At 63.6% G+C, this 57,671-nt stretch carries 47 protein-coding genes (2 of these 47 cut by a window edge); 16 read left to right on the top strand and 31 right to left on the bottom strand.

Annotation, left to right across the window (positions count from 1 at the left end; translation table 11 throughout):
- The 5 genes from QEP15_RS23435 to QEP15_RS23415 all read left to right on the top strand — a co-directional run.
- Positions 1 to 919, top strand: partial view of an amino acid ABC transporter substrate-binding protein gene (locus QEP15_RS23435; protein ID WP_062841275.1) — the 3' portion only. 98 nt of this gene lie to the left of the window's left edge; 919 of the gene's 1,017 nt are visible here — the last part of the coding sequence; the start codon falls outside the window, past its left edge; the stop codon is at positions 917 to 919.
- Positions 920 to 1,087: 168 nt separating this feature from the next.
- Entirely contained in the window at positions 1,088 to 2,278 is a 1,191-nt protein-coding gene (locus QEP15_RS23430) for an amino acid ABC transporter permease (protein ID WP_142052683.1), read from the top strand.
- Between the two features lies 1 nt (position 2,279).
- Positions 2,280 to 3,380, top strand: coding sequence for an amino acid ABC transporter permease (locus QEP15_RS23425; protein WP_063954610.1), 1,101 nt, complete (start codon positions 2,280 to 2,282; stop codon positions 3,378 to 3,380).
- Positions 3,381 to 3,441: 61 nt separating this feature from the next.
- Positions 3,442 to 4,182, top strand: a complete 741-nt coding sequence (locus QEP15_RS23420) for an amino acid ABC transporter ATP-binding protein (protein ID WP_056320495.1) — start codon at positions 3,442 to 3,444, stop codon at positions 4,180 to 4,182.
- Positions 4,183 to 4,346: 164 nt separating this feature from the next.
- Positions 4,347 to 5,363 (top strand): Bug family tripartite tricarboxylate transporter substrate binding protein, encoded by a 1,017-nt coding sequence (locus QEP15_RS23415; protein WP_056320497.1) that lies wholly within the window; start codon positions 4,347 to 4,349, stop codon positions 5,361 to 5,363.
- Positions 5,364 to 6,001: 638 nt separating this feature from the next.
- Here the strand turns inward: QEP15_RS23415 and QEP15_RS23410 are convergent.
- Positions 6,002 to 6,361, bottom strand: a complete 360-nt coding sequence (locus QEP15_RS23410; protein WP_280148167.1) for a hypothetical protein — start codon at positions 6,359 to 6,361, stop codon at positions 6,002 to 6,004.
- A 52-nt stretch (positions 6,362 to 6,413) separates the two neighbouring features.
- Here QEP15_RS23410 and QEP15_RS23405 point away from each other — a divergent pair, with 52 nt between their 5' ends.
- On the top strand, positions 6,414 to 6,776 hold the full coding sequence (locus QEP15_RS23405) for a glyoxalase superfamily protein (protein WP_217618293.1): 363 nt from the start codon (positions 6,414 to 6,416) through the stop codon (positions 6,774 to 6,776).
- A gap of 9 nt (positions 6,777 to 6,785) precedes the next feature.
- Here the strand turns inward: QEP15_RS23405 and QEP15_RS23400 are convergent, their stop codons facing one another.
- The 12 genes from QEP15_RS23400 to gtdA all read right to left on the bottom strand — a co-directional run bounded on the left by QEP15_RS23400 (position 6,786) and on the right by gtdA (position 18,159).
- Positions 6,786 to 7,478, bottom strand: coding sequence for an ABC transporter ATP-binding protein (locus QEP15_RS23400; protein WP_056320504.1), 693 nt, complete (start codon positions 7,476 to 7,478; stop codon positions 6,786 to 6,788).
- Positions 7,478 to 8,230 carry an ABC transporter ATP-binding protein gene (locus QEP15_RS23395; RefSeq protein ID WP_152382788.1) on the bottom strand — a complete coding sequence of 251 codons (753 nt, stop codon included), beginning with the start codon at positions 8,228 to 8,230 and terminating at the stop codon, positions 7,478 to 7,480. Before QEP15_RS23395 ends, QEP15_RS23400 begins: the two co-directional genes overlap by 1 nt.
- Complete coding sequence (locus tag QEP15_RS23390; RefSeq protein ID WP_152385372.1) at positions 8,227 to 9,189, bottom strand: branched-chain amino acid ABC transporter permease; 963 nt, start codon at positions 9,187 to 9,189, stop codon at positions 8,227 to 8,229. Before QEP15_RS23390 ends, QEP15_RS23395 begins: the two co-directional genes overlap by 4 nt.
- A gap of 134 nt (positions 9,190 to 9,323) precedes the next feature.
- Positions 9,324 to 10,238, bottom strand: coding sequence for a branched-chain amino acid ABC transporter permease (locus QEP15_RS23385; protein ID WP_152382787.1), 915 nt, complete (start codon positions 10,236 to 10,238; stop codon positions 9,324 to 9,326).
- 79 nt (positions 10,239 to 10,317) lie between these two features.
- Positions 10,318 to 11,496 carry an ABC transporter substrate-binding protein gene (locus QEP15_RS23380; RefSeq protein WP_152382786.1) on the bottom strand — a complete coding sequence of 393 codons (1,179 nt, stop codon included), beginning with the start codon at positions 11,494 to 11,496 and terminating at the stop codon, positions 10,318 to 10,320.
- Between the two features lie 104 nt (positions 11,497 to 11,600).
- Entirely contained in the window at positions 11,601 to 12,824 is a 1,224-nt protein-coding gene (locus QEP15_RS23375; RefSeq protein ID WP_175156214.1) for a 3-hydroxybenzoate 6-monooxygenase, read from the bottom strand.
- Positions 12,825 to 12,841: 17 nt separating this feature from the next.
- Entirely contained in the window at positions 12,842 to 14,194 is a 1,353-nt protein-coding gene (locus QEP15_RS23370; RefSeq protein ID WP_152382784.1) for an FAD-dependent oxidoreductase, read from the bottom strand.
- Positions 14,195 to 14,246: 52 nt separating this feature from the next.
- Positions 14,247 to 15,272, bottom strand: coding sequence for a Bug family tripartite tricarboxylate transporter substrate binding protein (locus QEP15_RS23365; protein WP_227741317.1), 1,026 nt, complete (start codon positions 15,270 to 15,272; stop codon positions 14,247 to 14,249).
- Positions 15,265 to 15,648, bottom strand: a complete 384-nt coding sequence (locus QEP15_RS23360) for a chorismate mutase (protein ID WP_152382783.1) — start codon at positions 15,646 to 15,648, stop codon at positions 15,265 to 15,267. The genes QEP15_RS23365 and QEP15_RS23360 overlap by 8 nt, the downstream gene beginning before the upstream one ends.
- Positions 15,645 to 16,283 carry a maleylacetoacetate isomerase gene (gene maiA / locus QEP15_RS23355; protein ID WP_152382782.1) on the bottom strand — a complete coding sequence of 213 codons (639 nt, stop codon included), beginning with the start codon at positions 16,281 to 16,283 and terminating at the stop codon, positions 15,645 to 15,647. The genes QEP15_RS23360 and maiA overlap by 4 nt, the downstream gene beginning before the upstream one ends.
- Positions 16,284 to 16,298: 15 nt before the next feature.
- Entirely contained in the window at positions 16,299 to 16,997 is a 699-nt protein-coding gene (locus QEP15_RS23350; RefSeq protein ID WP_152382781.1) for a fumarylacetoacetate hydrolase family protein, read from the bottom strand.
- A 94-nt stretch (positions 16,998 to 17,091) separates the two neighbouring features.
- Entirely contained in the window at positions 17,092 to 18,159 is a 1,068-nt protein-coding gene (gene gtdA / locus QEP15_RS23345) for a gentisate 1,2-dioxygenase (protein WP_180097463.1), read from the bottom strand.
- Positions 18,160 to 18,343: 184 nt separating this feature from the next.
- Here gtdA and QEP15_RS23340 point away from each other — a divergent pair, with 184 nt between their 5' ends.
- Positions 18,344 to 19,279 carry a LysR family transcriptional regulator gene (locus tag QEP15_RS23340; protein ID WP_056320529.1) on the top strand — a complete coding sequence of 312 codons (936 nt, stop codon included), beginning with the start codon at positions 18,344 to 18,346 and terminating at the stop codon, positions 19,277 to 19,279.
- Positions 19,276 to 19,824, top strand: a complete 549-nt coding sequence (locus tag QEP15_RS23335) for a hypothetical protein (RefSeq protein ID WP_128829830.1) — start codon at positions 19,276 to 19,278, stop codon at positions 19,822 to 19,824. Before QEP15_RS23340 ends, QEP15_RS23335 begins: the two co-directional genes overlap by 4 nt.
- 55 nt (positions 19,825 to 19,879) lie before the next feature.
- Here the strand turns inward: QEP15_RS23335 and QEP15_RS23330 are convergent, their stop codons facing one another.
- Genes QEP15_RS23330 through tssB form a run of 13 tightly spaced genes read right to left on the bottom strand, consistent with a single transcriptional unit; the run spans position 19,880 to position 36,704 of the window.
- Positions 19,880 to 20,755: a DUF6708 domain-containing protein gene (locus QEP15_RS23330; RefSeq protein ID WP_193725333.1), complete on the bottom strand. Its 876-nt coding sequence runs from the start codon at positions 20,753 to 20,755 to the stop codon at positions 19,880 to 19,882.
- A 3-nt stretch (positions 20,756 to 20,758) separates the two neighbouring features.
- On the bottom strand, positions 20,759 to 23,770 hold the full coding sequence (locus QEP15_RS23325) for a T6SS effector BTH_I2691 family protein (RefSeq protein WP_152382778.1): 3,012 nt from the start codon (positions 23,768 to 23,770) through the stop codon (positions 20,759 to 20,761).
- On the bottom strand, positions 23,763 to 24,677 hold the full coding sequence (locus QEP15_RS23320; protein WP_227741316.1) for a DUF4123 domain-containing protein: 915 nt from the start codon (positions 24,675 to 24,677) through the stop codon (positions 23,763 to 23,765). Before QEP15_RS23320 ends, QEP15_RS23325 begins: the two co-directional genes overlap by 8 nt.
- Positions 24,678 to 24,709: 32 nt before the next feature.
- On the bottom strand, positions 24,710 to 26,836 hold the full coding sequence (locus tag QEP15_RS23315) for a type VI secretion system Vgr family protein (RefSeq protein ID WP_280148166.1): 2,127 nt from the start codon (positions 26,834 to 26,836) through the stop codon (positions 24,710 to 24,712).
- Positions 26,837 to 26,868: 32 nt separating this feature from the next.
- Complete coding sequence (gene icmH, locus QEP15_RS23310; RefSeq protein WP_152382775.1) at positions 26,869 to 27,744, bottom strand: type IVB secretion system protein IcmH/DotU; 876 nt, start codon at positions 27,742 to 27,744, stop codon at positions 26,869 to 26,871.
- Position 27,745: 1 nt separating this feature from the next.
- Positions 27,746 to 29,083, bottom strand: a complete 1,338-nt coding sequence (gene tssK, locus QEP15_RS23305; protein WP_152382774.1) for a type VI secretion system baseplate subunit TssK — start codon at positions 29,081 to 29,083, stop codon at positions 27,746 to 27,748.
- Positions 29,080 to 30,030, bottom strand: coding sequence for a type VI secretion system lipoprotein TssJ (gene tssJ, locus QEP15_RS23300; protein WP_193725332.1), 951 nt, complete (start codon positions 30,028 to 30,030; stop codon positions 29,080 to 29,082). Before tssJ ends, tssK begins: the two co-directional genes overlap by 4 nt.
- 53 nt (positions 30,031 to 30,083) lie before the next feature.
- Positions 30,084 to 31,448 (bottom strand): type VI secretion system-associated FHA domain protein TagH, encoded by a 1,365-nt coding sequence (gene tagH, locus QEP15_RS23295; protein ID WP_152382772.1) that lies wholly within the window; start codon positions 31,446 to 31,448, stop codon positions 30,084 to 30,086.
- A complete protein-coding gene (gene tssG / locus QEP15_RS23290) occupies positions 31,445 to 32,464 on the bottom strand; it encodes a type VI secretion system baseplate subunit TssG (RefSeq protein WP_152382771.1) in 1,020 nt (339 codons plus the stop codon). The genes tagH and tssG overlap by 4 nt, the downstream gene beginning before the upstream one ends.
- Positions 32,428 to 34,194 (bottom strand): type VI secretion system baseplate subunit TssF, encoded by a 1,767-nt coding sequence (gene tssF, locus QEP15_RS23285; protein ID WP_152382770.1) that lies wholly within the window; start codon positions 34,192 to 34,194, stop codon positions 32,428 to 32,430. The genes tssG and tssF overlap by 37 nt, the downstream gene beginning before the upstream one ends.
- A 25-nt stretch (positions 34,195 to 34,219) precedes the next feature.
- Positions 34,220 to 34,648 (bottom strand): type VI secretion system baseplate subunit TssE, encoded by a 429-nt coding sequence (gene tssE, locus QEP15_RS23280; protein WP_152382769.1) that lies wholly within the window; start codon positions 34,646 to 34,648, stop codon positions 34,220 to 34,222.
- A gap of 14 nt (positions 34,649 to 34,662) precedes the next feature.
- Positions 34,663 to 36,147 carry a type VI secretion system contractile sheath large subunit gene (gene tssC / locus QEP15_RS23275; protein WP_152382768.1) on the bottom strand — a complete coding sequence of 495 codons (1,485 nt, stop codon included), beginning with the start codon at positions 36,145 to 36,147 and terminating at the stop codon, positions 34,663 to 34,665.
- 50 nt (positions 36,148 to 36,197) lie between these two features.
- The gene (gene tssB, locus QEP15_RS23270; RefSeq protein ID WP_152382767.1) at positions 36,198 to 36,704 is read right to left on the bottom strand and encodes a type VI secretion system contractile sheath small subunit; all 507 of its coding nucleotides are present in this window, start codon (positions 36,702 to 36,704) and stop codon (positions 36,198 to 36,200) included.
- Between the two features lie 474 nt (positions 36,705 to 37,178).
- Here tssB and tssH point away from each other — a divergent pair, with 474 nt between their 5' ends.
- Genes tssH through tssM form a run of 5 tightly spaced genes read left to right on the top strand, consistent with a single transcriptional unit; the run spans position 37,179 to position 47,199 of the window.
- Positions 37,179 to 39,755, top strand: coding sequence for a type VI secretion system ATPase TssH (tssH, locus tag QEP15_RS23265; protein ID WP_152382766.1), 2,577 nt, complete (start codon positions 37,179 to 37,181; stop codon positions 39,753 to 39,755).
- Entirely contained in the window at positions 39,755 to 41,317 is a 1,563-nt protein-coding gene (locus tag QEP15_RS23260) for a sigma 54-interacting transcriptional regulator (RefSeq protein WP_217618251.1), read from the top strand. Before tssH ends, QEP15_RS23260 begins: the two co-directional genes overlap by 1 nt.
- Positions 41,314 to 41,994 carry a type VI secretion system-associated protein VasI gene (gene vasI, locus QEP15_RS23255; protein ID WP_217618252.1) on the top strand — a complete coding sequence of 227 codons (681 nt, stop codon included), beginning with the start codon at positions 41,314 to 41,316 and terminating at the stop codon, positions 41,992 to 41,994. Before QEP15_RS23260 ends, vasI begins: the two co-directional genes overlap by 4 nt.
- Positions 41,991 to 43,439: a type VI secretion system protein TssA gene (gene tssA / locus QEP15_RS23250; protein ID WP_152382764.1), complete on the top strand. Its 1,449-nt coding sequence runs from the start codon at positions 41,991 to 41,993 to the stop codon at positions 43,437 to 43,439. Before vasI ends, tssA begins: the two co-directional genes overlap by 4 nt.
- Entirely contained in the window at positions 43,432 to 47,199 is a 3,768-nt protein-coding gene (gene tssM, locus QEP15_RS23245; RefSeq protein WP_280148165.1) for a type VI secretion system membrane subunit TssM, read from the top strand. Before tssA ends, tssM begins: the two co-directional genes overlap by 8 nt.
- 48 nt (positions 47,200 to 47,247) lie before the next feature.
- On the opposite strand, the gene QEP15_RS23240 is transcribed toward tssM, so the two are convergent.
- The 5 genes from QEP15_RS23240 to QEP15_RS23220 all read right to left on the bottom strand — a co-directional run bounded on the left by QEP15_RS23240 (position 47,248) and on the right by QEP15_RS23220 (position 54,551).
- Positions 47,248 to 47,505, bottom strand: a complete 258-nt coding sequence (locus tag QEP15_RS23240) for a PAAR domain-containing protein (protein ID WP_280148164.1) — start codon at positions 47,503 to 47,505, stop codon at positions 47,248 to 47,250.
- Between the two features lie 110 nt (positions 47,506 to 47,615).
- On the bottom strand, positions 47,616 to 48,134 hold the full coding sequence (locus QEP15_RS23235; protein WP_063954754.1) for an Hcp family type VI secretion system effector: 519 nt from the start codon (positions 48,132 to 48,134) through the stop codon (positions 47,616 to 47,618).
- Positions 48,135 to 48,558: 424 nt separating this feature from the next.
- Positions 48,559 to 50,040 (bottom strand): efflux transporter outer membrane subunit, encoded by a 1,482-nt coding sequence (locus tag QEP15_RS23230; protein WP_425285970.1) that lies wholly within the window; start codon positions 50,038 to 50,040, stop codon positions 48,559 to 48,561.
- Between the two features lie 67 nt (positions 50,041 to 50,107).
- Positions 50,108 to 53,323: an efflux RND transporter permease subunit gene (locus QEP15_RS23225; protein WP_152382760.1), complete on the bottom strand. Its 3,216-nt coding sequence runs from the start codon at positions 53,321 to 53,323 to the stop codon at positions 50,108 to 50,110.
- Between the two features lie 25 nt (positions 53,324 to 53,348).
- The gene (locus QEP15_RS23220) at positions 53,349 to 54,551 is read right to left on the bottom strand and encodes an efflux RND transporter periplasmic adaptor subunit (protein ID WP_056324696.1); all 1,203 of its coding nucleotides are present in this window, start codon (positions 54,549 to 54,551) and stop codon (positions 53,349 to 53,351) included.
- Positions 54,552 to 54,937: 386 nt separating this feature from the next.
- On the opposite strand from QEP15_RS23220, the gene QEP15_RS23215 reads away from it, so the two are divergent.
- From QEP15_RS23215 to QEP15_RS23205, 3 genes are all read left to right on the top strand, one after another.
- Positions 54,938 to 56,005, top strand: coding sequence for a LysR family transcriptional regulator (locus tag QEP15_RS23215; protein ID WP_056324699.1), 1,068 nt, complete (start codon positions 54,938 to 54,940; stop codon positions 56,003 to 56,005).
- A gap of 165 nt (positions 56,006 to 56,170) precedes the next feature.
- A complete protein-coding gene (locus QEP15_RS23210) occupies positions 56,171 to 57,283 on the top strand; it encodes an AI-2E family transporter (RefSeq protein ID WP_056324702.1) in 1,113 nt (370 codons plus the stop codon).
- Positions 57,284 to 57,387: 104 nt separating this feature from the next.
- Positions 57,388 to 57,671, top strand: partial view of a phytanoyl-CoA dioxygenase family protein gene (locus QEP15_RS23205; RefSeq protein WP_152382759.1) — the start only. It continues 487 nt past the right edge of the window; 284 of the gene's 771 nt are visible here — the first part of the coding sequence; it begins with the start codon at positions 57,388 to 57,390; its stop codon lies beyond the right edge, outside the window.

The raw sequence follows: 57,671 nt of genomic DNA, 5'->3' as shown, positions 1-57,671 counted from the left end.
GTTTGTCCAGTGTGGGGTTTCGACGGGCATTCCGGGGTTCTCCATCGCCGACAGCAAGGGCGAATACAAGGGTATCGACGTGGACATGTGCCGCGCCATCGCCTCGACCATGTTCGGCGACGCGACCAAGGTCAAGTTCACGCCCTTGAACACCCAGCAACGCTTCACCGCGCTGCAGTCCGGCGAAGTCGACGTGCTGACCCGCAACACCACCGTCACGCTGACCCGTGACACGACGCTGGGCCTGATCGGCGTGGGCGTGAACTACTACGACAGCCAGGGCGTCATGGTCTCCAAGGACCTGAACGTCAAGAGCGCCAAGGAACTGAACGGCGCCACCATCTGCGTGCAGCCGGGCACCACCACCGAACTGAACCTCGCCGACTGGTTCCGCAGCCAGAAGATCGAATTCAAGCCGGTCGTGATCGACAAGTACGACGAAATCATCCGCGCCTTCTCGGCCGGCCGTTGCGACGCGTTCACGACCGACAAGTCGCAGCTCGCCTCGACCCGCACGACGCTCGAGAATCCGGACAAGTTCGTCATCCTGCCGGAAGACTTCTCGAAGGAACCGCTGGGTCCCATGGTGCGCCAGGGCGACGAGCAGTGGTTCAACATCGTGCGCTGGTCGCTGAACGCCATGCTGGAAGCCGAGGAATACGGCATCACCAAGGCCAACGTCGACGAAATGCTCAAGAGCCCCAACCCCAACATCCAGCGCATCCTGGGCGTGACCCCGGGCATGGGCAAGAACCTGGGCGTGGACGACAAGTGGGCCTACAACATCATCAAGAACGTGGGTAACTACGGCGAAAGCTTCGAAGCCACGCTGGGCAAGAACAGCGCGATGAAGCTGGAGCGCGGCTTGAACGCTTCGTACAAGCAAGGTGGCTTGATGTACGGCTGGCCGGTGCGCTGACGCGCGGCTGCCTGGCATGGCGGAGCACGGCTCTCCGTCATGCCTAGGGCCTGTCTGCACAGGACGTGTATTCTGGACAGGCCCTAACCCGCCTTCGGGCGGGCGGCAGAAGTGGGTGGCGCGGCTTTCCGGGCCTGCCACCCGGTGTCCGACTTCTGTAGATTCATCATGATGACTCCCAACAAAAACGCCCCGATTTCGGCACCCCCACGGCGTCTGAACTGGAACGATCCCGGCGTACGCTCCGTGGTCTACCAGGTAATTGCGCTGACCGCGGTAGCCTGGGCCGTGTGGTTCCTGGTTTCAAACACGCTCCACAACCTGTCCGTGCGCAACATCGCCACGGGCTTCGGCTTCCTGAACCGCGAGGCGGGCTTTGCCATCGGCGAAACCGCCATCGCCTATTCCCCCTCTGACACATACGGCCGAGCCATCGTGATCGGCCTGCTCAACACGCTGCGCGTCGCCGTCCTTGGCATCGTGCTGGCGACCATCCTGGGCACGCTCATCGGCATCGGCCGCCTGTCCAAGAACTGGCTCGTGGCCAAGATCACCTCTGTGTATGTCGAGGTGATGCGCAACGTGCCGCTGCTGCTGCAGCTCTTCTTCTGGTATGCGCTGATCACCGAGAACATGCCGGGTCCGCGCCAGGCGCACAATCCGCTGCCGGGCGTGTTCATTTCCAACCGCGGCCTGAAAGTGCCGGCGCTGGAAGGCAACTCGCTCGACTGGATGCTGGCCGGGCTGGGACTGGCGATCGTCGCGATCATCATCCTGGGCCACTATGGCAAGAAGCGCCATGAGGCCACCGGCCACATGTTCCCGCTCGGGCGCTGGGCCATTGGCCTCTTGATCGGGCTGCCGTTCATCGGCTGGCTGGTCAGCGGCGCGTCGCTGACGCTGGACATGCCTGAGCTCAAGGGCTTTAACTTCTCGGGTGGCCTGACGCTGTCGCCGGAATTCGCCGCGCTGCTGGCAGGTCTGGTGATCTACACGTCGGCGTTCATTGCCGAAGTGGTGCGCTCGGGCATCCAGGCGGTCAGCAACGGCCAATGGGAAGCCGCGGGCTCGCTGGGCCTGCCGCGCTCGAAGGTGCTGCGCCTGGTGATCCTGCCGCAGGCGCTGCGCGTCATCATCCCCCCGATGACCAGCCAGTACCTGAACCTGACGAAGAACAGCTCGCTGGCCGTGGCCATCGGGTACCCCGACATCGTGTCGGTCGTGAACACGACACTGAACCAGACAGGCCAGGCCATCGAGGGCATTCTCATCATCATGGGCGCGTACCTCACGGTCAGCCTGTCGATCTCGATCTTCATGAACTGGTACAACAAGCGCATCGCGCTGGTGGAGCGTTGATATGAGCAGCACTACGCATACCCCCAGCGAAGCCCTGCCGCCGCCCAGCAACCAGACCGGAGCCTGGGCGTGGCTCAGGACGCGTCTGTTCTCGTCGCCGCTGAACATCCTCATCACGGTGCTGCTCGCGTGGTTCCTGCTGATGGCGGTTCCGGCGCTGGTGGAATGGGCCTTCATCAAGGCCAACTTCACCGCGTCCAACGCACAGGAGTGCCGTGCCTCGGGCGGCGCCTGCTGGGCGTTCATCATTGAAAAGCACCGGCTGATCCTGTTCGGCACCTATCCCTACGATGAACAATGGCGGCCGCTGATCGCCACCGTCATCCTGGTGGGCGTGATCGTCTGCAGCGGCATCCGCCGTTTCTGGAACTGGAAGCTTGCCGTCATCTGGACCGTGGGCCTGACCGCCGTGGCGCTGCTGATGTGGGGCGGCGTGTTCGGCCTGACCTACGTGGAAAACGCGCGCTGGGGCGGCCTGCCGCTGACGCTCATCCTGTCCACGTTCGGCATCGCCTTCGCGTTTCCGATCGGCGTGCTGCTGGCCTTGGGCCGGCGCTCGAAGATGCCGGCGATCAAGGCGCTGTGCGTCGTGTACATCGAGCTGATCCGCGGCGTGCCGCTCATCAGCCTGCTGTTCATGTCGTCGGTAATGCTGCCGCTGTTCCTGCCGGAAGGCTTTTCGATCGACAAGCTGCTGCGCGCGCAGATCGCCATCATCATGTTCGCCGCGGCCTACATCGCGGAAACGGTGCGGGGCGGTTTGCAGGCGATTCCGAAGGGACAGTACGAGGGCGCGGATTCGCTGGGCCTGAACTACTGGCAGCAGATGCGCAAGATCATCCTGCCGCAGGCGCTCAAGATCGTGATTCCGCCGCTGGTCAGCATCTTCATCGCGCTGTTCAAGGACACGTCGCTGGTGGTGATCATCGGCATTTTCGACCTGACGCTGGCGGCCAAGGCAGCCTTGTCCGATGCGGCATGGCGCGGATTCGGGGTGGAAGCGTACCTGTTCATTTCGCTGATCTACTTCGTCTTCTGCTTCTCCATGTCCAAATACAGCCAGGCGCTGGAAAAACGCCTGGCCACGGGTCACGCACGCTAGCAATTTGCCGCGCGTCCGCCGCCAGGCGGGCGCGCACCGCGATACTTACGGGAGTACAGGCATGTCGGATGCCATTATTCGTTTGCAGGACGTGAACAAGTGGTACGGCCAGTTCCACGTGTTGCGCAACATCAACCTGGACGTGGCGCCAGGCGAGCGCATCGTGGTGTGCGGACCTTCGGGTTCGGGCAAGTCCACGATGATCCGCTGCATCAACCGCCTTGAAGAGCACCAGAAGGGCCACATCATCGTGGACGGCACGGAGCTCACCAATGACCTGAAGCACATCGAGACGATCCGCAAGGACGTGGGCATGGTGTTCCAGCATTTCAATCTTTTCCCGCATCTGACGGTGCTGGAAAACCTGACGCTGGGACCCATGTGGGTGCTCAAGAAGCCGCGCGCGGAAGCGGAAGCCACCGCAATGAAGTACCTGGAGCGCGTGCGCATTCCGGAGCAGGCCAAGAAGTTTCCGGGCCAGCTGTCGGGCGGCCAGCAGCAGCGCGTGGCGATCGCGCGGTCGCTGTGCATGAACCCCAAGATCATGCTGTTCGATGAGCCGACGTCGGCGCTGGATCCGGAAATGGTGAAGGAAGTGCTGGACGTGATGGTGAGCCTGGCCCAGGAAAGCGGCATGACGATGATCTGCGTGACGCACGAAATGGGTTTTGCGCGCAAGGTCGCGAACCGCGTGATCTTCATGGACCGCGGCGAGATCATCGAACAGAACACCCCGGACGAGTTCTTCGACAACCCGCAGAACGAACGGACCAAGCTCTTCCTGAGCCAGATCCTGCACTGATCGCGCGCTGATCCGCCAAACCGCCTTCGGGCGGTTTTTCTTTGGGTGGCGTTCGGCAAACCCGGGAAGTCGGGGGGATATTCCAGGTATCCCTTTGTTACGGCAGCCACGTGCGTGGGGTATGCTACTGACCGCCATTGATTACGGAGTGAGGAGAACACACCATGACGAATACCCCCCGCAGCGCCGTGCGCCGCGCCCTGTTGCAAGGCGCCGTGGCGCTGGCCGCCACCCTGCCTTTCGGCGCCCCGGCGCTGGCGCAGGCCGCTGACTTCCCGACCAAGCCGATCCGCTTCGTGGTGCCTTACCCGCCCGGCGGCCCGCTGGATACGATGGCGCGCATGCTGGCCGAGAAGGTGCGCGGTTCGCTGGGTCAGCCGGTGATCGTGGAAAACCGTTCGGGTGCGGGCGGCAATATCGGCGCGGACCTGGTGGCCAAGGCGCAGCCTGACGGCTACACGCTGGTGATGGGCGCGGTGGCGACGCACGCGATCAATCCGTGGCTGTTCGCCAACCTGCCGTACGACCCGGTGAAGGATTTTGCGCCGGTGACGATCGTGGCGGCGGTGCCGAACGTGCTGGTGATGAATCTGGAGTTCGCGCAGAAGAACAAGATCGAGACGCTGGCGGACTTGATCGAATATGCGAAGAAGAATCCGGGCAAGCTGAATTACGGTTCGGGCGGCAATGGCAGCGCGGGCCACCTGTCGGGCGAGCTGCTCAAAGCGCGGGCCGGCATCAATGTGGAGCACATCCCCTACCAGGGCGCGGCGCCGGCGCAGTTGGCGCTGCTGTCGGGCCAGTCGGACTTCATGTTCGACAATCTGGCGGCGTCGGCGCCGCTGATCAAGGACGGCAAGGTGAAGGCGCTGGCCGTGACGACGGCCAAGCGCTCGTCGTTGCTGGCTGATGTGCCGACCGTCGAGGAATCGGGCGTGAAGGGTTTTGACCTGGGCACGTGGTTCGGCGTGTTCACGACGGGCGGCACGCCGGCGCCGGTGGTGGCGAAGCTGAACAAGGCCTATGCCGAGGCGATGGGGCAGGCGGATGTGAAGCAGCGTCTGCTGACGATGGGCTCCGAAGCGGGCCCGATGACGCCTGAAGCGTTTGCTGATTTTGTGAAGGCCGAGAAGGCGAAGTATCAGGAGATCGTGAAGATCTCGGGTGCTAGCTTGAATTGATGGCGCTGGCAACGGGCATCTTTTTTACGGGATGCCTGTTGCGATGCAGTTTTGCGGCCCGCCGGGATGCTTTCCTGGCGGGCGTTTTGTTTTCTGATGGTGCGTGGATGCTTTCCGGTCGGGGGCTTTGCTTTCTGGTGACACCTGGATGCTTTCCGGTCGGGAGCTTTGCTTTCTAGTGACGCCCGGCGCGTCGCCGGCCTGTGGCGCGCGGGGCTACGATTGCGGTCCGGAGCCTTCGCTCCGGACTGCCCCTTCGTCATCTTCGTCCAGGCCTTCGGCCTTCCCTTCAGATTCCCTCGGGCGCATCTACACGCCCCGCGCACCACAGGCCGCCGCCACACCGGGCTCGGGTGAATTCAGCTTGGCGGGCGCTGGGGCGGGTGGGGTTCTTGAGGTTCTTGCCGGCGTCGACTGGGTTTGAAGCGTCTTGCGGTGCCCGCCCCGCCTCGGCCGCGCGGGCGGCCTGGCGGGGCATACGCAGTGTCTTGCGTCGGGGCGATGACGCTGCGCGCTGTTGCGCCAGGTGTCTGACACCCTCAGAGACGCCGCTCCGAGCCAGGGCATAGGCGACCCGCGTGTCTGACACCCATCGAAGCGCAAACCCATGCACGGCGCGAAACGCCCATGCGCCTACCTCAAACCGCCGGTCCCTTGATCAGCCACTGCAACATCCTTTGCAGCGAAGCCCGGTCATATTCCGCATCGGTCAACCGGTATTGCTCCGGATCACGGTTCGCCCACGAATCAGTCACCGTCCACGCATCGCCGTCCTGCTCCAGCCGCAGCGCGTAGATCCAGTTTCCGGTCCAGCTGCGATGCAAACGCAGCCAGCCGTCATGCAGGTAGATGAACCATTTGTCTTCCATCTTCTGCGGAATCACGCCGTGCTGCAAGCGGGCGTACTCGTCGGCGGTATAACGCCCCTGAAAATGCAGCGGTTCACGTTGAGCGGGCGCGGACAGGTGTTTCCAGGAGTCTTGGGTGGCAATGGGCATGAATGGGCTTCTGTTCTATGCTGGTTTTTTCGCATCCTACCAAGGACCCGCCCTGCACCTGCAAGCCGCGATTCCGATTCTGCGCATTTTCTCCGTTGAAAAGGCGCGCGATTTCTATCTGGATTTTCTGGGGTTCACCTGGGATTGGGAGCATCGCTTCGAAGCGGGCTTTCCGCTGTATGCGCAGGTGCATCGGGACGATCTGGTGCTGCACCTGTCGGAGCATCATGGCGATGCGACGCCGGGGTCGGCGGTGTTTGTGCGGATGCAGGGCGTGGATGCGTTTCACGCTGAGGTCAGCGCGAAGCAGTACGCCTACATGCGGCCTTGCGTGGAAGAAATGCCGTGGGGGCGCGTGTTGGCGGTGATCGATCCGTTTAGCAACCGGTTGAGCTTTTGCGAGTCGCAGGATTAGCGGTGGGCGCTACACGCCGAGGTAGCGGTGCGCCAGTTCGGGTTGCGCGGCCAGTTCGGCGGGGCTGCCTTGCCAGACGACGCGGCCCTTTTCCAGGACGTGGTGGCGGTCGACCAGGGTGGCCATTTCCTTGAGGTTCTTGTCGATCACCAGAATGGTCTGGCCTTCTTCCTTCAAGCGGCGCAGGCAGTTCCAGATTTCCTGGCGGATGAGCGGCGCGAGGCCTTCGGTGGCTTCGTCCAGGATGAGCAGGCGCGGGTTGATGAGGAGGGCGCGGCCGACGGCGAGCATCTGTTGTTCGCCGCCCGAGAGCGTGCGGGCCGATTGGGTGCGGCGCTCTTTCAGGCGCGGAAAGAGGTCGAAGACGCGGCCGACGTGCCAACCGGCGCGGGTGTTGCGGGCGGTGGCGATGAGGTTTTCTTCGACCGATAGTGATCCGAAGACGCGGCGGCCTTCGGGGACAAGGCCGATGCCCAATTGGGCGATGCGGTGCGGGGCCATGCCGTTGATGGGTTTGCCGTCGAGCAGGATGCTGCCGCCCTGTGCGGGCAGCATGCCCATGAGGGTTTTGACGGTGGTGCTCTTGCCCATGCCGTTGCGGCCGATCAGGGAGACGACCTGGCGCGGCGCGATGTCCAGGTCGACGCCGAAAAGCACTTTGCTGGCACCGTAGCCGCCTTGCAGTTGTTTGACTTGCAGCATCAGTTTTCCTCGCCCAGGTAGGCGGCGCGCACGTCGGGATGGCGGCGCACCTCGTCGGGCGTGCCGGTGAAGATCGTCTTGCCGTAGACCAGCACGGTGACGCGATCTGCCAGCGCGAAGACGGCGTCCATGTCGTGTTCGACCAGCAAGATGGCGTAGCGGCCCTTCAGGGTCTGGAGCAGGGCGGTCATGCGCTGCGATTCCTCGGCGCCCATGCCGGCCATGGGCTCGTCCAGCAGCAGGACGGACGCGTCAAGCGACAGCGCCATGGCCAGTTCAAGCTGGCGCTTTTCGCCGTGTGCCAGCGCCGAGACGCGCACGCCGGCGCGGTCGCCCAGGCCAACGCGTTCGAGGGCGTCGCGCGCGGGCTCGCGCAGCCGCGCCATGCGCCGGGCGTTGCGCCAGAGGTTGAAGCCGCCGGGGCTATGCGCCTGCACGGCCATGGCGACGTTGTCTTCGGCGGTGAAGTCGGGATAGAGCTGGCTGATCTGAAAGGAACGGGCCAGTCCGGCGGCTGGGCGCTTGTGGGCGGGCATGCGCGTGATGTCGCCGCCGTCGAGCCAGATACTGCCGGCGTCGGGCAGGATCTCGCCGCTGATCTGTGACAGCAGGGTGGTCTTGCCCGCGCCGTTGGGACCGATGAGGGCGTGCAGTTCACCGGGCCGCACGGCCAGGTTGACGTCCTGCGTGGCGTGCACGGCGCCAAAGGATTTCTGCAGGCCGCGGATTTCCAGTTTGGGTTGCGACGTCATTGCTTGCCTCCCGCCAGCCAGCCGTATACGCCACGCTTGCCAAAGAGCACGACCAGGACCAGCACGGGCCCCAGGATCAGCATCCAGTGCTCGGTCCAACCGGTGGCGACCTGTTCCAGGCCCAGGTAAACGGCCACGCCGAGCACGGGACCGAAGATGGAGCCCATGCCGCCCAGGATGACCATGGCCATGAGTTCGCCCGACTTCTGCCAGGCCGACATGTCGGGGCTGACGAAAAGCGCGTAGTTGGCCCACAGCGCGCCCGCCAGTCCGGTGCCGGCTGCCGACAGCACGAATGCAGTGAGGCGGTAGCGCAGCGGGGCGAGACCCAGCCCGATGCTGCGGCGCGGGTTCTGCTTGATGCTCTGCAGGGCCATGCCGAAGGGCGAGTTGACGATGCGCCGGCACACGATGATCCACGCGGTCATGAGCGCCAGGCAGACGTAGTAGAAGGTGGACGGATCGTTCAGGTTCAGGCCGGGCAGCGTGTTGCGCGCGTCGATCGACAGGCCGTCGTCACCGCCGTAGATCATGAGCCCGACGAGGATGAAGTACAGCATCTGTCCGAACGCCAGCGTGATCATGATGAACTGCACCCCCGAGGTGCGCAGCGACAGAAAGCCGACCACCAGGCCCAGAAGGCCTGCGACGGCGACGGCCAGGGGCCACATGACCAGCGCGGCGTTACTGCCGCTCCAGCCGAACAGCGTCTCGCCCTGGTTCACGTGGAAGGCGGCGATGCCGATGACGTAGCCGCCCAGGCCAAAGAACGCGGCATGGCCGAAGCTGACCATGGCGCCGTAGCCCAGGATGAGGTCCAGGCTGACGGCGGCGATGGCGTAGATGAGAAAGCGCGTCATGAGGTTGACGAGAAAGCTCTCGCCGGTGGCCGACGCGATGGCCGGCACCAGCACGAAGAGCAGCAGCCCGATGGTGTTGACGATGACGCTGCGGTTGATGCGCGGCCTGCCTGTGGAGCAGGTGTCTGACACCCCCGATGCACGGTCGTGCCGTGCGGCGTTTGCGTGCTGGGTGTCAGACACCGGGGCAATCGCGGCAGACGGTGGAATTGATCTGGTCATGAATATCGTTCCTAGCGCTGGGCCGGCACCAGTCCGCGCGGCTTGAACAGCAGCACGATGGCCATCAGGATGTAGATGCTGGCGGACACGAGACTGGAACTGGCCGAGTCCGACAATTCAGGCGGCAGCAGGCGCGACATCCAGAAGGGGATGTAGGCGCGCCCCAGCGCGTCGGTCATGCCGATCATCAGCGAGCCCACCAGCGCGCCGCGCACGGAGCCCACGCCGCCCACCACGATGACGACGAAGGTGGTGATGAGGATGCGTTCGCCCATGCCGATCTCCACGGCCAGCAGGGGCGCGGCCATGACACCGGCAAAGCCGCAGAGCAACGCGCCCAGCGTGAAGATCAGGGTGAACAGACGCTGGATGTTCACGCCCAGCGCATCGACCATTTCGCCGTCGTCGGCGCCCGCGCGCACCAGCATGCCGACCCGCGTGCGCGAGATCAGCAGCCACAACCCCAGCGCGACGAGCGCGCCGGCGCCAATGAAGGCCAGCCGCATGATGGGATAGTTCAGGCCGGGCAGGAGCGCGATGGACCCGGACAAGAAGGGAGGGATGTCCATGAACGGCGGGCTGCGGCCAAACAGCACGGTGACCAGTTCATTGGTGAAGAGCGTCAGCCCCAGCGTGGCCAGCACCTGATCCAGGTGATCGCGCCGGTACAGATGACGGATGACCAGCAGCTCGATCACCAGGCCGTACAGCGCCGCGCCCGCCAGCGCGGCCAGCAGGGAAGCTGCGAACGACCCGGTGGACGCCGCCGCGCTGGCGGCGCAGAACGCGCCCACCATGTAGAAAGAGCCGTGCGTCAGGTTGATGACGTTCATGATGCCGAACACCAGCGTCAATCCCGCCGACAACAGAAACAGCAAGGCGCTGTATTGCAGGCCGTTCAGGACCTGCTCCAGGAACATCAGCATTGCGACTCCTTCTTGGGAGCGTCTGTGTAGTGAGGCTGCGCGGCGCCGGCGAGCCCGGCGCCGCGCAGCCTGTGCCGCGTCATTGCATCTTGCAGTCGGCCGCGTGCACGTCGGTGTGGTCGCGCGCCAGCACCTTCAGGTTTTTATAGACGAGCTTGCCGTCGGGACCCGCTTCGATGTGCAGCAGATACCAGTCCTGGATGGGGTGCTGGTTCGAGCCGAACTTGAACTTGCCCCGCACGCTGGGAAAGTCGGCGCGACGCAGGGCGTTGCGAAAGTCGTCGGGCTTGCCGGTGATGTCGCCATTCACGGCTTTCAATGCGGAGCCGATCAGGTTGGCGGTGTCGTAGGCCTGGGCCGCGTACGCGGTGGGCGGGCGGTTGTAGGCCTTGGTGAAAGCGTCGACGAAGTGCTTGCTCTGCGGATTGTCCAGGTCGGCGCTCCACAGCGAGCTCAGGTAAAAGCCCTTGCCGGCGGTGCCGGTGGCTGCCAGCATGCGGTCATCCATCGAGTAGATGGGCGTGATCATCTTGATCTTGTCGGCCAACCCGGAATTGGCGAATTGCTTGGTCAGGTTGATGCCCGCGCCGCCCGGATGAAACTGAAAGATGGCATCGGGGTTGAGCGAGCGGATGCGCGCCAGTTCCACCGAGAAGTCGGCCTGTTCGAGCTTGGTGTAGATCTCGTCGGCGATCTCGCCTTTGTAGGTGCGCTTGAATCCGGCAATGGCGTCGCGCCCGGCCTGGTAGTTCGGGGCCATGATGACGACGCGCTTGGCGCCCAGTTCGTTGGCGGCCATGCCGGCGGTGTCGGCGTACGAGTCGTTCTGGAACGCCACGGCGAAGTAGTTGGGATTGCAGGCCTTGCCGGCGTAGTTGGAGGGGCCGGCGTTCAGGCTGACGTAGAAGGCGCCCGCGTTCAGCACGGTGGGGCCAACGGCGGCCATCACGTTCGAGAAGTTGATGCCGGTGAAAAGGCGCACGCCGCCCTGCACCATCTTGTCGGCGATCTGCTTGGCGTTGGCGGGCTTGAGCGCGTCATCTTCCACGCGCACGTTGACCGGCACGCCGCCCAGCTTGCCGCCGCCTTCCTTGACGGCCAGCATGAAGGCGTCGCGCTCGTCCTCGCCGATGTAGCCGGCAGGCGTGGACAGGGTGCCGATGAAACCGATGTCCACCGGTTTGGGCTGCGCGCTGGCCGCGTACGAGGCCAATGACAGCATGACGGCGGCGGCGCCGCGGATGGTGCTTTTGTGCATCGTTGTCTCCTCTGGTGCTTTTCTTGCACTCGTGCTTGTTGTGCTGCGCTGTGTTGATACCGCTTGCCCTGCTGTTTCCTGTCCTGCTGTTTGGCTATCGGTTGTTATTGCGGCGGCTTGGCCGCCAGGCAGTTCTCCACTTTCCACCCGTACAGCCACTGCAACGCGTCGTAGAACTGGGACTGGCTGCGCCCCGTCCACAGCATGTTGCGCACGGTGCGCTCCACGCCGCGCGCGTGGTAGAGCCTGCCCATCTCTCGCGTTGACCACACCACGCGCGCGCTGCGCGGAATGCGCACCGATTCGTACAGCCGGAAGGCGGCCGGCAGGTCGTGATCGCACTGCCGGATCGCCTCGCCCAGCGTCACGGCGTCTTCCAGCGCCATGCAGGCGCCCTGGGCCATGTATTGCGTCATGGGGTGGGCGGCGTCGCCCAGGATCGTGACGCGTCCCTGGCCCCACTGCTCCACGGGTTCGCGATCGGCGGTGGCCCAGCGTTTCCACGAGGTCGGCCGGTCCAGCATCTGGTGCGGTGTCGGATGGATGCCCTGGAAGTAGGACAGCACCTCGTCCTTGCTGCCTTCGCGCACGCCCCATTCCTCTTTCTCGCGGCTATGGAAGGTGACGACCAGGTTGTATTGCTGGCCGCCGCGCAAGGGGTAGTGCACCAGATGGCAGTGTGGACCGGCCCACAGCACGGGCGCGTTGATGCGCAGCTCTCGCGGCATGTTGTCCTGTTCGACCACGGCGCGATAGACGACGTGGCCCGTTACGCGCGCCGGGTCACCCACCATGCGCTCGCGGATCACGGACTTCACGCCGTCCGCGCCCACCACGGCGTCGGCGCGGTAGCGGTTGCCCTGCGTGTCCACCACCTCCACGCCGTGTTCGTCCTGCGACATGCTGGCGATCTGCGTGGACGTGCGGAACTGGATCAGCGGGTCCTGCTGCACGGCCTCCAGGATCGACAGATGAATGTCGGCACGATGGATGACCGCGTAAGGGCCGCCAAACCGCGCGCGGAACGCCTCGCCGGTGTCGATGCGCACGACCTCCTTGGCGTCCACGGCATCCATCATGATGATGTGATCGGTGAAGACGGCTCGCTCGCGCGCCTTGCGGCCCACGCCCAGGGCGTCGAGCGCCGCGAACGCGTTGGGCCCGAGCTGGATGCCGGCGCCGATCTCGCCGATATGCGCTGCCTGCTCCAGCAGTTGAACCGCGATGCCTTGCCGCGTCAGCGCCAGCGCGGCGGCCAGGCCGCCGATGCCGCCGCCCACGACGATCACGGTTTGCGTTTTGGCCTTTGCAGCCTGGTTTTGCGTCATGTCGGAATCCCCCGGGATCAGTCCTGGCCGCCCAGGAAGGCGCCCTGCTTTTTCAATTGCGCCTGCAGCGCGGGGATGGATACGTCGCCGGGTGCAATGCCCTCGCGCAACGCCATCGCGGATGCCGTGCCCGCCGCCTCGCCCATGACAAAGCAGCTGCCGCTCACGCGGGCGGCAGATTGGCCTTCGTGCGTCATGGAGGCGCAGCGGCCCGCCACCAGCACATTGTCGGCCACGCCCGGGCCGCGCCGGGGCACCATCATGCGAAAGGGCAGCTGGTTGTAGCCGCGCGATTCCGGAATCGGCGGCCAGACCCATTTGACGTCGCCGGCGGTGTGCATCTCCAGCGGCCAGCCATTGACGCCGATGCTGTCGGGAAAGTCGGCGCAACCCAGCACGTCGTCCTTGCTGAGCACCGCCTCGCCGACGATGCGGCGGGTCTCGCGAATGCCAAGCTGCGGCGCGATGTCCAGCACATAGGCCTGTTCGAAGCCCGGCACCTTGCCGCGCAGGAAAGCCAGGTAGTTCATGATCTGCCGGCGGCCTTCCAGTTCGCCTGCCGACAGCGAATCCGCGTTGGTGCCGTCCGCGGCGCTGCCGTCGGCGTTGGCCAGCTGCGTGACGTTCACGCGCCATTCGTAATCGTGCTTTTGCGGGCGCACGATGGCGCCCTTGCGGGGAAAGGTGAATTCGCCGCTGGCTGTGGCCTCGTCCATCAGCGCCGGAATGGTCTTCCAGGCTTCCTGCGCCCGCGCGCCGTCGACATTGCCCACCTTGAACATCAGCGTGGGATACAGCATGTGGCCGAGCGCATCGCCCTTTTCAAACGGCAGGCCGCCCCATTGCGCGATATCGGCATCGCCCGAGCAGTCGATGAAGATCTTTGCGCGCACGGCGCAGCGGCCGGACTTGGTTTCCAGGAACAGGGCGTCCACGCGGCCCTGGTCGTCACGCGCGACACCGGTGGCCAGCGCGTGAAACAACACCTGCGCACCGCTGGCCTGCACCAGGCCGTCGGCAGCGCATTTGAACGCCGAAATGTCGTAGGCCTGCGCGTGGATCTTGCCCAGGATCAGATGCGGGTCGTTCAGCCCGTCCATCGCGCGCATGCGGTCGAGCAGGTCGTCGGTCATGCCGTGCACCACCTGCCGGATGTCGCCATGGATGTTGGCGTGCAGGCCGCAGAAGTTGGACACGCCGGCAGCGGTGCCCATGCCGCCCAGAAATCCATAGCGCTCCACCAGCAGCACACTGGCGCCATTGCGCGCGGCGCTGGCGGCCGCCAGCACGCCGGCCGGGCCGCCGCCCAGGACGACGACCTCGTACTCGCCATAAAGCGGCACCTGGCGGGCGGGTTCGGTGATGACCATCTGACTCTCCTTGCTTGTTGCTGTCGGCGCGCGGCCGGGCCGCGCGACGTCCTTACTGGCCCTTGATGCCCAGCTTCTTGATCAACGGCTCCCAGCGCTTCAACTCGTCGTCCATGTAGCTGCGAAACTGCGCGGGCGTATCGCCGACGGGGTCCATGAACTGCGCCTGCAGCCGCTTGGCGACCTCGGGGTCGTGAATGGCCTGGATCAGCGCGTCGGACAGCTTCTTCTGCACGTCCGCCGGCGTCTTGGACGACACCACGAAGCCGATCCACGCGGAACCTTCGATCCCTTGCACGCCGACTTCGGCCAGCGTCGGGATGTCGGGCAGCAGGGCGGAGCGCTTGGACGAGGTCACCGCCAGTGCCTTGAGCCGGCCGTCCTTGACCATGGGCATCACGGCTATGGGCGGCAGCGCGGCAAACTGCGTGTCGCCCGACAGCAGCGAGGTCAGCGCCGCCGGCGACGACGGGTAGGGCACATGCGTGGCGCGCGCGCCGATCTGCTGCAACAGCAACTCCACAGCCAGATGCGAGACCGTGCCCGCGCCCGGCGACGGGAAGTTGTACTTGTCCGGATTCTTCTTCAATGCCTCCAGCAGCTGGCCGATGTTGTCGATGCCGGCCGCGGACGGCACCACCAGCACATTGGGCTGGTGCACCGCCAACGTCAGCGGCGACAGGTCCTTGGCGGGCGCGTAGGGCAGCTTGTCGAACAGCAGCGTGTTGTTCACCAGCGGACCGGTGATCGACACGCCGAACGTGTAGCCGTCTGGCTTGGCATTGGCGATGGCGAACGTGCCGATGTTGCCGCTGGCGCCGGGCTTGTTCTCGACGACGATGGTCTGGCCCAGGATCGCGCTGGCCTTCTCGCTGACGATGCGCGCGACCTGGTCGGGGCTGGAGCCCGGGCCGAACGGCACCACGGCCTTGAGCGGCTGCGTGGGCCACGCGTCGGCGGCGGTGGCGGCCAACGGCGCCAGCAAGGCCAGGCCAAACGCCGCGGCACGGGTCGTAAAACGGCGTGCAAAACGGCGTGCAAGGCAGCGGCCCGGTTGCGAGGTCGAAGAATCAAGCATGCGTGTCTCCCACGTTCTTCATGGTGTCGAAATAGGTCTGTTCATTGGCGATGAAGGCGGCCACCATCGCGCGGTAGGTGGCGTCCACCACCTGCTCCAGATTCGTGAATCCCTGGTTGTGGCGCTGGGCCAGCGCCCGGGCCTTCTCGAAGACCTGCGCCTGGCGCGCGGGCGCGCTCACCTGAAAGGCGTCGCGCTTGAAGCGCGCGGCGTCCTTCACGTACATCGCCCGCTCGGCAATCAGCCGCACGATCTCGTCGTCCAGCCGGTCGATATTGGCGCGCACGTCCGCCAGGGTGGCGCACAGCGGGCGGTAGGCCGGGTCGGTGTACTCGCGCAGCGGGGCGCCTTGCGTGTCGGGTTCTTGCTTGCTCACTTGGTGTAGTCCGGTTGTTGCGCGGGCGCGGCCTCTTGGAAGGCCGGTTGCGCGTTGCAGTGTTCGACGACGCGCAGAATGCGCGGGTAGGGCGACAGATCGCAGCCCATGCGCTGCGCGTTGGCCACCTGCGGCACCAGGCAGCAGTCCGCCAGCGTGGGCGCATCGCCAAAGCAGTACGCGCCGTGTCCATGACGCGCCAGCAGCGCTTCCACCGCCGTCAGGCCTTCGCGGATCCAGTGGTGGTACCAGGCGTTCTTCTGCGCTTCGCTGGCGCCCAGCACTTCCTGCAGGTAGCGCAGGATGCGCATGTTGTTGACCGGGTGGATGTCGCACGAGATGGCGTGCGACAGCTCCAGCACGCGGGCGCGCGCCTGCGTGTCGGCGGGAATCAGGCGCGGCTCGGGATGCGTGGCGTCCAGGTAGTCGATGATGGCAAGCGACTGCGACAGCGCAACGTCGCCGTCGATCAGCAGCGGCACGCCGGCCGACGGGTTGCGCGCCACGTAGTCCGGCGCCCGCTGCTCCTGCTTGCGCAGGTTTACGGGCAGGTATTCATAGGACAGGCCCTTGAGCGCGAGCGCGATGCGCACGCGGTAGGACGTGGAGCTGTTGAAGAAGTTGTGCAGTTGCATGCGGGTCTCCCGGCCTCAAGCCATCTGCACGCTGAGCGTGCCCAGTCCGTCCACGCCGCCGACCATTCTGTCGCCGCGCACCACGGGGCCGACGCCTTCGGGCGTTCCGGTGTAGATCAGGTCGCCGGCCTCCAGGCGGAAGTACTTCGAGAGATACGCAATGGTTTCCGCGATGGACCAGATCAGCTTGCCGATGTCGCTGCGCTGGCGGTCGGCGCCGTTGACCTGCAGCCAGATGCCGGCCTGCTCGATGCCGCTGACCGATTGGGCCGGATGCAGCGGGCCGATCGGCGCGCTCTGGTCGAACGCCTTGCCCAGTTCCCACGGGCGGCCGGCTTCGCGCATCTTCATCTGCAGATCGCGGCGCGTCATATCCAGGCCGACGGCGTATCCCCACACGTGCTGCAGGGCCTCGTCGACGCTGATCTTGGCACCGCCCTTGCCGATGGCGGCGACCAATTCGACCTCGTAGTGCAGGTTGGCCGTTTCGGGCGGATAGGGCAGAGAGAGCGTGCTGCCTTGCGCGACCGGCACGACGGCGTCGGCCGGCTTGCAGAAAAAGAACGGCGGTTCGCGGTCGGGGTCAAAACCCATTTCGCGCGCGTGGGCGGCGTAGTTGCGGCCGACGCAGTACACGCGGCGCACGGGAAAACTGTCCTGGCTGCCGGCAATGGGCACGGCAACGGGAGCGGCGGGAGCAAACACAAACGACATGGGTCACCCTTTGAAGGCGGAGGGAAATTTGAATCGCGGCCGTATTCGCGGCCAGCTTCGGCCGCGTGCTGCCACGTGCGGCCGTGTACGTGCGTCAGTCGACGCGTTCTTCGCGCCACAGGCCCAGCGCGTCCTGCACCGGCCGATCGGAATAGCTGAAGAGTGTCGCGTCTTCCAGCGCGGCAAGCTGCACCGGCATCCAGGAGGGCGCGACGAACACATCGCGCGGCCCAAAATGAAACTCCTGGTCGCCGATGCGCGCCGTGCCTCGGCCCTCGACCACGCTGTACACCGTGGAGTCGGTCGTGCGCGTGGTCTTGCCCTGAAAGCCTGCCGGCAGGAACTGCATGAAGGTGGCCATCGTCGGCATGGGATAGCCGCCCGTGGCCGGATTCAGGTAGCGCAGCTTGACGCCGTCCCACGGGTCGAGCTCGCCGTGCCGGTAGAGCGCATCCAGCGCCTCGCGGCTGCGTTCGTAGGGGTAGTTGAAGATGGGCGAGGTGCCGCTGGAAACGTGATGCCGCACGGGCGCCATGTTGTGGCCAAAGCGCGCCATGCTGTCGCCTTCGGGCCGCGTGACCGGCTGCGTGGCGGACGGATAGTTCTCGGCAAAGCCGGCATCCAGGAAGCGCAGCAGCGGAATGTCCAGGCCGTCCAACCAGACCACCGGCTCGCCGCCTTCCACCGTTTCGGCGTTGCCGTGGTCGTGCCAGGTCCACGAGGGCGTAATGATGAAGTCGCCGGGGTGCATCGTGGTGCGCTCGCCGTTGACGGCGGTGTACGCGCCGCGGCCCTCGACGATGAAGCGCAGGGCCGATTGCGTGTGGCGGTGGCTGGGCGCGATTTCGCCGGGCAGGATGAGCTGCAGTCCCGCGTACAGGCTTTGCGTGATGCTGGCCTGGCCGGGCAGGCCCGGGTTTTCCAGGATCAGCACGCGGCGCACGGCTTCTTCCGCGGTGATCAGCGATCCGGACGCCATCACGTCGTCGCGCACGTCGTCGTACTTCCAGAGGGCGGGCACGCAGCGCGGTGCGGGTTGGCGCGGCACCAGGTTGTGCAGCGATTCCCACAGCGGGGCCATGTGTTTCTTGGCGATGCGCGCGTAATAACGGGCGCGGTCCGAAGCGGCGCTGTCCGCGCCGGCGCAATGACCGTCGTGCATGGTTGTCTCCTGTATGTCCGGCTGGTGCCGGCTTCTACGGGCGGCCGCCGCGTAAGTTCGCGGCTGGTCCTGATATGGAGATGATTATGCGAGCAGGAGCTATGTGGTTTGAAATGAAATTATCTTATTATCCATACCAATAACCATATACATACGAGACAAACCTCCCACCAAAAGGGCCTGCATGGACTGGACCCATCGCTTGCGGCTGCGCAATCTGAAGATGCTGCTCAGCCTGGCCCAGACCCGCAACATCAGCCACTCGGCCGCGATGCTCAACACGACGCAACCGGGCCTGTCGAAATGGCTGAAGGATCTGGAAGACGATATTGGCTTGCCGCTCTTCGAGCGTCACGCGCGCGGCCTGCGCCCGACGCCGCATGGCGACGTGCTGATCGCGCACGCGCAGCGCGTGGAGTCGCAACTGGATCGCGCCAGCGCGGACATGGCGGCCCTGCGCGAGGGCGGCGGCGGGCGCGTCGTGATCGGCGCATCCGGCGCGTCGGCCTCCGACACCGTGCCGCTGGCGGTGATGAAGCTGCTGGAACGCATGCCGCAGGCGCGCGTGAAACTGGTCGAGGGAACGACCGATCGTCTGCTGGCCCAACTGGCGCAAGGGGAACTGGATATCGTCGTGGGACGGTCGGCGCCGGAGCACCACGATCCCGCGATCCGCTTCGAGGCGCTGTACCTGGAACCCATCCATCTGGTGGCGCGGCCTCGCCATCCGCTCTTCGCAGTGGAGCAGCCAAGCTGGCAGGACCTGCTGTCCTACCGCTGGATCCTGTGGCCCAAAGGCACGCCCATCCGAAACGCGGTCGACGCCGCGTTGGCCGCGGCCGGACAGGCGCCGCCGCCCGACCATATCGAATCCAATTCCGTCACCGTCAACCTGACCCTCATCAACAACAGCGACATGATCGGCGTCGCGTCGCACCGCGCCGCGCTGCGCTTTTCGCAGATGCGGGCGATGCGCATCATTCCGGTGCGGCTGTCGGGGTTCGGGTCGGTCGCGATGTATTGGCGGGAGGATGCGTTCCGGCCTGTGGCCGTGGAAGAGGCGATGGCCGCGCTGCGAAGCACCGTGGCCGAACATGCCCCCGGCGTGACACGGCTATGACCCCCGAGCCCGCCTCCGGCCTGAACGCCCTGATTGATCAGTGCCGCAAGCTGGAAGCGGCTTTGGAGGCTGGCAACGACCCTTCCTCGTCTGCGGCGATGCACCGCTTCGTGGCCCACATGGACGAGGGCCGCACGCCACCGGGCATGTGGTCGCCCCTGGTGCTGTCCGTGCTGGTGATGGCGGGCGGGCTGGGCGTCGGCATTGAATTGCTGAGCCTGCTGCTGCGATTCGTCGGCCCCGCGATGGCCGCGTTCGCGCTGGTCGCGGTGTGCGCGGGGACTGCGCTGGGCCTGTCGATCGGGATGGTGTTGATGATGGCGGGGCGGGTGCAGGGCGTGGTGCTGCTCAAGCGCCTGTCGATCGGTCTGATCGTCGTGGGCGCACTCGGCGGCATCGCCTGGACGCAGGGCGACGTCAGGGCCGTGGGGCCGGTGGTGGCGGTGCTTGGCGGGTTGGGGGCTTGGCTGGTGATGAATTCTGGCGGGTTTTATGTGTTTGTGGGGTATCGGGTGGCTTTGCGGTGTTTGGCGCGCCGGGCATAGCGATCACGTGCCGTCCGCGGGTACTTGAAGGGCACCTTGCAATTCGCGGCATGTCCTAGCGCCCCAGAGCTTCCGGCGGTGGCGGCGCACCTCGAACGTTGAAGGCGCGGCACACCGCGTACCAGCACAACGCGGAAAACATGTTGTAGGGGAAGAGCACGAGCCACATCGGCAGCAGCCAATTCTTTTTGCCTTGCATTTCGCCGGGTTCGCCTGAGCGCCAGGGCGCGTAGTGGCGCCAAGCTTCGGCGGGCGTCAGGCAAATCCGGTGGAGCGGGGCGTACCACCAATTGGGTTCGCCTGGCGCTGGCAACCTGTCGGGACCTTCTTCCATAAACTGCCGGATGTATTCCCACACCTGCGCGACGTATCGGGGGTCTGGGTCGTTGGAGTGGTTGCTGTCGACCCAGAGGACGATACGGTTCTTCTCTTGACCGGCCGTAGGCTTGGGGCCGAAGGCGAGGGCAAAGTTGGTGGTAAATCCAGCACCGCCAAATTCATTGCGCACGAATACGCCTCCCTCGGTCTGCGCCCAGTCGAACTGGATGAGGGTCTTGTTGCGTTGGTAATAAACTTTTTTGAGCCTGCGGTTGAAGTAGAAATTAGATAGGCGGGTAATGTAGAAAACTCGATACCAAGTCAGCAAGGCAAAAAAAGTGAACAGAACCACGCCGCCCGATACATACACTAGGACAAAGAGCTGCCTTTCCGATGAGTCTGTAGAAGCCGTTGGAATTTCGAAGTACATCCAAATCAAAAATAGCGATGCAAGTGCGTTAAAGGCCACATACAGCTTTCCCATGAAGACGGAATCCACTGCCCACGGATTGCGCAGCGAGAGGACCTCTTCGTCCATGTCCGCTAGTTGGTCGTTGATAACAGGAACTGATATTGATTTCTCGTGTTGCGAAAACAGCCAGGTGATTGCCATGAATCAGCTCATCAATTTAAAAGTGGTGAATACGACGGCGCTCTCATCAAGTCCTTGATTGGGCTGGTATTCAATTTTTAGTTCGACGCCGGACTTGCTCTTTGCTTGAATCTTGAAGTTAATTACCAGCTCGCCAGATGCGAGATGAAAGGCTGTTTTGGCAGCATTGACATCGCTCTCCTGACCAGCGTCCGGAGCGGACAGTTTGTACTTCCAGTCACTTTGTCCAGTGATATAGCCTCGAAGCAATACGGTGAATTCGGCGACGCTAGGTTCTGTCGGTACGCTATCGGTTGTAATCTGCCCCCAGTTCGGTATCGACCAAGCGGTGTTTTCATGCCAACGACTGTCTACGTTGGTGATTCCCAGCGACTTTGCCTGATGATCGTCAAGTAATACGGGTGCGAAATTGGCGGAATACCAAGCCTTGATCTCATCTCGTACCTCGGGATAAGGCGGTAGCCGATCGTTTGGATCTAGATTGATTCCCTTCCTTTTTTCCCCGTCGTTTTGCCTGGTGCCGAACACGCCTCGCACGGCCCATAATTCAAAAGGTTGATGGACGCGATCCTTTGCGTGGGCATGCAGTTCAAGGCCTATCGCAAGAACGCCGGCGCCAAGTAGCGCGAATGCTGCGGCAGCCCAGCCGGCGAAAGGGATGACAGCGGTTGCTCCGGCGATAGCGAGGGTTCCTTCCAAGAGCGCGACTCCTCCGAGGGTTGATGCAATCCCCCCTGCGAATGTGAGGCTGGCTGCTGCCATGTCTCCTTGTTTCGCTTGGCGAATGGCCTTCAGAGCGTCGGCCGAAAATCCGAGAAAGATGGCCGGATAACCCACCAACCGAGTAAACAAATTGCTGCTGATAAACCGAATGTGCCCATTCCCAAAAGTCATTCCCGGAACAGTCGCACTGACTCGCAACATAATGATCTTGTGAGAAGCCCGCGCGCTGACCAGCACAGCCGCTGCGGCGCCCGCCAGTCCGAAAAGCGCGGACGCGAAGCCAGCCGCGTATTCGAAAGACGGATCGCTCCGCAAGTTGGCGTAGGCGGTCCGAAGGCTCACGATGTTGAACCAGAGCATGCCTACGTTTAACGCTCCTCCGCCCGTCGTGTTGAGCAGCGATGCAATATTCGGCTTCACACGCCGCGTCAGGGTTTCCTCGATGGTCACTGTGCGGCTGCCGTGGACGCGTACCTTCTTTATCTCTTCGACCTTCGCCATGCCAGAATTGATGAGGTTGTCGACTTCTCTGCTGAAGGCATCCGGGCGTACAGCCTCGTCGGTGATTCGGTAGCGAGCGCTCAACAAGCCCATGGCCTTGCTTGCGTTGGCCTCATCGGCGGCGGCAAGTACCTGCTGCCGCAGGGTGCGGCTGGCATCCCAGCGAGTCTTTCCGCGCATGCGTTTGAGCACCACGGTGGTCACAGTGTGCGCTGTCAGGTCCGTGACGCCGGCTGTGGCGGGAAAGCGCCCCGCCAGATCCTCAATGATGTAATCCGCGGCACCCAGCAAAGACCCCACCGCATCGGCCTTTTCCTTGAAGGGATTGAATGGCGCCAACGCCGTGTAGATCGGGCTGTCATCCTCGTCGAGCCAAGCATTCAACCGCGTGAAGCGAGGGTCGTCGTCCTCGGTGCCGGGCAACGATTGGCTCATGGGATGAATCAGCATCGACAGGGACACTTCCAGCCCTATCGCTGATACTCGGTTGTTGCGATCGTAAGCGGTTAGGGGCGCCGCTAGGCTGTTCGGATCGTTCCCGCATGCGGTTTCGGCAGTGGCAAGCCACTGATCGTGATCTTCGCTCGCCTTGGCCACGATGGCGTGGAGACGTCGCAATCGGCTCTCAACCTCGTCGCGCTCGGCCAGGAATTGGTGATACTTGGCCTTGTCGATACGCTCTCCTAAACGACCGCCTGCGGGCGAAACGTGCTCGTTCGTAAGCACCTCGAAGACCATCTCGGAGGACGTGAAGCGACGGTGGTGACCAACCTGCTTTTGCTGATATTCATAGCGCAACTTGGCCAAATGTTCTGGCGCAAGCTTGTCGCGCGGGTACATGTTTCGCAAGGTCTTTTCAAGGAGTAACGCCACCAAATTGCGGTGATGGTAGCTTTGGCTCTTAGCGCTCAAGACCTCCACGTCCTGCCGGAATGCCCTCGGGAAATCCTTCGCGCCGAGCTCGGCGTTGTCCGTGCCGGAGGCCGAATGAATCTGTTCGGAGGGCATCAGGTCGCGTGTCTGATGCTGATACGCGGCGACGGACAGGCCGAGATCATGGCACAGTCCCTCCGCGTCATTGAGAACCACGACCGCCGGCACTCGCGCTTGCGTAAACCGATAGTGATTTCGTTGAGCTAGAAACGTGCCAACGGGCAGATCATCCTTGCTTGCATGGCTGCTCCAATCCAGCGGCAGACGCTCCTGGCGCGGCTTGAAGTCCTCGACCCACTGTGTCAATGCAACCGCCGGCAGCACGTGGGGCTGGCCAGAAGGCGATTTGACACCCGAGGTCAGTTCGGCCATGTCCAGGGGCCGCATATGAAGCCGCCGCACCGTGGCATCTGCGGAGATCCTGGCCGTCATGTCGTTGGTCCAGAGGTGCGGGCTATAGCCGACCCACACCTCCTTGGCAGTCTCGGGACTGGTGTCTGCCCACACCCACCCCATGCGTGCGCCCGCTTTGTACCTGTCCTTCCTGTCGTAGTTCTCCAGCCCGGTGTATGTCAATTCCTGATAATGACCTTCACCGTCGTACTCATGAATGACGAGCTTCTCGCCCTTTGGGCCTTTCATGAAGACATAGACATAGCCCGGACGAATGGCACGCAAGGTATACGAAGACAACTGCAGAAACGGAAAGCCCATTTCCAGGCTGAAGCCGGACTTGGCGTACCGATACTGGGCGGAGCCGTCCGAATTCGGAACAATCGCATATCGGATGGGAAGAATGGGAATGCGTGGGCAGCACGCCGGTGCGGACTTTGCGCCGCCTGCTGTGGTCTTAGTCATCAGCGGATTCCTGTGCGCGAACGAGCGCGTCCAGTTGACGCAGACGAGCCTGAGGCGACTCGGTCAAGTCATTGAGAATTTCGCGTACCTCATCGTTCTGGAGCAGCCACGGATGATGGGCGAACAGGTTTATGTATTGAGCCGTGACGGTTTCTTCGTGAAAATTCAGACGGTCGGCCAATTGAAGGAGTTGCTCTATCCAGTCGCGAATCTCTTCGAAGCTGCGACCGGTGTGATCGGGAATCGAATGCACCTCGTAGATGCGACTGTGCATGAAGTGCTCACGGATGTTTGCGTCGAAGCGTTCGAGCTCGTGAGGGCGCAGCATCAGTACACTCGTCTTGCCGTCAACATTTCCGGAAACGTCGCGATCCACGCGGCGCCAGTCGTGAACTGGACCCCAGCTAGCGCGCCAGAGCAAAGCGCTGATCGGACCAAGCCACGCATCGCGGTGGTCCTCGTCCAACGCCTCGAGCCAGGCGGCGAGGTGATGTGGTTGAACGTTCAAGGTGGCTTCGCCCTCACAAGACAGATCAAGCTGCACTAGACCTCTGAGGTGTGCCGCCATATCACCGAGATCGGCCGCCGCACCGATGAACATTGCGCCACCTGCGGGCGCCCAGTGCGTGAGAGCCTCTTGCATCAGCCCAGGCTGGCTCGTCGCGTCAACTAGCAGCGGGCCGCGGTCAAATTGCTCATCCAGTGGCGTGCCTTGCCAGACCCAAGCATGCCAGGGTAAGGGATCGAATTCTTTCACCATGTCCAACACGCCAGGCGCATAGGCGGGGCGGTATTCGCCCTCTTGCGGCACAGGGCGGTAGGCCCAGTTTTGTAGTGGCACGGTCATCAGCAACAGATAGCGGAACGGCGTGCGAGGAAGCGCATCCTGGGTGATGTCCTTACCCATGGATGTGATCCAAGGCGGAGCTTTGGGAAGTGTCATCGAGCGAGCCCTCCAAGACAGCGGCAGTCGGATAACGGGCAGGTACCGTCCGGACGGCGCCCGCACAGGCGGTCGATGGGTTTGCCCGTGGCCGGGTCACTCCGGATCGCAAATGGGTTGCCAGCCCCACCGCCCTTCTGGCTCATCGGCCCCTTGATCAAAATGGCGGTCCCCTCAAGCGTGATCCCCGACCCATCAATACGAATCGTCCCCCCAGGCCCTTTCAAAATCACGCTCTCCGCCGCCTGAAGCTCATACACCTTCGTGCGCTGCCGAATCGCCTGACCCGCCTGAAGCTCCGCGTGCCCCTCCACGCTCTGCTCCTGGTGCCCGCCAATACTCACCCAATGATTCGCCACAGTCTTGTCGCGGCGGTTGTTGCCCACTTCCTCGGTGCGGTCCTTGCCGGTGTAGATCGTGTGATTACGCCCCACCGTCAGAAAGTCGTCCCGCCCAATGTCGTGCCGCCGGTCCTGGCCGATGTTCACCTGTTCGTCATTGCCCACGGTCTCCCTGCGGTCGTGGCCAATGGTGATGGTTTCGTCGTTCTCGACCTGCTCGCTGCGGTCGTGACCCACGAACGTCGACTCGTCGTGGTTGACGTGGATGTTCTGGTCCTTCTGCGCGTGGACGTAGATTTCTTCCTGATCCTTCTCGTCCTCAAAGCGCAGTTCGTTGTACCCCTCGCCTTTGTGGGTCTTGGTCTTGATGGTCATCCGCGTCTTGTGGCGCGGCAGGTCGTAAGGCGGCAATTGCAGGCGGTTGTAGACTCGGCCGGTGATCACGGGTTGGTCGGGATCGCCGTCGAAGTACGAGACGATGACCTCTTGTCCGATGCGGGGAATGGCCATGTGGCCCCACGTGGCGCCAGCGATGTTCTGGGATACGCGTATCCAGCAGGAGCTGTGTTCGTCCTCCTTGCCGAGACGGTCCCAGGCGAACTGGACCTTCACGCGGCCGTATTCGTCGGTGTAGATCTCTTCATTGGGTGGGCCGACCACCACGGCGTTCTGTGGTCCCTCGATGCGCGGCCGGGGCAGCGGTTGTGCACGCCACTCGGCGTCGTCCGGAACTAGCTCGGCCTCGTAGCGATAATGCGTGCCGTGCGAGGCATCGGCGCTTTCCTCGGCTTGGCTTGTGTGTTGGATGCCGCGGTGGACAATGCGGACGGGGCGCCAGCCGCGGTTGAGATCTTCGCGAGGATGCCCGGCCAGGGTGAACGAAATACCCGGCTGCAGGCGCGGGTCATCGCCTTCAACAAAAGCGACCCGCGCATCGCGTCGGTGTCCGCGCAGCCGATTCTCGGCGAAGGGCTTGCCGGCCTCGTCGAACTTGGCGCGGGCCGGGTAGTCGGAGCGCTCGTAGCGGCGTCCCTGGTGGTCAAGATCCCGCCCATCTCGACTGTGCTGGTGGGTATAGCGCGGATGGTGAAAGGTGTAGTCGCGCTGGGTCTGGCGCGCGGTGCGCACGTTCTCGGTGTAGGCGAAGCGACGCAGCGCAGGCTGCGGCTGGTCGCCGCCGGGTGTCGGGTTGTACTGCACCGGCGCGTCGCCGACGCGGCCGTGGATGAAGAGGCGATCGCTGTGGACAAGTTGATGTCCTTCGGCGCCATGACGGAAGGAATAGAAGAAACCTTCCTCGCGCATGATGCGTTCGACAAAGTGGTAATCCGTGTCACCGGCCTGCACGCAGTATTCGCGAGCCTGGTGCTCGGCAGTGCTGCGCTGCTCGTAGTCCTGATTCAGGCCATGCGCCTTGAACACCGCCTCGGCGATCTGTGGAACGGTCAGCGCCTGGAAGATTCGCCAATCGGAACTGAGCTTCAGGCGCGCCAAGCGTGGCTCGACGATCGCCGAATACCGCGTGCGGCGAAAGCCGGTTTCGCCCTGGACGAATGAAGATACCGCGCCGTGCACGTGGCGAACCGGATTCTGTCCCTGCCAGATCGTGAGCAGCGCGGCTCGGTCCAGAACACTGCCAAAGTCGACGGCCGCATTGGCGCTGGCCAGTTCGATTTGCAGCACGTAAGTTTCGGAGAGGCCTTCCTGCAAGATGAACTCGACGACGTCGAAAGACGCGTCGCCGACGGTGAAGGTGAAGTGCAGATCGGATTGCGTGGGCATGATGTCTTATCTCCAGTTCAAAACTAGCCGCTTCACTGTTTGAGAATGCTCTCGAGCGAATCCAGCACCATCTGCGTGGCGGCGCCCAGTTTCAGGGAGAAGTACAGAAACGCTGCGGCCACCACAACCGCGGCTAGCGCCCAAGGCGTCCAAAGCGGCCACTGCCGGTCCAGCCTGTGACGGAGCGTGGAGATGTTCGCAGGAGCGTCGACCAAACGTTCGGGCACGTCTCCCCGCAGCTGGCGCAGTTGCTCATGCAGCCGGGTAATAAGGGCGTTCAGCGTGTCTTTGTTGTTGTGCTGTTGGCCATACTTGCCCTGATAGCCCAGACACAGGCAGAGGTACTTGAACTCGAGGGCGTCGCGGTACTTGACGGCGTCCATCTGCATTCGCGCCAGCACCGTGAAGAACTTCTCGCCACCCCAGGTTTCGTTGTGGTGATAGCTCAGGAGAGACCGTCCTTTCCATCGCGAACCCACACCCCATGGCGTCGCCATCACTGCTTCATCGATGAAGGCGCACAGGGCGTAGCGGAAGGACAGCTGCGTCGCCCCGTCGTATCCAAGCTGCCGAACCTCTTCCGAGAGCGCGGTGATATGGTCCCGGACGTTCTCATATAGCCGATTCACATCGTCTTCCGGCAGGTCCTTCATGCGGCGCACCCGCATCACCAGGCCGAACAGCGGCTGGGCGATGTCGACCAAGGGGTTGATGCTGTGGCCGCGCAACTGAAATTGCAGATCCTCGTCCGCATTGATGCGGTCCACCCCTTCGTAGAGCACCCGATCCGCGTCACGGATACTGGGTTCCCGAGGGGTACGCATGAAGTCGTCCGGCACCTTGGGCAGAACGGAAGGAGAGGGACTGGTCTCAATGCGGTCGTTGCCGACCATCACGTTATGGCTCATCTCATTGACTCCGAATGGCCCAGAACTGCAGCTCCAGCTCGGGGAAGTCCCCGGTGATGTGGAAGCCGAATCCGGTTGTCCCCTGCGGCATCAGGCGCTGCCAATGGGGATGCGACCGGTCCAGCTGAAAATAGGTGAAACCGGCGTGGAAAGGCAGATGGCGCGGCGCAACCGGCAGTGTCATCAATGGAATTCCCGGCAACTGCAATCGGATCAGTTCCTGCAGCAACTGATGCGAGGCCATCTTCGCCTGGCGCACAAACTGTTGCCGCATTTGCTCCAAGGGCATTCGCGCGCGAACGGCGAGGATGAACTCGGCGCTTTGCAGCAGGCTGGGATCGTGGACTTGCGCCGTGAATACACCATGGCCTTGCTTGTCCAGCGGCAGCGACACGGCGCGCGGCTGCAGCACCGTGCTCAGCACGCGGCGCAGCGTCTCCTTCAGCATGCGGAAAGAGGTCTGTGGCGTGTCGTGCTGATAGGCGGGGTAGTCCTGCGGTAAACGTCCCTCGTCGGTAAAGGTGGTCAGTTCGCCGCAGGCTTGGCCGCACGCCAGATAGGCATCGACCGGTCGCACATCGGCGTCGCGCGCCAGGTGCCGGAACAGATGCTGCCATCGGTTGAGCGCTTGCAGCAGGTTGAAGTCTGTAATGTCTGCGACGCCGGACTGGCCGGGCGACCCGATCCGCTGCGCGATGCTTTTCGCGCGCTCGTGCATCAGCGCGGCAATCTCTTCCATGAAGTGCGCCAGCGGGCGGATGGCCTGCAGGTACATGCCCGTGATGTGAAAGTCGCTGTCCAGCAGCAGGCTTCCGTCGGGCCGCCTGTCCAGGATCCGGCTCAATGCCAAGCCCGTGAAGGCGCTTCGATCGTCTCGTTCCAATGCCAGTTGCAGATTGGGCACGGCCAAGGCGATGGGCGTGTGATTGCCTTGATGGCTGTGCGTGTCGCGGATGTCTTCGGTGTGATGAAGGTAGCGGGCGTTGCCCAGGGTGTCCGGCCAACGAACCTCGGATGTCCCGTCCGAGCGCAGCGGCAGCGTCAGGTATACCGTCTGATTGGCGGCAGTTGCATCAGGAATCGACAGGGGCTCGGGCGGCGGCTGGTCGTGGGGGATGTTGAAGGCGGTACCGTCCGGCATGATGCCGCGTGCACGCACGATGGAGATCTTGCCGAACGACAGAAACTCCTGATTCAACTCCAGCTCCGAGAAGCCATAACAGTACCTGCTGCCCATGCGCACATTGACGTAGTGCTCGAGGTATCGGTCGGTCTGCTGGAAGTGCTGGGGTTTGACGAATTGCCCTTCGCCCCAAACGACGGGATTGCGGCTGGTCATTGTTGTTCTCTCGCTTGATTGCTGGCAAGTTGAGCGGTCTTGGCTGGCCGGTAGCTCTCGTCGGTGATGGCGACCCGAGTGTCTTGCAAGGTCACCAGCAAGGCATACTTGCGGCTGCGCGGCTCCACCCGGAACACGTCGTACCAACGCTGGGCGTCGGGCGCATGAAAGACCGCCACGACCGCGACGTAATGGGTGTCCTCGTCCAGGTCGCGATAGTTGATGAACTTGAATTGGCCGGGCGCGAGCAGGTAGTCGTCGGCTGTGATGTAGGTGCTTCCAAGCGCCTTTTTGGGGGCACTGCGGACCAGATCGGGATCGGCGTTTTCCAGCAGCGAATCGTCCTTGAGCTGGATCACGCGAAAGGAGACAGGCGTGGCATTGGCATGATCCTGGGCCGCCAGCGGCGCGGGCGCCAGGGGAACGCCATCGCGGTACTGGCCAAGCGCCACGTCCTCTCCACGGGGGCTGGCAGCATGGCCAGCCGCGGGGGCTGAATCTTGCTCGTCTTCACCTTGGCGCAGTTGCCACTGCACCGGAAAGGGAGCCTGGTTCGTCGCCACGCTGTCCGTCCACAGGCTTTCAGAAGAGGGGTTCATGACGATGGAGCGAGACTTGAAGACTTTGGTCAGCGCGGACCTGACGGCCTTACTCGTGCCGTCTTCTGACGGCGCCGCCGGCGATTCCGCTTGATGCAGGTGTTCAAGCAAGGCTTGCAGACGATGCACTAGGTCTTCGCGGGTTTCACCCTGCACATTGACCGAGAACGACCGTTCATTCACCGGCGCCGTCGTCGGATCCGAGTCCGGTTCGGCAACCGGATTGGGATTCACGTCCTTGGCGGCGTACAGGCTCAACGCCACCTGCGTTGGCTGATCCTCTGGCGGGCCCACCTGGATGTCTGGATCCATCAGGATCTGCCCCGTCTTGGTGAGGACGTTGCCCACGGTGCCGCATCCGGACAGCAAGGATGCGGCGCACAGAAGTGCAACGGCTGGCCTCATGGCTCTTCCTTGCGCAGCGACTGGTCGTAGGCTTGGTCGAAGACCTCCCAAAACAGTTTGTCGAAGCCTTGCTGGCGGCTGGATCTGAGTTCTTCGTAGTAATGCCGGTACATCTGCCAGGCCCCGTCACCAGGTAACGCTTCGTGCTGCTGGCCGGACCGGTAGCGGGCAAACCGGCGTTCAAGCTGGTCCGGCGAGAACGCTTGCAACAGCGCACTCAGACCGGCGGTGATGGCGTCTAGCATCGCGCGATGCTGTTCGGCTATCTGCTCGAGCGATTCCTCGACGGCGGCGGTGGGAGACAGGTGGACCATGCTGCGGTCCCGGGAAAAGAGAGCGCGCACGGTGTCTGGATAGGTCTGCGGGAGGCGCAGCGGATTGTCTTCGATGGGCTGCAGTGTGCGTTTGGCGAGTGCCAGCCGTGCGCCCTGAGGTGCGCGATTCAATGCGGCGAGGCCGCGAATGAGCGCGGCTAGCGTGGTCCCCGCCTCGAACAGCAGGATGTACGCATCGTGCGGGTCCACTGCGCCCACAGGCGCGCCTAGCCCTTCGACCAAGGGCGCCACAAGGCCCGCCGCATCGCCGCCGTGGTTGAACTGATTCTGGATCCATTGATCGGATGCTCGGGGGACTGCAGAAGAAGAGGGGTGTCCCGACATGGGGGGATCTCCGAAGGCATGCAAAGGGGAGCCGGAAACGGCTTCGAATCGGGTCGTGGACAGGTCGGCCTGCGCGGCCAACTGCGTCTGGCCGTAATGCCTGGAATCCAGCGAAGCGGCGTTGTCGGCTGACGCGGGGGCCGGACGGATGGCTTCTTGGAGCGCCAGCAAAGGGTCCAGCTGTCCTTGCGTCGAGGGCTCCGACAAGGCGTTGAACTCGCGCCAGCCACGTTCTGACGGCGGGTTTGGCGCCGGCGCTCCGTCGCCGTGGGGCAGGGCCCCGATATGTTCGTTCGATGTGCCAAGCAGCTCGGCGACCTCATGCTCGGCGAGATGCCGGGCTGGGTCGGGCAAGGCGTATGTCTCGTCATCCAGGTTGACGGTCAGGCGATAGGGCCCTACGTGCAGGATGTCTCCCCCGCGCAGTCGAACGCTGACAAGCGCGCCAAGCGGGTCCATTTGGTCGTTCACACGCGTCTGTCCGCAGCGATCGATGACGAAGTAGCCGCCATCTTCGTAGCGGACCTCGCAGTGGATGGACTGGACGCGGCCCGACCTGTCATGCAGGATCCAGTCCGCCCCGTGCGCGCCGATCGTGCCGCCTGCGATATCGAACAGGCACCGGGGCTGGCTGCCTTTCTGCAGGGCCTGAGGGTTGTCGACCACGAGAGCAAGGCGATGATGAGAGGATGTCGGGATCATGTGCGCAGGGAAACTCTGACGGGCGGCGGGAGGGTCGAGGCCGGCTGTTCAAGAAAACTGGTCCAACCCAGTTGCGTGCCGCCGGCAAGCCGAAGATTGAAGGGAAGCACTTCGTCTTGCCGTAGGCCAAGCTCGAGGTCGCAGGGAATCGGGTCGCGCAGCAGAAAAACGACGAGCTGGCGCAGGCGCTCGAAGTTTTCGCCGTGGGGCAGAAACTCGCGAAATCGCGCCTGGCTCAAGTGCGATATCACGATGACGAAGCTGCTGTGCCGCGTGCGTATGCTGTCGCCGATCTGGAAGCTGTGGCTAAGCTGACCGTTGTTCACGCCAAGCCTGATTCGATCGGAATCGTCGATGACGGCGTGCCGAAGCGCGAAGTCGCGAATCTGCACATCCTCCAGGTCGAAGCAATGCGCGATCAGCCCGGCCAGCATCGCGGGCGAGCGGCTGCGCAGAACCACCGCGCCAGCAAAGCTCAGCAGCCGGCTCCAGGCGATTGGCGTGTCGCCCCGGGTCGCGTCATGCTGCAGACCGATAAGCGCGAAGATTCGGCGAGAGAACTGGTCATCCGCGCCACGCCGGAAGCGGATGTAATAGCGATACTTGCGCCAGGCCTGGTGCAACAACGTCAACAGGCGATGGTTAAAGAAGTCCAGGAACGCGGGGCGGATGCCCACGCCTTGGCCGGCCTCGTAGGCTAGGCGGTCAAGGTAGTAGCTCGGCAGGGGAGAATCCGTGCCGTGCATCCCGAAGAACGTGGCTTGCACCCGGTACTGATGCGGAACCTGACTTTCAAGGCGTTCGGCCAGCGCGACGTCGGACGCCGGAAAACCCAGCCCCGCGTGATTGCTCAGGAGAATGCGCTGGTGATCCGCGTCGAAGGTGTCGGATGATTCCAGGTCGTCATCGTGCAGCCCATGCAGCCGCTCCAGCAGGCAGAAGAAGTCATGTCTCTTGGCCTCGGCCAACAATGAATCGCTCAGATCAGGGGCTGGGTTCCGCTGCGCATCGGCCATGCGTAGTGCTCCTGATTGGTCATGTTGATCGCTTCCAGTACGTGGAACGACGACAGGCTGGCGTACAGCGACAGGAAGTGGCTGAGCACTGTCCCGAAAAGATAAAGGTCGCCTTCGCAGGAAAATCCTTCCTGATCGAGCTTCAAGAGGGTGCGGGTGCCTCGGATGGGAAGACCCTTGTACATGCGGTCGATGGGCTCACTGACCACGGCCTTCAAGCCGTCCAGGCGCTTTTGCGTCGTTCGGGCACGCTGGATGTCGTGATGAGCCGAGAAGTCGTAGTTGCCAAGAATGGCTTTGAGGGGTTCGGCCGACAGCAGCGAAAGGTAGGTGGGTGAAAGGTTGGAGATCAGACTCCAATGCAGATCGCCAGCCAGTACGGGACGGTATGGCGGCGTGGGTGTCGTCAGGTTCTTGAAGCGAACGAATGCGGGGGTGTCGCGCGACCCTTCGCGGATATCGCCGACGCCCAACGCAAGCGGGTAATCGCGGTTGGTGCAGGTCAGCGAGAGCGACACCGTTTCCTCTCGGCCAATGTAGTGGCGGTCATCGCCCCGCACGAACGCAATGCGGTGGTCGATGCCCGAGTCGGAGGGTGACGGCGACAACCGCGTGCGGTAGTACAGTGTGGTCCGCCCGCGTTCGTGTTCGATCTGATGACGCAGCGACTCAAAAGGTTCGTAGGTACGTAGCCATTCTCCCGGCTGATCGCTGTCGCCGTTCTTCCATCCATCGACCTTGTCGATACTGAAGATCTCGAACGCATCAGGCCGGTGGCCGCCGGGTTGGAGCCGGTATTCGGCGGCCCTTCCGGTCAGGCGAATAGGCTCGGCGTCGTGTTCGAACAGGTTGACGGCCGGCGTGCAGTAAAGCGCGATGTCTGCCTTGCGTACCCGCACGTCCGCCGGCATGGGGCGCGTGAAGTGAAACTCAATGCGTATGTTTGTCGTGGGCAGGTCGGGCCACAGCCCAAGCAGGTGCGTCAGTGAAAAAAAGTAGAAGCGCCTAGGAAAGAGAAAGTACTCCTGGAGGATGCGGTATCCATCCATGGCGTTCTTGGGGTAGGGCAGCAGGGCCGAGTCGGGGGTGAATCCGGAAAATTCGATTTGGCCGACCGGAATGTGGCGAACCCGGCCAGCGGACTCCATGCGGATCTCGCCCAGGTACTTGGCCAGCCATAGATACAGTGTCTGTGCGGTGTAATCGCTGCCGCTCAGGTAGAACTCTAGTTGGTCACAGCCAAACGTACTGGGCGGGTTTTGGCTCAGGGTGGCGAGGTCAATGCGGACAATCGACTTTTCCAGTGAATGGCCATCATCGACCCCTGCGACCTCGAAGGGGAAGATCGACACGTCCTGACTCGTGCGGAACTGGCATTGCACGCCGTCCACGGCCCGCGACTGGATGCTGGTTCCACGCGGCACGGTCTGGCGGCCGGTGATGGAGTGGTCGGTGGGTTCGAACTGCATGATCGTGGCGCTGGGTAGGGGCCGCAGATAGTTGGGCCACAGCATTTGCAGCAGCGAGTGCGTCAGTTCGGGAAAGTCGTCTTCGATCTTCAGACGCAGTTTTGCCGTGAGGAAGGCAAAGCCCTCGAGCAGTCGCTCCACATCGGGGTCCGTGGCTTCCTCGCCCAGAAACGGGGCCAGCTGCGGGTTATTGCGTGCGAAGACGCGCCGCAAGCGGCGCAAGTAATCCAGTTCCTCTCGGAATTTTCCCTTCAGTGGCATCCGGTCAGCCTCCCTTGGCTACTTGCTAGGTCACCCTGACCTGTCGGCCTTGATGGTGAAAGAGCAGGCTTATCTCGACCTGCTCTTGCGCATTGTTCAGCGGCACCCGGCAGATCAGCCGAAAGCCCAGATTCAATGACGGATCGGACCCCGCCAATGGCCTGACGTCGATGACGTGAGCGCGCGGCTCGTAGGCGGCCACTGCTGCGTGGATGTCGAGGCAGACCTGTTGGCGCAGGTCCACGGCACCCGTCGCCGCGTCGTTCAGATCGCGCAGTCCCAAGCCAGGGCTGCTCTGCGAGCTGCCCTGGCGGGAATTGAGGATCCATTCCAGTTGGCGCTTGATGGCGCGGATGCGTTCGGCCGCCATTTCCTGGCGGGTGCGGTTGCGCCGTGGCGGAAGATCGGGATCAAGGCGTTCGAACAGGCTGCCGCGCCCAGGGGACCGAGGCATGGGTCAGCTCCCTGTCAATCCTTGTCCAAGCGGCCAACCAGCGACAGCTCGAAGCTGGCGCCCATGTACTTGAAGTGCGGACGCACCGAAAGCGCGACCTGGTACCAGCCAGGATTGCCGTCGACGTCCTGCACGACGACCCGAGCCGCCCGCAGCGGACGGCGGCTGCGGACGTCGCTCGTTGGGCTTTCCTGGTCCGCGACGTACTGGCGCAGCCAGTTGTTGAGCTCGCGCTCCAGGTCCTGGCGTTCCTTCCAGCTGCCGATCTGTTCGCGCTGCAGCACTTTGATGTAGTGCGCCAGGCGGTTGATGATGAACATGTATGGAAGTTGCGTTCCCAGCATGTAGTTGGTCTGCGCGGCCTGGCCTTCGGGTGTCTTCTGGAACACCTTGGGCTTTTGCACGGAGTTAGCCGAAAAGAATGCGGCGTTGTCGCTGTCTTTGCGCATGGTCAGCGGAATGAAACCTTCGCTTGAAAGTTCGAACTCCTTGCGATCCGAGACCAGGACTTCGGTGGGAATCTTGGCCTGCAATTGTCCCAACGATTCGTACAGGTGCACGGGCAGATCTTCTACTGCGCCACCGGATTGAGGACCGATGATGTTCGGGCACCAGCGGAACTTCGCGAAGCTGTCCGTCACGCGGCTACCCATCAGAAACGCCGTGTTGCCCCACAGGTAGTTGCGGTGGTCGCCGTCGATGGCTTCCTCATACGCAAAACTGCGCACTGGGTTTTCGAGCGGATCGTACGGCTGGCGCAGCAGGTACCGGGGCATGGTCAATCCCAGATAGCGCGAGTCTTCGGATTCACGCAAGCTACGCCACTTGGCGAAGCGCGGACCTTCAAAGATGTCCTTGACCTCTTTCAGGTTGGGCAGCTCTTCGAAGGATTCCAGATTGAGCATCTCGGGCCCGGCAGCGCCCAGGAAAGGCGCATGCGCCATGGCGCCTACGGAGGCGAGGTAGCCCAACAGCTTGATGTCCGGCGCGGAGGGGCCGAAGTTGTAGTTGCCGATCATGCATCCGACCGGCTGTCCGCCGAACTGGCCGTAGCCGGCCGTGTATACGTGCTTGTACAAACCGCTGCGGGTAATGTCGGCAGCGCTCTCGAAGTCTTCGAGCAGTTCGTCTTTCGTGACTGGCACGAACACAACTTGGATATTTTCTCGGAAGTCCGTGCGCTGGACGAAGTCGAAGAGGGCTCGCCAGATGGATTCGAGCTGTTGGAATTCGGGCTGATGCAGAATGGCATCCATCTGCTTGCTGAGCTTGCGATCAATGGCGGCAAGCATCTGGTCGACCAGATGCTTGTTGATCGGCTGTTCGCGAGACTCGGACTTGAGCATTTCGGACACGAAGGCTGCGACTCCGCGCTCGGCGACTGCATAACCTTCCTGGCTGGGCTCGATGCGGGTCTGGGCCATGATCTGGGCCAGCAATCCGCCAGGGGGCAGGCTGTCGGCGTGTTCCTGGAACTCGGCAGTTTTGGCTTTGGTCATCGGTGCGTCCTTGAGAACCTAACAGAGTGGGTTTGAGACGGAGCCCGGCATCACGCCTGAGGCGTCGCCAGGAGTTGGTCGAGTTCCTGCGCCAGTTTTCCGCGCGCGCTGTCGTCACCCAAAAGGGTCTGGATCTGCTTGCGGAACGCGGGGATGTTGCCCATGGGTCCCTTGAGCGCAACGAGGGCTTCGCGCAGTTCCAGCAGGCTCTTCAATTCGGGAACCTGGCGGGCGATGGCGTCGGGACTGAAGTCCTTGATGCTGTGGAATTGGAGGTTGACGCTGAGGGTGTCGTTGTCGCTGCCTTCTTCTAGCGTGGCCGGGACGTCCACTTTCAAATTCAGACCGGCTTCGGCCATGACTTCGTTGAAGGTGTCTTTATTGATTTGAATGGCGGGGCGGTCTTCCAGCGGCGTTTCGTCGCCGTGGCCCCTGAAGTCGCCGAGCACCATCACTTTCAGTGGCAGTTCTATTTCCTGCTGCTCATCGCCCGTCGCGGGGATGTAGCGGATGTTGATCCGCTCTTTCGGTGCAACTGAACCAACTTTCGACGCCATGGGTAACTCCTTTCAAATATTCGAGCCGTTTATTCGTCCGCTCCGGAAGGCATGGAAGTCCGCGTTGGTAGACGCCGGAATATCAGGTCTTCTGGCTGGGTGTCGCAAAACCAGGTGCCGCCAGCGACACACAGGATGAAGTCAAAAATGAGCTGTGCATTTTGCGGTGCGATCGGAAACGTTGGACATATAAAAAGTTCGAAAAATAAGAGGGATTAATCTGACTCTTATCAAAAATATGATTTGTGATAAGAAATAAAGGACGTTCGCCGAATATTCGAATTAGTCCGATTGATAGTTCCGACTGGCCGTGTTTTCTTAATGCGCTTGTCTTTTACAGACTTAGCGCGTGAACAATAAATGCAGGGTTCGGCATTCAAAGTGAATGCCCTGCATGGCAGCCATATTCCATGCGTCTGCATGCCCCGCAAAACCAAATGGTGAAAACTCCCATGGCCACGAGGAAATTCCGGCATGATCTCCATTGATCTGGCTGCTTTGCTTGACAGGTTGCACGCCGTCGGGCGGCACGCACTTGAGGAAGCCGGCAGTCTGTGCATTCGACAGCACGGGGCAGAGGTCACGGTTGCCCATTTGCTGTACAAGTTTCTGGATCAACCGAAGTGCGACGTTCGCTGCGTTCTGGCGAACACGGACGTCGACCTGGACGCGCTGCGCGAGGCGCTTGCCAGCACATTTCCCAAACCCGATAGCGGGCACGGCCACGCCTACCCTTCGTTCTCGCCATTGCTGCTGGAGTTGATGCACGACGCCTGGCTGCTGAGCTCACTGGAACTGGCACAAGCCGAAATCCGCACCGGAGCGCTCCTTCTGGCGGCATTGCTCAGCCCCGCTCGTTACCTGCCTTATCCGTCGATGCGGCTGTTCGAGGGTGTTAATCGGGAGACACTGCGCAAGCGTTTCACCGTATTGCTGGCCGACTCTTCGGAAGCGCCCCTGCAAGCGGATTCGGCATCTAATAAATCGGCGCCAGCTGGGGCTGACAGTGCGTTGAGCAAGTACGGACACGATTTCACCGCCCAGGCGCGTGCGGGCAACATCGATCCCGTGCTGTGCCGGGATGCCGAAATCGACCTGATGATCGACATCCTGTCGCGCCGGCGCAAAAACAATCCAATCGTGGTCGGCGAAGCGGGGGTTGGAAAGAGCGCCGTGGTAGAAGGGCTGGCCCAACGGATCGTCGAGCAGCGTGTGCCCTCACCGCTGCGCGACGTGACGTTGTGGGGACTGGATCTGGGCGCCCTGCAAGCGGGGGCCTCGGTCAAAGGCGAGTTCGAAAGACGCCTGAAGGTGGTCATCGACGAGGTCGAGAACGCGGCGCGGCCGATCATCCTGTTCATCGACGAGGCTCACACGCTGATCGGGGCCGGCAATGCAGCTGGCGGCAGCGATGCGGCGAACTTGTTGAAACCCGCACTGGCGCGCGGCGAACTGCGCACGATCGCCGCCACGACCTGGTCCGAATACAAGAAGTACTTCGAGAAGGATCCGGCGCTGAGCCGGCGGTTTCAATTGGTGCAGCTGGCTGCGCCCAGCGTGGAGCAGGCCATACACATTCTGCGCGGCCTGCGTGGCGTCTATGAAGACGCCCACCAGGTAACCATTTCCGACGATGCCCTGAAGGCTGCCGCTGTCCTGTCTTCCCGGTATCTCTCGGGCCGCGAATTGCCGGACAAGGCCATCGATGTCCTGGATACGGCTTGCGCCCGAGTCGCGACCGCGTTGGCCGAGCCGCCGCGACGTATCGCCTGGTTGGAAAACGAGCTGAGGCAGGTGGATGCCGAGGCCGACCTGCTGTGGCGCGATGCGCGTGCCGGACGAAAGCCCGACACCGGCAGGCTGGCGGCGCTGGACGTGACGCGGCAACAGATTCGCGATTCCATCGAGCAGTTGCAGGCCGCCTGGCGCGAGCAAAAGGTGTTGATCGACCAGATCGTCGCGCTCCGTGCGGGTGACTCGCAGGAAGACTCCGCATCGCGCCTGGAAGCGATGGTCGAACAACTGGCCGAGCTGCAGCGCGACGGAGCGCTGCTGCATGCGGATGTTGGCCCCGAGCAGATTGCACAGGTCATCGCTGACTGGACCGGCATTCCAGCCGCCACCATAAGTAGCGATCAGTTCCGGCGGCTGGAAAAGTTGCCCGACACGCTGCGTGAGCGTGTCAAGGGGCAGAACGCCTCACTGGACGTCTTGCACCGGCGTCTGATGACGGCAATGGCGGATCTGCGGCGGCCCGGAACGCCGATGGGGGCCTTTCTGCTGGTCGGTCCGAGCGGGGTGGGGAAAACAGAGACGGCATTGGCCCTCGCAGACGCGCTCTTTGGTGGCGAACAGTTTGTGACCACCATCAATATGTCTGAGTATCAGGAGAAGCACACCGTATCCCGCTTGTTGGGCGCTCCGCCCGGGTACGTCGGTTATGGAGAAGGCGGCGTATTGACCGAGGCCATCCGTAAGCGGCCTTACTCCGTGGTCCTGCTGGACGAAGTTGAAAAGGCGCACCCCGAGGTGCTCAATATCTTCTACCAGGCTTTCGACAAAGGCGAGCTTGCCGATGGCGAGGGCCGGCGCATCGACTGTCAAAACGTGCTGTTCTTCCTTACCTCGAACTTGGGGTTCGATCACGACGGCGGTTCGCTTTCCGATGTCGGAAGCGATGCGTTGCGGGCACACCTCACGAAATTCTTCAAACCCGCGTTGCTGGCGCGCATGCAGGTGGTCAAGTATTCGTATCTGGACGAGGAAACCCTTGGCGAGATCGTCGAGAGCCGCCTGCAGCGTCTTGAAAGGCAGTTCAACGACCGCTATCAGGCGCAACTGATGATAGACGCCGCCGCGCGGGATGAATTGCGGGCGCGATGCCTTCGTCACCAGAACGGCGCGCGGTTGCTGGATGCCAGCATCGATGGCGACATGTTGCCGCCGCTGTCGCTGGCTGTATTGAAACATCTTGCAGGCGGGCAGCGTTTCCGGCAGGCCACGGTCAGCTGGGACGGCGCTGTTTTTCACGCAGACCTGGAGTCAGCGTAATGTCCTTGAGTGCCCAAGGCGCCGCCGCGCTCGCACGGACATTGGTGCAGGCCAGCGGCGTTGCGTCGCTGGCCGACCGGTTCTTCTCAGGCGTTTGCTCCACGCCAGGCATACGTTACGGGGTTTGCTATTGGCCGGAGACGGCGGGAGACAGTATCCGGCCAATTGCCAGCCATGGCGTGGCGCTCGATATGCTGCCGGCCTATCCCTTGCAGGACCTGGACAATCCCATCGTTTACTGTCTGACGACCGGTCAGACGCGTCATGTCGCGCGCGTTGATAGCTTGTGCGGCGTCGAAGGCGGGTACGAGGAGCTTCGCGAAAAGCTGGCGGCCGCTGATGCGTGGCTGGTCGTGCCGCTTCTGGACGCGCGCCGCAAGGCCGATGCCGTGCTGCTTCTGGCCGGCGCGGCGCCCGCACTGCACGCATGGACTGCAGACCCGGCATGGCAAGAGTTGTGCAGGTTGTTTGACGCAGTGCTGACTGGCCTGCGCGATCGCTTGGGCTCGGACGAGCGGGCGCAGACCCGTCAGGGCATGCTGGCGCAGCAGTCAGAGACGCGAGGACGTCGCCGCCTACTGTCTGCCGGCTTCATCGGCGCCGGGCCCGCCGCACGGCGACTGCGCGAAGACATGCTGCGTTTCGCCGACTCTTCCTTGTCGCTGCTTGTCACAGGCGAGACGGGCGCCGGCAAGGACCACGCTGCATGGCTGATACATCAAGCCTCCGCGCGCAAGGGCAAATTTGTGCCGGTCAATTGCGCGGCCATTCCCAAGGATCTCATCGAGGCCGAACTATTTGGCGCTGTCCGCGGCGCCTACACCGGCGCGACTCAGGCTCGGACAGGCCTGGTCGCCGAAGCCGATGGAGGCACGCTGTTTCTGGACGAAATCGGCGATATGCCCTTGAGTCTGCAGGGGACTCTGCTGCGCCTGCTCAATGAAAAAAAATACCGGCCAGTGGGCGCGACACGAGAGCGTCCTTCCGACTTTCGGCTGATCTGCGCAACCCATCGCGCCTTGGCGGATCTGGTGCGGGATGGCCAGTTCCGCGAAGACCTGTACTTTCGCATTCGCCAGCTGACGCTGCACATTCCCCCCTTACGCGAGCGCCTCGAAGACATCCCGGCGCTGGTGGCCAACATTCTGCTTGAGCACAACCGGTCCTTTCCCGGGCGGGTTGCCGGAATTTCCGACAACGCGATGGCGCAGCTCCAGCGCCATCGTTTCCCGGGCAACGTCAGGGAGCTGCGCAGTTTGGTGCTGGCAGCGGCAGAGCGCACACCTGCGGGCAAGCGTATCCAGACCAACCGGCTGGTTGAGCTGACGCGCGGCGAGCACGCGCCGGAGAACGATGAGACGGGAGACGCCATCCTGCAGCGTTTATGGCACACCGACAACCTTCCCGAAGCGCTGGCCGCGTTCGAGCGCTTGTTATTGGAAGACCGTCTACGCCAGGCCGCGGGGTCGCGCCGTGTGGCCGCGCAGAGTTTGGGCATTCCCAAACGCACCCTGGCGCGCAAGTGCCTGGATCTGAATCTGACTGGAGAGGAAGCAATATGAAGCGATTTCGGGCGTTGCTGCTTGCTGCCACGGTGCTGGCGGGCTGCGCTGCGGCATCGGGCGCGATGGCGTCGGGCCGTGACTGCAAGACTATCGTGTCGGCGATCGAGCGGCTTGCCTGTTTCGACGCGCAAGCGGGTACCCCCCCTGCGGCCGCTGCGGGCACCGAAGCACCCGTGATCGCGCTGCCCGACTTGGCACGCGTGCCGGACATCGTGGCGCTGGTGCAGCGCAACGAGTCACGCCGCAAGGCAGATCAGTTCGGCATGTTGCTGTTGCGCTTGGACGATGCGATACCCGGCCAGCACAAGGTCGTGATCTCCGCGCCTGCCCGGGAGGCAAGCGCGCCGCCGCCACTGCTGGCGATAAGTTGCCTGCAAAACATCTCGCGCCTGCAACTCATCACGGCGCAACCCCTCGAGGTAAGCCGCGTGCACATCCGCCTGCTGCTTGATGGCAGGCAAATAACAGCGAGCCGGCCCTGGCTGGTCGTGGACGGTGGCACGGTGACCGACGCCGGCCGCGGGCTGGTCGCCATAGAGCAGCTTCGCCATCTGACGCGGCCGGCTCAGCTGGTGCAATTAGAGAGCGACCACGCCATGTTTGACGGGCTCACGTTCGATGCGGCAGCGCTCCATGAATTGATGGCGCAACAACGCGAGGCTTGTCATTGGTGAGCACATTTCCCCCGCTGGATATCGACAGCATTCTTTCGCCCATATCGCCCGATCGGCCGGCCGGAGATTTCGACGAGGAAGACAACGCCTACCAGAGCATCGAAACCGAAATGATGAAGCTCGGTGGATTGCAAGAGGCGACCATCGATTGGGGCTTTGTGGATTGCGCTTCGCGCCAGTACCTGCAATCGCAGTGCAAGCATTTGCGCGTTGCTGCGCAGTTGTCAACCGCCCGCATGCGCGCTGGCGGTTGGCGCGGCTGGGCCGAGGCGGCCGGCGTATTGGCCGGCATGAGCTGTCAGTACTGGACCGAAAGCCACCCGAAACCTGGCGCTGCTGGCTTGTTGGCCAAGCGGCGCCTGATGTCCCAGCAGCTTGAGCGTCTGGCCGAGGCACTGACCAGGTTGGACGGCGCCGGATACGCTGACGAATACTACAAAGCCGCTCAGCAGGCGTTGGACAAGCTGCAGGGCTGCGCGAGCGAAACGAAGCTGGACATGCCGGCGCTAACGCGACTGGAATCGCAGCTAAGGTTGAAGTCCGAAGCGACTCGCGCGCCCGAACTCGCCGAGGCGCACCACGAACTTTCATCGCAGACGTCTGGAATCACCGAGGCGTTCTTCACGCCTGTCGCGGTGGGATCGGGCAACGAGCGCGAAACGCGGCGCTCGCTGCTGGCCATCGCCGACCTCATCAACCACCAGGATGCCTATGACCCCACGGGTTATCTGCTGCGCCGCTTTGCCCTTTGGGCGCACCTGAGCATTGCCCCGTCGACCCGCAAGGATACGCTTCGGACCGAGCTGATGGCCGTTCCCGCCGAGACCGCTGAGGCCTATTGGGATGCGCTGAGAGCCAATGCGGTCGATCCGGCCCTGCTTCAACGGGTCGAGAAAAGCATCACCTCGTCACCGTATTGGCTGCGCGGCAGCTATCTAGCGGCCGGCATCGCACGGCGACTGGAAATGCAGAACGTCGCCGAAGCCATACGGCAGGCCACTGAGCGCTTTGTCGCAAAACTGCCAGCGCTTGTGAAATTGCAGTTCGCTGATGGCCGGGCTTTCGTCGATGGCGAGACGCAGGCCTGGATCAGCGGCGCTGATGACGCTAGCACCAGGCTAGGCGGCGGACATGAGTATCCCGTGCTGCGTGACGAGTTGCGCGAGGCGCTGGAAGCGACGGGTGTGGAATCGATGCTCAGGCGTCTGGACACTCTTCAGAAGGCATCCGCCGATCCGCGGCATGGTTGCCATGTCATCGCGATCGCAGCCGAATTGCTAGGCGCCCGCGGTCTGGCGTGGCTGGCAGATGGGCTTTACGCGCGGGCACATCAGATCATGCAAGGCGCGACCGCAGCGCAGTGGGAGCCGAGTTTGTTCGGTCTGCTGGAGCGGCATCTGCACACCGAAATCGAATGCAAGAAAATGGAGCAACCTCATGTTTAAGATTTGGTCGAAGGTGAAACGTTATGGCCAGCCCATACTGAGGTGGACAAAGCAGGGTTTGCCCTTGGCGTTGCTGATGATGCTGGTGATTGCCCTGGCAGCTATTTGGTGGCTGGGCCCCCTGTGGACGGTGGACGAATACCAGCCTCTGGCCAGTGTCGCCGCCCGCCTAATGGCAGCGCTCGTGGTGCTGGTGCTGCCGTTGCTGGTGTGGGCTATTGGGCTGCGCAGGCGGAACGTGGCGTTGGAAGCAGAGCGGGCCCAAGCGCAGCAGCAAGAAGACGATCCCTGCTTGCGGCACGTGCAAGCCCAGGAACGCGATCTGGAAAAGAGTCTCGGCCTGCTGCAGGCCAACCTGAAAGGCCGCAACGCGCTCTATCAATTGCCCTGGTATCTCGTGCTGGGGCAGGAGAACGCCGGAAAGACCAGTTTCATCAACCGGTCCAGCCAGACTTTCTCGCTGACCGGCGAGGTCAAGGCGGGCAGCCAACGGCTGGAGGCAGACGTCGACAGGATCTATCGGATCGATTGGTGGATAGGCGATCATGCTGTGCTGATCGATCCGCCTGGCGAACTGATCAGCCAGCCTCAGATTCCGGGACACCTGGGACAGGCTGCCGCTTCCGAGGACAATGAAAAATCGCCAACCGGAGCGGTTGCCGAACGCCCGCGCTTGCCCGAGGACCTGCATCCCCGCCTGTGGGAAAGTTTCGTAGGCTGGCTGGGGCGAAGTCGCAGCCGCCGGCCGCTCAACGGCGTCGTGCTGATTGTCAGCCTGGTGACCTTGCTCAATCAGCAGCCCAGCGACCGCAAGGCGCTGGCTTCGTTGTTGCGGGCCCGGCTGGCCGAACTCACGCGTCAACTTGGTACCCGGCCTCCTTTGTATGTCGTGTTGAGCAAGTTCGACCTGCTCGAAGGCTTCGAGCCGCTGTTTTCCCGGCTAACCAAGTCCGTGCGCGAGGACATCTTCGGCTTTACGTTTACGCTCGACGCTGTTCAGCGTTACGACGCCTGGCGCGACGAACTCGGCGCGCAATACGATGAGTTCCTCAAGCGCCTCAATGAGCAGGTCTTCGATGCGTTGGCGGATGTGCGCGAACTGAGCCAGCGCGAAGCCCTCTATTCGCTGGCCCGGCAGCTGACCGGCATGCGGGCGCTCTTGATGGAGTTTCTGACCGATGTGTTGGGCAGCGACCGATATCTCACGCCGGCATTGCCGCGCGGCGTGTTTCTGTCGTCGGTCTTCCAGCAAGGTGTGCTGACCAACGCCTTTTTGTCATCTTCGTCGCAAAACTACGATATCCGTGAGCCGGTACCGACCGCGCACCCCAGCGGCCGCGCCATGGTGTACTTCGCCCAGCAACTGTTCCAGCGTGTCGTCTACCCCGAAGCTGGTCTTGCCGGCGATAACCCGCGCGTGCGGGCGGAAAAAAGGCGGGCGTTGGCATTGCGCTTCTGTGCGGCGTCGCTGGGAAGCGCAGTCCTTATTGGTGGCTGGTATCACTACTACGGCGTGAACCGGGACAAGGCGATGAGCGTGCTGGAGCGCAGCCGCGCCTTCAGCGCCCACGCCATCGACGGCAAGCTGGATACGACTGGCCGCAATCTGCTTCAGCCGCTGGACCAGATTAGCAGCGCGGTGGCGGTTTATGGCGATCACCGCGAGGCGTGGCCGTTTGTGGCAGACATGGGCCTTTATCAGGGATGGAAGATTGGGCCTAAAGTGGATCAGGCCTATCTCACGCTGCTGTCTCAACGATTTCTGCCGGCGCTCGCCGATGGCGTGATGGAGCATCTTGACGGGACGGTGGTGGACAGCGATGCGCAGCTCGAAGCGTTGCGGGTGTACCGCATGATCGAAGACCGCCCCAACCGCCGGCCGCCGGTCGTGGAGCGTTGGATGGGGCATCAATGGGCCCAGGCTTTTCCCGGCGAGGACAAGGTGCAGCGCGCGTTGATGCGACACCTGGATTACGCGATGAAGTATGCCGATACCGAGTTGCCTCAGTTTCATGAGCGCGTGTCGGTCGTGCAGCGCGACCTGCGGCAGATCCCGCTGCCGCAGCGCGTTTACATGACCATGCGCCGTCAAGCGGGTGACACCCTGAGGTCGCCGCTCGACCTGCGCAACGAGATCGGACCGGCCTTTGACGTCGTCTATCAGCCCACGGGCTTGGACAAGGAAGGGGCGCTGGAGCATGTGTCCGACGGCCGCATCGACGCGCTGTTGACGGCCAAGGGATTCCACGGCTACTTTGCGCCGCACAGCCAGGATCTGACCGAGCTGGCGATGATCGATCAATGGGCGTTGGGGGAGCGGCGCAACATCGATTATTCGCAGGCCGACAAGCGCGCGCTGGCCGAACGAATCCAGGCCATCTATGGCCGCGACTACATCGACACGTGGCAACGCAACCTGAATCAGCTTGAGGTGCGCGACTTTCACGACCTGGCCGAGGCGGTCAATGTCCTGGGCACGGTGACCAGTCCTGCGGCGCCGTTGCGCCGGCTGGTGGAAACGGTGCGCGACAACAGTGAGTTTGGCGATACACCGGCAGCGGGCGTTTCCGCGCTCGCAAGCAAGGGCGCCACGCCTGCGCAAGTTGCGGGCGTGACGGACAGGGCGGCCGCCGACAAGGATGCGCAGGAAGCCGGGCCGATTCTCGGCATCTCTCGCGCGTTTGCACCCATGAGCCAACTGCTGCAGGCCAAGGGGGATCGGGCGTCCTATCTGGACGAGACCTTGGTGGCAATTTCAAGCGTGCAGGACAAGGTGCGCACGGTGCACGACAGCCCCGATCGCGGCAAGTCGGCGCTTGGTGTGGTGCTGGAGCGTTTCGGGCTGAAGGGGCCCGATCCCATCAGCAATCTGCAACGCATTGCGGCCGGCCTGCCGGAGCCCTTGAACCGCCAGGTAGGCAAGCTGGCCAATGAGTCCTCGCGGGTCATTTTGGTAGAAGCCTTGCGAGAACTGGAGCGCCGCTGGGATATCGATGTGTATCGGTTCTACCGCGAGCGTCTGGCGAACCGTTATCCGTTCAATCCAACCAGCCGTGAGGAAGTGGCGCTGGACGACTTTACGGCGTTTTTCGGTCCGCAGGGGCGCCTGCAGCAGTTCCGCGAAAAGTATCTGAACCTGTTCATCGAGGACAATCTGGAGGCGCTGTATTCCGAGAGCCTGGGCGGTTATCTGGTGCGAGCGGACGTGTTGACTCAGCTTGAGGCCGCGGAAAGGATCCGAGACGCCTTCTTCAACAGCCGCGGGTCGTTGGGCGTGCAGTTCCACGTCGAGCCGCTGGGCATGGCGCCAAGCAAACGCAGCAGCTCGCTGAGCGTGGAAGGCCAGTTGGTCAGCTATAACCACGGTCCTACCACCAGCACGGCACTGATCTGGCCGAACACACTGGCGTCCAGCAATGAAAGCCGCATGACGTTGGTGCACGCGGGGGGGAGCAGCAGCGCGCTGAGTTATCGCGGTCCATGGTCGCTTTACCGCCTGCTCAGCCAAGCTCGGCTCAACGGCGCCACCAGCACTAGCGTGGACATCAGCTTCGCCGCCCCGGACGGCGGCATGCGTTACCGCATCAGTACCGAGAAGGCCAATAATCCGTTCACCCAGCCGCTGTTCAAGGGCTTTGCCTTGCCGCAGACGCTTCTGGAGGATGGGGTTCAGGGGCACGCCTCGGGCGCGGCGACGCCGGCGCAACGTGCGCGGCAGGTGCCATTGGCGCGGAGCGCGCAACGGTCAAATCTGCGGTGAGGAGGCAGGGCGCTGATAGAGCGCTCCTGCCATCCGAAAGGATGTGGGTTACTCCACCAGCCAGCCGGCTTCGCCCTCTACGAGTGTGCCGCCATGGCTGGTTCGGTCGCCTTGGCGTGCTGCTGGTTGTCCTTCGATGATCGTGCCGGGCGAGCCCGTTTGAATGATGGCGCCGCAACTGATGCGGTCGCCGATGCGCGCCACGGCGCGTCCATCGACCATGGCTTCGCTTGCGCCGGTGACGACCGTGCCGTTGCCATGGAGCGGGCAGCTGTGCCGGTGTCCAACAAGAACAATGGGTCTCACGCTGGGATTCCTGAAATGAGATGGCTTGAGGTGAGGGAGAGGGACGCGGCATCCCGGGGCTTACCGCACGACCGGCGCGCGATGCGCCGGCCATGCTCAGAAGCCCGGGATCAGGCTTCTTGCGGCTTGCGCCAGTCGTCCGAGGCCTCAGTGCCGGCGATGGCGTGGGTCCAGGTGATCTTGCGATAGGCCATGGCGACCTTGACCAGCTGGGTGTACTCGGCCTTGCTCGGGTCTTGCGCGTGCGGTAGCGCCGTGTTGATGTTGACGATGGTGGCGTCTTCGAGCTTGGTGGTGAAGAAGTGCTCCTGCTTGCCTTCGGTCGAGGTGCGATACCACTTCACCTCGACTTCCGGCAGCATTTCGCCTGAGGCCAGGGCCTGATACATCAACGGGGTGGCCTTGTTCAGGGGCGCCGTGAACACGAAGGGCTTGTGGACGCGCTGACCCGACGGCTGGCCGCTTTGCGGGTCGGTCGGCGTGGCGATCAGGTGTTCGATTTCCTGAACCAGGATCTGATCTTCATGACCTTCCTGGTACACGTTGCCCACGGAGTCGGCAGTGAACGCGCCTTGGGTGATGTTGCCCTGCGTCTTGCCCTGGATGCTGATATAGGCGGGAGTCGGCATTTGCTGGATTCCTGTAAAGGTTGCGAAAGGGTCTGATCGGCCCTTGTGCCATCGGCGATGGCTCAACCTTCAATGCAAAGTCCGTGCCAGTTTGGGCTTCCACGCATGTTTATGCTTTGTTTTCAATTGCTTATCTGCATTTGCGTGCGTCGCCGCTTCGTCTTGGATTGCCAAAAATAACGGAAAGTGTTTTTCTCGCCCGCAATGTCGAGCCATGTGTGGCTCGGTTTCATTAAGTCGTTGAAAACAAAAAAAGAAATTCAGGCCAGATTTGGCTTGGGCGGGCCAAATCTGGCTCGGTCATCTCATGGCGCGACGTCGCCGGTCAGGTGTCCGACACCGCAGGAGCCCCCGTCGCAGTTAACGGGTTTGCCATGCGGGCGCCAGACACCTGACACGAGCAGGTGCTGCTGCCGCGCCACGCTTACTTCGCCGCCACCTTCTCCGGCGGCACCGGATTCTCCCAGCCGCCGCCGATGGCGCGGATCAGTCCCACTGTCGAGCGGGCCTGTTCGCCGGTCAATTGGACCGAGACGCGCTGTTGCAGGAGGACGCTGCGGTCGGCTTCGATCACGTCGAGGTAGCTGATGGAACCTTCGCGGTACTGCGTATGCGAGAGCTTTGCGGCGCGGGCGGCGGCTTCTACGGCTGCGTTCTGGGCCTTGGTCTGGTCAGCGAGAATGCGCAGGTTGGCCAGGTTGTCTTCGACCTCGCGGAACGCGTTCAGGACGGTCTGGCGGTAGACGGCGACGTCTTCCTCGTAGACGGCGCGGGCGCGGTCCAGGCCGGCCTGGCGGCGGCCGCCGTCGAAGATGGGCATGGACAGGGCGGCGCCGACCAGGGGGCCCAGCAGGAACGTGCGGCTGGACCATTGGAAGAGGTTGCCCAGTTCCGAGGACTCGTAGCCGAAGGCGCCGGTGATGTCCAGGCGCGGGAAGAACGCGGACTTGGCGGCGCCGACGCGGGCGTTGGCGGCGGCCATGGCGCGTTCGGCGGCGGCGATGTCGGGGCGGCGTTCGAGCAGCGTGGACGGCAGGCCGGCGGGGATGGTCAGCGCGATCTGTTCGATGGGCTGCGGCGGCATCGTGAATTCCGACGGGGCGCGGCCCAGCAGCACGGCCAGCGCGTGTTCGGCGGTGGCGCGGCGGCGGTCGATGCCCAGGGCCTCGGATTGCGCCGACGCGAGTTCAGCCTTGGCGCGCGCGAGATCCAGTTCACTGATGTCGCCGGCGTCATACCGGCGCTGGATGAGTTGCAGCGTATCCGTGCGCAGCTTGACGGTCTGGTGGTAAAGACGCGATTCGGCGTCCTGTTCGCGCACCAGGAAGTAGGTGGTGGCGACGTCGGCCTGCAGGGCCAGCAGCACCGAGCGGTACAGCGCTTCGCTTTGCTGCGCGTCGGCGGTGGCGGCGTCCACGGTCGATGCGACGCGGCCGAAGAGGTCGGCCTCGTAGGATACGGTGCCTTGGGCGCGCCACGTGGTGACGGGCGATGTGGACGTGCCGTCGGGCAGGCCTTGCGACACGGCCGACGGGCGTTGGCGGTTGGGGCCGAAGCCGGCGTCCAGGCTGGGGAAAAAGCCGGAACGCGCTTCGCGCTGCAGGGCGCGCGCTTGCGTCAGCCGGGCCGCGGCGGCCTGCAGGTCCTGGTTGGCGCGCTGGGCTTCCTCTTCGAGCTGGTTCAGGCCTTCGTCGCCGAACACTTTCCACCAGGCGCCGCGCAGCGCGTCTTCGGACGGCTCGGCGGGCTTCCACGTGCCGGCTTCGGATGCGGGCAGGGCGGCTTCCTTGAAGGCCGCCGGCGTGTCGGCCGAGGGCCGCTCGTAGGTGGGACCCACCGCGCAGCCGGCCAGCACCAGCAGCAGGGCGAGCAGGGCGGATCCTCGGGTCAGTCTTTTCATCATCATGACGTTTCTCTTTGGCGCGCGTCCCATCCCACTGGACAGGACGCGCTGGCTACTCTGGTTTGCCGGCCTACGCGTGGTGTTGCGGGGCGGGCGGCGCGTTCGGGTCGATGTGCGGCACGCAGACGGGCGCTTCGTGCGGCGCGGCCGAGTGCAGCTTCTTGCCGCCGAGCGAACGCAGCAGGACATAGAACACCGGCGTGAGGAACAGGCCGAACAGGGTCACGCCCAGCATGCCGAAGAACACGGCGACACCCATGGCGTGGCGCATCTCGGAGCCGGCGCCCGACGACAGCACCAGCGGCACCACGCCCATGATGAACGCGATGGACGTCATCAGGATGGGACGCAGACGCAGGCGGCTGGCCTCGATGGCGGCTTCGAGCGGCGTGCGCCCGTTCATTTCGAGCTCTCGGGCGAACTCCACGATCAGAATCGCGTTCTTTGCCGACAGCCCCACCAGCACCATCAGGCCAATCTGCGTGAAGATGTTGTTGTCGTTGCCGGTCAGGTAGACGCCGGTCAGCGCCGCCAGGATGCTCATCGGCACGATCAGGATCACGGCCAGCGGCAGGGTCAGGCTTTCATACAGCGCGGCCAGCACCAGGAACACGAGCAGCACGCTGATCGGGAACACCCAGAGGCCGGCGTTGCCCGCCAGGATCTGCTGGTACGTGAGGTCGGTCCATTCGAACTTGACGCCACGCGGCAGGGTTTCGGCGGCGACGCGTTCGGCCGCGGCCTGCGCCTGGTCGGACGAGAAGCCGGGGGCCGGTCCGCCGTTGATGTCGGCGGCGGTGTAGCCGTTGTAGCGCACGACCATTTCCGGGCCGAAGGTCTGCTTGACCGTGACCAGCGAGGACAGCGGCACCATGTCGCCGGCGGCGTTGCGGGTCTTCAGTTGCAGGATGTCGTCGGCGTGCGCGCGGAACGGCGCGTCGGCCTGCGCACGCACCTGGAACACGCGGCCAAAGCGGTTGAAGTCGTTGACGTACATGGAGCCCAGGTAGATCTGCATGGTGTCGAAGACTTCGGTCACCGGCACGCCCAGCTGCTTGGCCTTGACGCGGTCCAGGTCCACGTCAAGCTGCGGGACGTTGATCTCGTAGCTGGAGAACGTGGGGCCCAATTCGGGCGTCTGACGCGCCTTTTCCAGGAAGGCCTGCTTGGCCTTGTCCAGTTCGGCGTAGCCCAGCGCCGCGCGGTCTTCCAGCTGGAGCTTGAAGCCGCCCAGGGTGCCCAAGCCCATGACGGGCGGCGGCGGGAACACGGCGATGAACGAATCCTGGATGGCTGCGAACTTCTGGTTCAGCGAGGCCGCGATGGCGTTGCCGGACAGTTCGGCGCCGTGACGTTCGCCGAACGGCTTGAGCGTGACGAACACGATGCCCGCGCTGGAGCTGTTGGTGAAGCCGTTGATCGACAGGCCCGGGAAGGCAATGGCCGACTGCACGCCGGGTTCCTTCAGGGCGATGTCGCTCATGCGGCGGATCACGTCTTCGGTGCGATCCAGCGAGGCGCCGTTGGGCAACTGCGTGAAGCCGATCAGGTACTGCTTGTCCTGCGCGGGCACGAAGCCGCCGGGCACCAGGTACGACACGCCGAGGGTCGCGGCGACCAGCACGGCATAGACGCCCATTGCGCCGGCCTTGCGGCGGATGACGCTGGCCACGCCCGTGCCGTAGGACTCGGACGCGCGGCCGAACATGTTGTTGAACCAGTTGAAGAAGCGGCCGAAGACGCGATTCATGCCGCGGGTCAGCCAGTCGGGCTTGTCGTGGTGGCTCTTGAGCAGCAGGGCCGACAGGGCGGGCGACAGGGTCAGCGAGTTGAAGGCCGAGATCACCGTCGAGATGGCGATGGTCATGGCGAACTGCTTGTAGAACTGGCCGGTCAGGCCCGTCATGAAGGCCAGGGGCACGAACACGGCGCACAGCGTTAGCGCGATGGCGATGATGGGACCGCTGACCTCGCGCATGGCGCGATAGGTCGCATCGCGCGGACTCAAGCCCGCCGCGATGTTGCGCTCGACGTTCTCGACCACCACGATGGCATCGTCCACCACGATCCCGATGGCCAGCACCATGCCGAACAGCGACAGCGCGTTGATGGAGTAGCCGAACATCAGCAAGAGCGCGAACGTGCCGACGATGGACACTGGCACCGCCAGCAGCGGAATGATGGACGCGCGCCAGGTCTGCAGGAACAGGATAACCACCAGCACGACCAGCGCGATGGCTTCGAGCAGCGTGTGCACGACGGCTTCGATACTGGAACGCACGAACTGCGTGGGGTCGTATTCGATGCGGTATTCCACGCCCGGCGGGAAATCCTGGGCAAGCTCGGCCATCGCCGCGCGCACCTGGCTGGACACGTCCAGCGCGTTAGCGCCCGGTGATTGCATGATGCCCATGCCCACCGCCTGCTTGTTGTTCAAGAGCGAGCGCAGGCCGTATTCCTGCGCGTCCAGCTCAACACGCGCCACGTCGGACAGGTGCGTGACCGCGCCGTCCGGCGAAGTCTTCAGGATGATGTCGCGGAATTCGTCTTCAGTCTGCAGGCGGCCGCGTGCGTTCACGTTCAGCTGCAGCGGCACGTCGCCCTGCGTGGGCGAGGCGCCGATCACGCCGGCCGCGACCTGCACGTTCTGCTCGCGGATCGCGTTGACGACTTCGGACGCGGTCATGCCGCGCTGGGCGACCTTCTGCGGATCGAGCCACACGCGCATGGAGTAGTTGCCCGAGCCCCACACCGTGACTTCACCCACGCCCGTGATGCGCGACAGGCGGTCCTTCACGTTCAGGATCGCGTAGTTGCGCAGGTACGTGATGTCGTAGCGGTCGTTGGGCGAGATCAGGTGGACCACCAGCGTCAGCGTGGGCGAGCTCTTGGCCGTGGTCACGCCCAGGCGCTGCACGTCCGGCGGCAGGCGCGGCAGCGCCTGCGACACGCGGTTCTGCACCAGCTGCTGCGCCTTGTCCGGGTCCACGCCCAGCTTGAAGTTCACCGTCAGCGTCAGGTTGCCGTCGCTATTGGCCTGCGACTGCATGTACAGCATGTTCTCCACGCCGTTGATGGATTCTTCCAGCGGCGAGGCGACGGTTTCGGCGATGACCTTGGGGTTGGCGCCCGGGTACTGCGCGCGCACCACGACCGACGGCGGCACGACTTCCGGGTATTCGGAGATGGGCAGCTGGAACATGGCCAACAGGCCCGCCAGCAGCACCAGGATCGATAGGACGCCGGCGAAGATCGGCCGGTCGATGAAGAATTTCGAGATATTCATAAACGTTCTCGTTCGACGCGTCGGCTCAGTTCTGTGCCGAGGCGGTCTTGACCGGGTTGCCGGGGGTACGCTTGGCCGCAACCATGGGGACGACAGTGGGGGTCACGGCGTCGCCGGGGCGGATGCGTTGCAGGCCGTTGACGACGATGCGCTCGCCGGCGGCAAGGCCCGAATCCACCACGCGCAGGCCTTCCTGGTTGGCGCCCAGCTTCACCTGGCGGTAGACGGCGTGGTTCTTGTCGTCCAGCACGAGCACAAAGCGCTTGTCCTGGTCGGTGCCGATGGCGCGTTCGTCGATCAGCACGGCCGCGCGCGGTTCGCTGCCGCCCAGCCGGATGCGGGCGTACAGACCCGGCAGCAGCGTGCCGTCGGCGTTGTCGAACTCGGCGCGCACGCGGATGGTGCCGGAGGTGGCATCCAGGCGGTTGTCCACCGATTGCACGGCGCCCGTGCGCGAGTAGCCGTCTTCGTTGGCCAGGCCCAGTTCGACCGGCACCGCGCCGGCGCGGCCGTTGCGCACCGGGTTCACGTAACGCAGGAACGTTTGTTCGTCCACGTCGAACGATGCGTACATCTTGGACACCGACACCAGCGTGGTCAGCGGCACCGACGCGGCGCCGGCGGCCACTACGTTGCCTACCGTGACCTCGGCGCGCGACACGCGGCCGTCCACGGGCGCCTCGATGCGGGTGTAGCCCAGGTTCAGCTTGGCGTAGTCCAGCGCGGCCTGCGCGCCTTGCAGGTTGGCGGCGGCTTCGCGGGCGGCGTTCTGCTTTTCCTCGAAGTCGCGGCGGGCGATGGCGTTGTCGGCCAAGAGGCGCTGGCCGCGGGCCAGTTCGGACGCCGTGTAGGCGGCCCGGGCCTTGGCGGCCGTCAGCGCGGCGGCGGCGCGGTCCACCTCGGCCGCGTAGGGGCGCGGGTCGATGGTGAAGAGCACGTCGCCCTTCTTGACGATGCTGCCGTCCTTGAAGTGGACGGCGGTCAGCGTGCCGGACACCAGCGGCCGGATATCCACGCGGTCGATGGCCTCCAGGCGGCCGGAATAGCGCTGCCAGTCGACGATGGTCTTGTTGACCACCTCGGCCACCTCGACCGGGGGCGCGGCCGGGGCGCCCTGCGCCATGGCGACATTGCCGCCCGCGGGACCGCGGGTGAGGGCGTAGCCGCCACCGGCCGCCAGCACGGCTGCAAATACGACGAGCACAGCAATACGTTTACGCGAAACCATGGTGTTTCCTTGAGTGGTTCTTTAGAGGCGGAAGCGCGCTTGCCCGGAATGCGGGAAAACAGAAGGCGGCGGTGCGGGAATGCCAGTCCTAAGAATCCAGGGTCACATGAATATGCTGCAATGCAACATCGACCGGGGTCGCTGATCTGGAGGCGGTGGCCGCCGGGTAAGGGCGGGCCGCTGCGGTGCGGAATCTGAGGATTGACATGCCCTTTTCTTGCGCCGGGCGGCAAGGGCACTTCAAGATGGTTTGCATTCTGAGTGTTTTGTCCGGGCGGATAAACCTGTCTTTCCCGGCAACACTGTTCGTGGAGAATGACTAATCGGCGGCGAAATCGGGTTATGCTCCGTTCACCCCGACTTATTTGCCTAAGGACACCCTTGCCATGGACCGCTTTCAGGCGATGCAGGTGTTTGTGCGCGTCGTGGACGCCAATAGCTTCACCCGGGCGGCCGACAGCCTATCGCTTCCGCGCACCACCGTCACCACCATCATTCAGAATCTGGAACGCCTCCTGGGCGTGCGCCTGCTGAACCGCACCACCCGCCGCATCGGCCTGACGCCCGACGGCGCGGGCTATTACCAGCATTGCGTGCGCATCCTGGCCGACGTCGAAGAAACCGAGGCTTGCTTCCAGGAAGCCGCCTTGCGTCTGAAGGGCCGCCTGCGCATCGACGTGCCCACCTGCATCGGCCGGCTGATCCTGATCCCCTCATTGTGTGATTTCCACGACAAATACCCCGACGTCGAGCTGGTGCTGGGCCTGGGCGACCGTCCGGTCGACATGGTCCAGGAAGCCGTGGACTGCGTGATCCGCGCCGGCGACCTCGAAGACTCCAGTCTGGTCGCCCGCCGCATTGGCACCTTGCAGACGGTGACCTGCGCGTCTCCCACGTATGTGGCGCGCCACGGCATGCCGCAAACCATCGAATCGCTGCGCGATCACCACGCGGTGCATTATTTTTCCAGCCGCACCGGCCGCAATTGCGCCTGGGACTTCAAGGTGGACGGCAAGCACCAGGAAGTGGACATGAAGGGCACGGTGGCCGTGAACGAAGCCGGCGCCTACCTGGATTGCGGCCTGAAAGGCTTCGGGCTGATCCAGACCGCGCGCTACATGGCGCTGCCGTACCTGCAATCGGGCGAGCTGATCGAGATCCTGCCGCAGTGGAAACCCAGCTCCACGGCCATTTCGGTGCTGTATCCGCAAAGCCGGCAGTTGTCGCCCAAGGTGCGGGCCTTTACCGATTGGGTCGCCGACCTGTTTGCCGGATGCCCGCTGCTCAGCGGCCGCGACGAGACCGATCCGGCCGCCGCTTCTTGCGCCGTGTACCAGCGCAACCAGGGTCAGACCGCGCCGGCGCAACCCCCCGTGCCGGCCATCCCGGCGCTGGCCGACATGGCCCCGCGCCGCCGTACCGCGCGCGAAGAAGCCGCCGAATACCTGCTGTAAGCCATCGCCTCCGGCGCAACGACATGGCGGACCCTCGGGTCCGCCATGTGCGTTAAGCGCGGGAAACCCCGTAGTAAATACAGCCCTTACGTCCCTCGAATCGCATGAAACGTCTGTATAGTCCGACAGTCAAAGCCTACAACGCCCTTACAGTCGATTCGCGCTATGCAGCCTGTTCTACCCGCTTACCTCATTGCCCGATGGCTGTTGCTGCTTGTGCTGTTGGCGGGGGTTTACTTTCTTAGCGGATTCCTGGTCCCGGCCCTGGCGGCGCTGATCATCGGCCTGGCCAGCTGGCCCTTGTATCAACGCCTCGTCGTCCGGTGCGGCGGCCGTACAACAGTGGCCGCGTCGCTGGCGCTGCTGGTCGTCGTCGTGGTGTTGATCGTTCCGTTGTCGCTGGCCTTGTCCTATGCCATCAAGGAAGCCAGCGCGTTCGTCGCCTGGGCCATCGCCGCCAACCGGCATGGCGTGGACGTGCCCGCGTGGATTTCCTCGATGCCGGTCGTGGGCGACCGCCTGGCGCAATACTGGGAATCCTATATTGGCCAGCCCCACGCGCTGGGCGCGCTGGTCGAAGCGGTCAGCGGCGAGCACCTGGGCAACATCTACCGCATGGCGCTGGCCGCCACGGGCAACGTCTTCCAGTTGCTGCTGACGGTCCTATTCATGCTGATCACGCTGTTCTTCGTCTACAAGGACGGCATCCGCATGGTCGCGCAGCTGGATGTGCTGGGCGAACGCATCCTGCCGGCGCGCTGGCAGCGCTTTTCGCGCGTGGTGCCGGCCACCATCAATTCCACCGTCACCGGCATGGGCCTGATCGCGCTGGGCGAAGGCGTCGTGCTGGGCATCGCCTATTGGGTCGCGGGCGTGCCGTCGCCCGTATTGCTGGGCGTGGTCACCGGGTTCATGGCCCTGATCCCAGGCGGCGCGCCGCTGTCATTCACGCTGGTGTCCCTGTATCTCGTGGGCTCCGGCCATGTGGTCGCGGGCATCGCGCTGATGGTCTGGGGCAGTGTGGAATTGTTCATCGTCGACAAGACGCTGCGCCCGCGCCTGGTGGGCGGCCCAGTCAAGCTGCCGTTCCTGCCGACTTTCTTCGGCCTGGTGGGCGGCGTGAAGACCATGGGCATCGTGGGATTGTTCGTCGGCCCGGTGCTGATGGCGCTGCTGGTCGCCGTCTGGCGCGAATGGGTCCACCACGAAGTCCAGGAGCGCGACGCCGCCCGGCTCGGCGCGCCAGCCGTCCACCCCGAGAAGACCCCCGCGGGCTGAGGCCGTTTTGGTAATCTAGCCATCCCGCGTGACCGGCGCCTTGCCGGTGCGCGCCTGCCCGCCCGCAGACGCGCCGTTTTCCGACGCGGGCTGTGAGGATCGAGATGTCCGGGTTATTGCCTGATGATCAGATAGCCGTGCTGCATGAGCAGGGCTTCGTGGTGGCGCGCCAGTTCGCCAGCCCCGAAGAGGTCGCCGCGCTGCGCGCGCTGGCCGAGCGCCATTTGCGCGATCACGTTGCTCCCATCGAATACGAAGCCGACCTGCGCTACCCCGGCGCGCCGGTATCCCGCACCGCCGAAGGCGGCTTGACGGTGCGCCGGTTGCTCAACGCCTACGCGCGCGACCCGTTGTTCGCGCAATGGGCCACCAATCCGCGCATCGCGCA

It is taken from the genome of Achromobacter mucicolens (assembly GCF_029866465.1).
Classification (GTDB): Bacteria; Pseudomonadota; Gammaproteobacteria; order Burkholderiales; family Burkholderiaceae_B; genus Achromobacter; species Achromobacter mucicolens.
This window is presented reverse-complemented; position numbering and strand designations above follow the sequence as displayed.

Coding starts and splice junctions, on each gene's coding strand:
- QEP15_RS23430 (WP_142052683.1), top strand. CDS start 1,088: ATGATGACTCCCAACAAAAACGCCCCGATTTCGGCACCCCCACGGCGT.
- QEP15_RS23425 (WP_063954610.1), top strand. CDS start 2,280: ATGAGCAGCACTACGCATACCCCCAGCGAAGCCCTGCCGCCGCCCAGC.
- QEP15_RS23420 (WP_056320495.1), top strand. CDS start 3,442: ATGTCGGATGCCATTATTCGTTTGCAGGACGTGAACAAGTGGTACGGC.
- QEP15_RS23415 (WP_056320497.1), top strand. CDS start 4,347: ATGACGAATACCCCCCGCAGCGCCGTGCGCCGCGCCCTGTTGCAAGGC.
- QEP15_RS23410 (WP_280148167.1), bottom strand. CDS start 6,361: ATGCCCATTGCCACCCAAGACTCCTGGAAACACCTGTCCGCGCCCGCT.
- QEP15_RS23400 (WP_056320504.1), bottom strand. CDS start 7,478: ATGCTGCAAGTCAAACAACTGCAAGGCGGCTACGGTGCCAGCAAAGTG.
- QEP15_RS23395 (WP_152382788.1), bottom strand. CDS start 8,230: ATGACGTCGCAACCCAAACTGGAAATCCGCGGCCTGCAGAAATCCTTT.
- QEP15_RS23385 (WP_152382787.1), bottom strand. CDS start 10,238: ATGCTGATGTTCCTGGAGCAGGTCCTGAACGGCCTGCAATACAGCGCC.
- QEP15_RS23380 (WP_152382786.1), bottom strand. CDS start 11,496: ATGCACAAAAGCACCATCCGCGGCGCCGCCGCCGTCATGCTGTCATTG.
- QEP15_RS23375 (WP_175156214.1), bottom strand. CDS start 12,824: ATGACGCAAAACCAGGCTGCAAAGGCCAAAACGCAAACCGTGATCGTC.
- QEP15_RS23370 (WP_152382784.1), bottom strand. CDS start 14,194: ATGGTCATCACCGAACCCGCCCGCCAGGTGCCGCTTTATGGCGAGTAC.
- QEP15_RS23365 (WP_227741317.1), bottom strand. CDS start 15,272: ATGCTTGATTCTTCGACCTCGCAACCGGGCCGCTGCCTTGCACGCCGT.
- maiA (WP_152382782.1), bottom strand. CDS start 16,283: ATGCAACTGCACAACTTCTTCAACAGCTCCACGTCCTACCGCGTGCGC.
- QEP15_RS23350 (WP_152382781.1), bottom strand. CDS start 16,997: ATGTCGTTTGTGTTTGCTCCCGCCGCTCCCGTTGCCGTGCCCATTGCC.
- gtdA (WP_180097463.1), bottom strand. CDS start 18,159: ATGCACGACGGTCATTGCGCCGGCGCGGACAGCGCCGCTTCGGACCGC.
- QEP15_RS23340 (WP_056320529.1), top strand. CDS start 18,344: ATGGACTGGACCCATCGCTTGCGGCTGCGCAATCTGAAGATGCTGCTC.
- QEP15_RS23335 (WP_128829830.1), top strand. CDS start 19,276: ATGACCCCCGAGCCCGCCTCCGGCCTGAACGCCCTGATTGATCAGTGC.
- QEP15_RS23330 (WP_193725333.1), bottom strand. CDS start 20,755: ATGGCAATCACCTGGCTGTTTTCGCAACACGAGAAATCAATATCAGTT.
- QEP15_RS23325 (WP_152382778.1), bottom strand. CDS start 23,770: ATGACTAAGACCACAGCAGGCGGCGCAAAGTCCGCACCGGCGTGCTGC.
- QEP15_RS23320 (WP_227741316.1), bottom strand. CDS start 24,677: ATGGGTAAGGACATCACCCAGGATGCGCTTCCTCGCACGCCGTTCCGC.
- QEP15_RS23315 (WP_280148166.1), bottom strand. CDS start 26,836: ATGCCCACGCAATCCGATCTGCACTTCACCTTCACCGTCGGCGACGCG.
- icmH (WP_152382775.1), bottom strand. CDS start 27,744: ATGAGCCATAACGTGATGGTCGGCAACGACCGCATTGAGACCAGTCCC.
- tssK (WP_152382774.1), bottom strand. CDS start 29,083: ATGACCAGCCGCAATCCCGTCGTTTGGGGCGAAGGGCAATTCGTCAAA.
- tagH (WP_152382772.1), bottom strand. CDS start 31,448: ATGATCCCGACATCCTCTCATCATCGCCTTGCTCTCGTGGTCGACAAC.
- tssG (WP_152382771.1), bottom strand. CDS start 32,464: ATGGCCGATGCGCAGCGGAACCCAGCCCCTGATCTGAGCGATTCATTG.
- tssF (WP_152382770.1), bottom strand. CDS start 34,194: ATGCCACTGAAGGGAAAATTCCGAGAGGAACTGGATTACTTGCGCCGC.
- tssE (WP_152382769.1), bottom strand. CDS start 34,648: ATGCCTCGGTCCCCTGGGCGCGGCAGCCTGTTCGAACGCCTTGATCCC.
- tssC (WP_152382768.1), bottom strand. CDS start 36,147: ATGACCAAAGCCAAAACTGCCGAGTTCCAGGAACACGCCGACAGCCTG.
- tssB (WP_152382767.1), bottom strand. CDS start 36,704: ATGGCGTCGAAAGTTGGTTCAGTTGCACCGAAAGAGCGGATCAACATC.
- tssH (WP_152382766.1), top strand. CDS start 37,179: ATGATCTCCATTGATCTGGCTGCTTTGCTTGACAGGTTGCACGCCGTC.
- QEP15_RS23260 (WP_217618251.1), top strand. CDS start 39,755: ATGTCCTTGAGTGCCCAAGGCGCCGCCGCGCTCGCACGGACATTGGTG.
- vasI (WP_217618252.1), top strand. CDS start 41,314: ATGAAGCGATTTCGGGCGTTGCTGCTTGCTGCCACGGTGCTGGCGGGC.
- tssM (WP_280148165.1), top strand. CDS start 43,432: ATGTTTAAGATTTGGTCGAAGGTGAAACGTTATGGCCAGCCCATACTG.
- QEP15_RS23235 (WP_063954754.1), bottom strand. CDS start 48,134: ATGCCGACTCCCGCCTATATCAGCATCCAGGGCAAGACGCAGGGCAAC.
- QEP15_RS23230 (WP_425285970.1), bottom strand. CDS start 50,040: ATGATGATGAAAAGACTGACCCGAGGATCCGCCCTGCTCGCCCTGCTG.
- QEP15_RS23225 (WP_152382760.1), bottom strand. CDS start 53,323: ATGAATATCTCGAAATTCTTCATCGACCGGCCGATCTTCGCCGGCGTC.
- QEP15_RS23220 (WP_056324696.1), bottom strand. CDS start 54,551: ATGGTTTCGCGTAAACGTATTGCTGTGCTCGTCGTATTTGCAGCCGTG.
- QEP15_RS23215 (WP_056324699.1), top strand. CDS start 54,938: ATGGACCGCTTTCAGGCGATGCAGGTGTTTGTGCGCGTCGTGGACGCC.
- QEP15_RS23210 (WP_056324702.1), top strand. CDS start 56,171: ATGCAGCCTGTTCTACCCGCTTACCTCATTGCCCGATGGCTGTTGCTG.